This window comes from Kitasatospora sp. NPDC091335 (assembly GCF_044757205.1).
GTDB lineage: Bacteria > Actinomycetota > Actinomycetes > Streptomycetales > Streptomycetaceae > Kitasatospora.
In genome coordinates, this window is record NZ_JBIVUM010000009.1 from 288,358 (window position 1) to 343,298 (window position 54,941).

The 54,941-nt window shown below is 73.9% G+C and carries 44 protein-coding genes, 1 tRNA gene and 1 CRISPR repeat array (1 of these 46 running past the window's edge); of the genes, 15 read left to right on the forward strand and 30 right to left on the reverse strand.

The genetic code is table 11. From position 1 onward, the window contains the following. The 5 genes in view from casA to ACIQOW_RS21185 are tightly spaced (each overlapping or abutting the next) and all read left to right on the forward strand, a layout consistent with a single transcriptional unit that may run on beyond the window. Positions 1–1,294, forward strand: the 3' portion of a protein-coding gene (gene casA / locus ACIQOW_RS21165; RefSeq protein ID WP_401087178.1) for a type I-E CRISPR-associated protein Cse1/CasA. Its footprint begins 275 nt before the window's first position; the window shows 1,294 of its 1,569 coding nt (coding positions 276–1,569); its start codon lies beyond the left edge, outside the window; it ends in the stop codon at positions 1,292–1,294. After that, positions 1,291–1,836, forward strand: coding sequence for a type I-E CRISPR-associated protein Cse2/CasB (gene casB / locus ACIQOW_RS21170; protein WP_401087180.1), 546 nt, complete (start codon positions 1,291–1,293; stop codon positions 1,834–1,836). The genes casA and casB overlap by 4 nt, the downstream gene beginning before the upstream one ends. After that, on the forward strand, positions 1,829–3,061 hold the full coding sequence (gene cas7e / locus ACIQOW_RS21175; RefSeq protein ID WP_401087182.1) for a type I-E CRISPR-associated protein Cas7/Cse4/CasC: 1,233 nt from the start codon (positions 1,829–1,831) through the stop codon (positions 3,059–3,061). Before casB ends, cas7e begins: the two co-directional genes overlap by 8 nt. Then, positions 3,058–3,822 carry a type I-E CRISPR-associated protein Cas5/CasD gene (cas5e, locus tag ACIQOW_RS21180; RefSeq protein WP_401087184.1) on the forward strand — a complete coding sequence of 255 codons (765 nt, stop codon included), beginning with the start codon at positions 3,058–3,060 and terminating at the stop codon, positions 3,820–3,822. Before cas7e ends, cas5e begins: the two co-directional genes overlap by 4 nt. After that, a complete protein-coding gene (locus ACIQOW_RS21185) occupies positions 3,819–4,484 on the forward strand; it encodes a type I-E CRISPR-associated protein Cas6/Cse3/CasE (RefSeq protein ID WP_401087186.1) in 666 nt (221 codons plus the stop codon). Before cas5e ends, ACIQOW_RS21185 begins: the two co-directional genes overlap by 4 nt. Positions 4,485–4,556: 72 nt before the next feature. After that, a CRISPR array of direct repeats spans positions 4,557–5,318; the repeat unit is 28 nt; unit sequence GTCCGCCCCGCGCGGCCGGGGGTGTGCC. Positions 5,319–6,569: 1,251 nt separating this feature from the next. On the opposite strand, the gene ACIQOW_RS21190 is transcribed toward ACIQOW_RS21185, so the two are convergent. The 6 genes from ACIQOW_RS21190 to ACIQOW_RS21215 form a co-directional block, all read right to left on the reverse strand. After that, a tRNA-Pro gene (locus tag ACIQOW_RS21190) sits at positions 6,570–6,643 on the reverse strand. Positions 6,644–6,777: 134 nt separating this feature from the next. Then, complete coding sequence (locus tag ACIQOW_RS21195; protein WP_401087188.1) at positions 6,778–8,178, reverse strand: MFS transporter; 1,401 nt, start codon at positions 8,176–8,178, stop codon at positions 6,778–6,780. A gap of 164 nt (positions 8,179–8,342) precedes the next feature. Beyond that, positions 8,343–9,134, reverse strand: a complete 792-nt coding sequence (locus ACIQOW_RS21200) for a DUF1684 domain-containing protein (RefSeq protein ID WP_401087190.1) — start codon at positions 9,132–9,134, stop codon at positions 8,343–8,345. Between the two features lie 182 nt (positions 9,135–9,316). Further along, positions 9,317–10,186, reverse strand: coding sequence for an acyl-CoA thioesterase II (locus tag ACIQOW_RS21205; RefSeq protein WP_188301876.1), 870 nt, complete (start codon positions 10,184–10,186; stop codon positions 9,317–9,319). Positions 10,187–10,432: 246 nt separating this feature from the next. Then, positions 10,433–11,122 (reverse strand): alpha-ketoglutarate-dependent dioxygenase AlkB family protein, encoded by a 690-nt coding sequence (locus ACIQOW_RS21210; protein WP_401087259.1) that lies wholly within the window; start codon positions 11,120–11,122, stop codon positions 10,433–10,435. 276 nt (positions 11,123–11,398) lie between these two features. Further along, positions 11,399–12,235: a transglycosylase family protein gene (locus ACIQOW_RS21215; RefSeq protein WP_401087193.1), complete on the reverse strand. Its 837-nt coding sequence runs from the start codon at positions 12,233–12,235 to the stop codon at positions 11,399–11,401. A 591-nt stretch (positions 12,236–12,826) separates the two neighbouring features. Here ACIQOW_RS21215 and ACIQOW_RS21220 point away from each other — a divergent pair. Together ACIQOW_RS21220 and ACIQOW_RS21225 are read left to right on the forward strand one after the other, a co-directional pair. Then, entirely contained in the window at positions 12,827–13,681 is an 855-nt protein-coding gene (locus ACIQOW_RS21220) for a hypothetical protein (RefSeq protein WP_401087195.1), read from the forward strand. A gap of 285 nt (positions 13,682–13,966) precedes the next feature. Then, positions 13,967–14,743 carry a hypothetical protein gene (locus tag ACIQOW_RS21225; RefSeq protein ID WP_401087197.1) on the forward strand — a complete coding sequence of 259 codons (777 nt, stop codon included), beginning with the start codon at positions 13,967–13,969 and terminating at the stop codon, positions 14,741–14,743. Positions 14,744–14,842: 99 nt separating this feature from the next. Here the strand turns inward: ACIQOW_RS21225 and der are convergent, their stop codons facing one another. The 4 genes from der to ACIQOW_RS21245 all read right to left on the reverse strand — a co-directional run bounded on the left by der (position 14,843) and on the right by ACIQOW_RS21245 (position 19,809). Next, positions 14,843–16,297, reverse strand: coding sequence for a ribosome biogenesis GTPase Der (der, locus tag ACIQOW_RS21230; protein WP_188301880.1), 1,455 nt, complete (start codon positions 16,295–16,297; stop codon positions 14,843–14,845). A 256-nt stretch (positions 16,298–16,553) separates the two neighbouring features. Further along, positions 16,554–17,267, reverse strand: coding sequence for a (d)CMP kinase (gene cmk, locus ACIQOW_RS21235; protein WP_188301881.1), 714 nt, complete (start codon positions 17,265–17,267; stop codon positions 16,554–16,556). Positions 17,268–17,508: 241 nt separating this feature from the next. Beyond that, positions 17,509–18,654 (reverse strand): DUF4419 domain-containing protein, encoded by a 1,146-nt coding sequence (locus ACIQOW_RS21240; protein ID WP_401087200.1) that lies wholly within the window; start codon positions 18,652–18,654, stop codon positions 17,509–17,511. Between the two features lie 69 nt (positions 18,655–18,723). Next, positions 18,724–19,809: a prephenate dehydrogenase gene (locus ACIQOW_RS21245; RefSeq protein ID WP_401087202.1), complete on the reverse strand. Its 1,086-nt coding sequence runs from the start codon at positions 19,807–19,809 to the stop codon at positions 18,724–18,726. A gap of 440 nt (positions 19,810–20,249) precedes the next feature. Here ACIQOW_RS21245 and ACIQOW_RS21250 point away from each other — a divergent pair, with 440 nt between their 5' ends. From ACIQOW_RS21250 to ACIQOW_RS21260, 3 genes are all read left to right on the forward strand, one after another. Then, complete coding sequence (locus tag ACIQOW_RS21250; protein ID WP_401087203.1) at positions 20,250–22,535, forward strand: DUF4139 domain-containing protein; 2,286 nt, start codon at positions 20,250–20,252, stop codon at positions 22,533–22,535. Positions 22,536–22,538: 3 nt separating this feature from the next. Then, complete coding sequence (locus tag ACIQOW_RS21255; protein ID WP_401087205.1) at positions 22,539–24,086, forward strand: mucoidy inhibitor MuiA family protein; 1,548 nt, start codon at positions 22,539–22,541, stop codon at positions 24,084–24,086. Positions 24,087–24,172: 86 nt separating this feature from the next. Next, positions 24,173–24,535: a DUF952 domain-containing protein gene (locus ACIQOW_RS21260; RefSeq protein WP_401087206.1), complete on the forward strand. Its 363-nt coding sequence runs from the start codon at positions 24,173–24,175 to the stop codon at positions 24,533–24,535. 187 nt (positions 24,536–24,722) lie between these two features. Here the strand turns inward: ACIQOW_RS21260 and ACIQOW_RS21265 are convergent, their stop codons facing one another. The 10 genes from ACIQOW_RS21265 to ACIQOW_RS21310 form a co-directional block, all read right to left on the reverse strand. After that, positions 24,723–25,730, reverse strand: a complete 1,008-nt coding sequence (locus tag ACIQOW_RS21265; RefSeq protein WP_401087208.1) for a helix-turn-helix domain-containing protein — start codon at positions 25,728–25,730, stop codon at positions 24,723–24,725. A gap of 324 nt (positions 25,731–26,054) precedes the next feature. After that, entirely contained in the window at positions 26,055–27,392 is a 1,338-nt protein-coding gene (locus ACIQOW_RS21270) for a pseudouridine synthase (protein WP_401087209.1), read from the reverse strand. Positions 27,393–27,454: 62 nt separating this feature from the next. Next, positions 27,455–28,048 carry an SMC-Scp complex subunit ScpB gene (locus ACIQOW_RS21275; RefSeq protein ID WP_401087261.1) on the reverse strand — a complete coding sequence of 198 codons (594 nt, stop codon included), beginning with the start codon at positions 28,046–28,048 and terminating at the stop codon, positions 27,455–27,457. 295 nt (positions 28,049–28,343) lie between these two features. Beyond that, positions 28,344–29,237, reverse strand: coding sequence for a segregation and condensation protein A (locus ACIQOW_RS21280; RefSeq protein WP_401087211.1), 894 nt, complete (start codon positions 29,235–29,237; stop codon positions 28,344–28,346). A 487-nt stretch (positions 29,238–29,724) separates the two neighbouring features. Continuing rightward, positions 29,725–30,330 carry a hypothetical protein gene (locus tag ACIQOW_RS21285; RefSeq protein ID WP_401087213.1) on the reverse strand — a complete coding sequence of 202 codons (606 nt, stop codon included), beginning with the start codon at positions 30,328–30,330 and terminating at the stop codon, positions 29,725–29,727. Next, positions 30,327–31,394, reverse strand: coding sequence for a ParA family protein (locus ACIQOW_RS21290; RefSeq protein ID WP_030245868.1), 1,068 nt, complete (start codon positions 31,392–31,394; stop codon positions 30,327–30,329). Before ACIQOW_RS21290 ends, ACIQOW_RS21285 begins: the two co-directional genes overlap by 4 nt. Positions 31,395–31,819: 425 nt before the next feature. Beyond that, positions 31,820–32,935: an alanine dehydrogenase gene (gene ald, locus ACIQOW_RS21295; RefSeq protein WP_401087215.1), complete on the reverse strand. Its 1,116-nt coding sequence runs from the start codon at positions 32,933–32,935 to the stop codon at positions 31,820–31,822. Positions 32,936–33,195: 260 nt separating this feature from the next. Next, positions 33,196–35,385, reverse strand: a complete 2,190-nt coding sequence (locus ACIQOW_RS21300; RefSeq protein WP_401087217.1) for an AAA family ATPase — start codon at positions 35,383–35,385, stop codon at positions 33,196–33,198. Between the two features lie 310 nt (positions 35,386–35,695). After that, on the reverse strand, positions 35,696–36,343 hold the full coding sequence (locus ACIQOW_RS21305) for an NUDIX domain-containing protein (RefSeq protein ID WP_401087219.1): 648 nt from the start codon (positions 36,341–36,343) through the stop codon (positions 35,696–35,698). A gap of 107 nt (positions 36,344–36,450) precedes the next feature. Then, positions 36,451–38,088, reverse strand: a complete 1,638-nt coding sequence (locus tag ACIQOW_RS21310; protein ID WP_401087221.1) for a CTP synthase — start codon at positions 38,086–38,088, stop codon at positions 36,451–36,453. 759 nt (positions 38,089–38,847) lie between these two features. On the opposite strand from ACIQOW_RS21310, the gene ACIQOW_RS21315 reads away from it, so the two are divergent. Further along, on the forward strand, positions 38,848–40,848 hold the full coding sequence (locus ACIQOW_RS21315) for a glycoside hydrolase family 15 protein (protein WP_401087223.1): 2,001 nt from the start codon (positions 38,848–38,850) through the stop codon (positions 40,846–40,848). Positions 40,849–40,944: 96 nt separating this feature from the next. Here ACIQOW_RS21315 and ACIQOW_RS21320 read toward each other — a convergent pair whose 3' ends face one another. The 3 genes from ACIQOW_RS21320 to ACIQOW_RS21330 all read right to left on the reverse strand — a co-directional run bounded on the left by ACIQOW_RS21320 (position 40,945) and on the right by ACIQOW_RS21330 (position 44,856). Beyond that, entirely contained in the window at positions 40,945–42,123 is a 1,179-nt protein-coding gene (locus tag ACIQOW_RS21320) for a glycosyltransferase family 4 protein (RefSeq protein WP_401087224.1), read from the reverse strand. Between the two features lie 167 nt (positions 42,124–42,290). Further along, positions 42,291–44,024, reverse strand: a complete 1,734-nt coding sequence (recN, locus tag ACIQOW_RS21325; protein WP_401087263.1) for a DNA repair protein RecN — start codon at positions 44,022–44,024, stop codon at positions 42,291–42,293. An 88-nt stretch (positions 44,025–44,112) separates the two neighbouring features. Next, positions 44,113–44,856 carry a YitT family protein gene (locus ACIQOW_RS21330; protein WP_401087226.1) on the reverse strand — a complete coding sequence of 248 codons (744 nt, stop codon included), beginning with the start codon at positions 44,854–44,856 and terminating at the stop codon, positions 44,113–44,115. 130 nt (positions 44,857–44,986) lie between these two features. On the opposite strand from ACIQOW_RS21330, the gene ACIQOW_RS21335 reads away from it, so the two are divergent. Next, on the forward strand, positions 44,987–46,486 hold the full coding sequence (locus ACIQOW_RS21335; RefSeq protein WP_401087228.1) for a PLP-dependent aminotransferase family protein: 1,500 nt from the start codon (positions 44,987–44,989) through the stop codon (positions 46,484–46,486). Between the two features lie 95 nt (positions 46,487–46,581). Here the strand turns inward: ACIQOW_RS21335 and ACIQOW_RS21340 are convergent, their stop codons facing one another. The 4 genes from ACIQOW_RS21340 to ACIQOW_RS21355 form a co-directional block, all read right to left on the reverse strand. Then, a complete protein-coding gene (locus ACIQOW_RS21340; RefSeq protein WP_401087230.1) occupies positions 46,582–47,487 on the reverse strand; it encodes an NAD kinase in 906 nt (301 codons plus the stop codon). Between the two features lie 93 nt (positions 47,488–47,580). Then, entirely contained in the window at positions 47,581–48,387 is an 807-nt protein-coding gene (locus tag ACIQOW_RS21345; RefSeq protein ID WP_401087265.1) for a TlyA family RNA methyltransferase, read from the reverse strand. Positions 48,388–48,423: 36 nt separating this feature from the next. After that, positions 48,424–48,567, reverse strand: a complete 144-nt coding sequence (locus ACIQOW_RS21350) for a hypothetical protein (protein WP_401087232.1) — start codon at positions 48,565–48,567, stop codon at positions 48,424–48,426. An 82-nt stretch (positions 48,568–48,649) separates the two neighbouring features. Continuing rightward, positions 48,650–49,510, reverse strand: a complete 861-nt coding sequence (locus tag ACIQOW_RS21355; protein ID WP_401087234.1) for a hypothetical protein — start codon at positions 49,508–49,510, stop codon at positions 48,650–48,652. Between the two features lie 177 nt (positions 49,511–49,687). On the opposite strand from ACIQOW_RS21355, the gene ACIQOW_RS21360 reads away from it, so the two are divergent. Next, positions 49,688–50,035: an SCP2 sterol-binding domain-containing protein gene (locus ACIQOW_RS21360; RefSeq protein WP_401087235.1), complete on the forward strand. Its 348-nt coding sequence runs from the start codon at positions 49,688–49,690 to the stop codon at positions 50,033–50,035. Between the two features lie 72 nt (positions 50,036–50,107). Here the strand turns inward: ACIQOW_RS21360 and ACIQOW_RS21365 are convergent, their stop codons facing one another. Together ACIQOW_RS21365 and ACIQOW_RS21370 are read right to left on the reverse strand one after the other, a co-directional pair. Next, on the reverse strand, positions 50,108–51,145 hold the full coding sequence (locus tag ACIQOW_RS21365; RefSeq protein WP_401087237.1) for an HAD-IIA family hydrolase: 1,038 nt from the start codon (positions 51,143–51,145) through the stop codon (positions 50,108–50,110). Between the two features lie 138 nt (positions 51,146–51,283). Beyond that, complete coding sequence (locus ACIQOW_RS21370; RefSeq protein ID WP_401087239.1) at positions 51,284–51,952, reverse strand: tetratricopeptide repeat protein; 669 nt, start codon at positions 51,950–51,952, stop codon at positions 51,284–51,286. A 92-nt stretch (positions 51,953–52,044) separates the two neighbouring features. Here ACIQOW_RS21370 and ACIQOW_RS21375 point away from each other — a divergent pair, with 92 nt between their 5' ends. Next, positions 52,045–53,415, forward strand: coding sequence for a DUF1015 family protein (locus ACIQOW_RS21375; protein ID WP_401087243.1), 1,371 nt, complete (start codon positions 52,045–52,047; stop codon positions 53,413–53,415). A 102-nt stretch (positions 53,416–53,517) separates the two neighbouring features. Here ACIQOW_RS21375 and ACIQOW_RS21380 read toward each other — a convergent pair whose 3' ends face one another. After that, entirely contained in the window at positions 53,518–54,435 is a 918-nt protein-coding gene (locus tag ACIQOW_RS21380; protein ID WP_401087245.1) for a tetratricopeptide repeat protein, read from the reverse strand. Between the two features lie 120 nt (positions 54,436–54,555). On the opposite strand from ACIQOW_RS21380, the gene ACIQOW_RS21385 reads away from it, so the two are divergent. After that, positions 54,556–54,941, forward strand: a 386-nt coding sequence (locus ACIQOW_RS21385; RefSeq protein ID WP_401087246.1) for a hypothetical protein, incomplete at its 3' end; no start/stop codon positions are given.

Consider the following 54,941-nt stretch of genomic DNA (forward strand, 5'->3'; position numbering starts at 1 on the left):
CGACCAGCGCGCCGTCGACCGCTACTTCCACAAACACGCCGCCCACCTGCGCCTCTACCACCGACGCTGCCCGTTCCTCCAGGACCCGCGGCTGGCCGAGGAGTGCCCCCGCACCTCGGGCATCGGAAAGCTGGTGATCGGACGCCCCGCCGGCAACGCCAGACCATGGTTCTCCGACACCGCGAGCCAGCGCCACGCAGCCCCGGTGGACTCGCCCGAAGCGGCGCTGCAGACCCTGATGTGGGCCTACTACGGAAGCGGCGGAGCCCTGAGCACCCGCTCCCACGGCACGGTGAACGCGCACGCCGGCTGCATGGCCGCAGTGCTGCGCGGCACCGTCGGCTACCACCCGATCGGCCCCGACCTGCACACCACGCTCCTCGCCCACCTGACACCGCCCGGCGTCGACGGCGGCCAGGGCGATCTCGCGCCCTGGGAGAACCCGACGTCCGCTGACCCGACCCGGCCTCCCCCCTCCCCCGCAGGCCCGGTCTCCCTGCTCACCGCCCGCACCCGGCACGCGATCCTCCTCGTACCGAGCGCTGACGGCCGGTTCGCCACCGACTGGTACCTGACCTGGGGAGCGCGCAACCCGCCCCACAAGCCCGGCAGGGAGGCGGGCGGGCACGTCGAGCCGTTCCCGGACCCCTTCCTGTCCTACCAACGCGCCCGTGAGAGCGGAGCCCCTTCCTCCGCGGTGAGGGCCGACGGCGGACGGCAGTTGTTCCGCGACCTCGATGTCCTGCTCAACGACCCGGCCACCGAGCCGCAACGGGCACGACGCGCACCGACCCGCCCCCAGGTCCTGGCCTCCTGCGACCAGATCCCCGACGAGGTGGTGGACACCCTGCGCCTGCGCGTGGTCGGTGCCGAGCAGGACCGGGAGAAAAGCAACGACCACCAGTGGTGGACCACCACCACACCACCGCTGCTCACCCACACCGCCGCGCGCGACCCGGACGGCGCCCAGCGCATCAGCGACGCCGTCCACGAAGCCGACCTCGCCGAATGGCACCTCGACAACGCCCTGGCCGCGGCCTTCGACGACCGCCCCGCCGACGCGCGGGCCCGCAAAGCCCGCATAGCCCTGCGATTCTGGCCACGCGCCGACACCATCTTCTGGAACCTCTACGACACCGGCCGGCTCGATGACGCCACGCACCGCATGCGCGTGGCCGCGCTGGACACCTTCGACCAGCTCACCGCCGACCTCGCCCGCAACCCTTCGGCCGGCGAGCGCATCGCCCGAGCCCGCGCCCACCTGCCCCTTCCCTCGAGGAAGGCCACGCCATGACCACCACCGCGCCCACCTCGCGCCGCACCCGCGCCGCGAAGTTCGTCGACCACATCGCCCACGCCATCGCCACCGACCGCGCCGCCCGCCGGGCACTGGCCAGCGGACTCGGCCCCTGGCCCGACCAACAACCCCCTAGTCCGATGCACCAGTACGTCGCCCCCTGGCTGCCCCCGGACCTGCACCCCCGCCGCCAGCGTGCCTACTACACCGTAGCCGCCCTGATGAGCAGTGCGAACCGCTCCGGCACCGGCTCACGGACCAGCATCGGCACGGCCCTCGGTCACGCCTCGACCCACATGTCCTCCGCCACCACGAGGCACCAGCTGAACCGGCTCGTCCGGCCGAACCCCGACGGCCCATACGAGGACCTGCGCGGCGCGGTACGCCTCACCGACAACGCGGGCGTCCCTCTCGACTGGGCCCGCCTGCTCGCCGAACTCGACAGCTGGTACTTCGACGGCCCGCGCACCTGCACCACCTGGCAACAGGACTACTTCCGCACCATCGCTCGCCACGAGAGAAGTGACGATCATGACTGACACCCCGGTACCCGCGACCTTCGTCGACATCCACGTCCTGCAGACCATCCCGCTGTCCGGGCTGAACCTCGACGGCGACGGCTGCCCGAAGTCCGTCGTCCTCGGCGGAGCGACCCGCGGGCGCATCAGCGCCTATTCCAAGAAGCGCCCCGTGCGGCTGCACATCGAGGAATCCCTCCCCGACCAGGCATCCGCGCGCACCCGCCGCCTCGTCCACGAGGTCCGCGACCTGCTCATCGGCGAGGAGGGCTGGAGCGAGGAACTCGCCACGTTCACCGCGCTCGACGTCTTCACCGCCGCCACCGGCGGCCAGATGTCCCTGGGCAGTTCCGCCGACGACATCCAGGCCAAGGACCCCCTGGCCACCGCTGCCCTCATCTACACCCCCACCACCACGGCCCAGCGCATGGCGGCCACCGCCGCCCACCGCAAGCACGACTACGAGATCGCCCTCAAGGAAGCCGAAACGGGCGCCGCGAAGCCGCGCAACGGCCGAGCCTCAAAGAAGAAGGACAAGGATCAGGAAGAGGAAGGCCGTACCGTCACCGACCCGGCCGACGTCCACGGCCTGCTCGCCGGCGCCAACGCCGCGATCGCCCTGCTCGGCCGGACCCTCATGGAGATCGACGGCGCCGAACGCGACGCCTGCGTCCAGGTCGCCTCCGCCTTCACCACTCACGAGGCCAACATCGAGATCGACTTCTTCGTCGCGGTCGACGACTACGCCGCCAAGACCCAGGGCGTACCCAACGTCGGCCTGATCGGCGACCAGCGCCTCGTCGCCGGCACGTTCTACATGTTCTCCACCATCGCCGTGCGGTCCTTCGCCGACGCCATCGACAACGACCTGGTCCTCGCACGCGCGGTCTGCCGCGCCTACATCGACGGGTTCATCCACACCATGCCGAAGACCGGCCAGACCGCCTCGGCCGCCTGGACCCTGCCCGACCTCGTCCACCTCGCCGTACGCACCGACCGGCCCGTCAACCTCTCCACCGCCTTCGACAACCCCGTCACCGGCCGCCAGGGCCACGCCGACCCGTCCATCGCCCGGCTGTCCGACTACGCCAAGACCATCCAGCGCCTGACCGCCGACCGCGGCCTGCTCCACTCCCTCCACGCCTACACCGGCACCACCAAACTCCCCGGCCTCGGCACCCGCGTCGACACCTTCGACCAGGCCATCGAATCCGCCCTCGACGCCGCCTTCGGGACCGCGCCATGAGCACCCGTCAGGCCCTCGTCCTGCGCCTCACCGCCCCCATGCAGTCCTGGGGAGTCCGCGGAGGCTTCACCGACTACCGCGACACCGCCTCCCACCCCACCCGCTCCGGTGTGATCGGCTTCCTGGGCGCCGCCCTGGGCCAACCCCGCGACGAAGCCCCCGGCCCACTCTCCGCCCTCGACATCGCCGTCCGCGTCGACCGGCCCGGAAGCCCCATGGAGGACTACCACACCATCGGCGGCCAGAGCCCCACCGAGGTCGTCCCCTGCGCGGACGGCGGACGACGTGCCGGAGCCGTCATCACCCACCGCGCCTACCTCGCCGATGCCTCCTTCACCGTAGTCCTCACCGGCCCGGCAGCCCTCCTGCGCAAGGCCTCCGACGCCCTCGACCACCCCGTCCACCCGCCCTACCTCGGCCGCCGCGCCTGCCCACCGACAACCCCCTACAACCTTGGCATCCAGCACGGCAGCGTCACCCACATCCTCAAAACCGTCCCCCTCGACCAGGAACCCCCACACACCGGCGAACCCGTGACCGTCGACGTCATCACCACCATCGCCCCCGGCGACCCGCGCGCCACCCACACCCTCAACGACGACCCCCACGGCGCCCGCCACTTCGCCGAACGAACCGTCGCCCGCTCCACCCTCACCCTGCCCGCCGCACTCTGCACCGGCCGCGACGCCACCACCCGCTACACCCGACTCCACGCATACCGCTACAGCCCCCAACCCGACCCCCGAGAGGCACGATCATGACCACCGCCCACCTCACCGAGATCCGACTCAACACCGCCTCCCGAGACGTCCAAGCCGACCTGCGCCACGGCGGACTCGGCTTCCACCGCCGCACCGAACGCCTCTTCCTGCCCGACGGCTACATCGCCCCCAGGACCAGCAGCACCGGCCCCCGCCCCAGCCTCGGACTCCTCTGGCGCCTCGACACCACCCGCACCGGCCTGCGTCTCCTCATCCAGTCCACCGACCCACCCGATCTCACCCCCCTCCCCGACCACTACGGCACCGCCCGCACCACCGAACTCGGCCCCTACCTCGACCACCTCTCCACCGGCCAACACGTCCACTACCGCCTCACCGCCAGCCCGGTCCACTGGGCCCGCGACAAGACCACCGGCAAACCCCTGCGCAACCGCATCCCCTGCACCGGCCCCGACATCACCCGCTGGTGGACCCGCCGCGCCCCCGAACTCGGCCTCGCCCCCTACACCACCACCACCTTCCAACTCACCCCCGTCACCGGAGTCGCCGACCACAACCCCCGAATGCGGCTCCCCCTCACCCGCTACGACGGCCTCGCCACCATCACCGACCCCGCCCAACTGCGCACCGCCATCCTCCACGGCATCGGACGCTCCAAAGCCTTCGGCGCCGGTCTCCTCACCCTCGCCCCGCCCAACTGACCGACTCCTCTCGCTCCTTGACAACTGAACAGAAAAGCGCCAACCCGCCCGAAACGCCGCAGCTCACGAAGGGTCCGCCCCGCGCGGCCGGGGGTGTGCCCGGCACCTCGCCGATGGTGACGTTGTCGCAGATGTCCGCCCCGCGCGGCCGGGGGTGTGCCCGCCCAGACCCACGGTGAGCGGGTCCGCATGACGTCCGCCCCGCGCGGCCGGGGGTGTGCCGGGGATCGACGCAGCCGACATCATCGCGTTCACGTCCGCCCCGCGCGGCCGGGGGTGTGCCCGAGAACGCCTCCAGGGCGTCGGCCCGGTCGGTGTCCGCCCCGCGCGGCCGGGGGTGTGCCCTCGTCGTCGTACCGGGCCTGGTCGTCGCGGTCGTCCGCCCCGCGCGGTCGGGGGTGTGCCCCACCACCCGCCCGCCGTCACCATCGACGGCGTGTCCACCCCGCGCGGCCGGGGGTGTGCCCGAGCAGTGCGTGTGGGGCGGCATGGACGACAAGGTCCGCCCCGCGCGGCCGGGGGTGTGCCCTGACCAAGGACCCGTGCAGGTGGACGGGATGCGTCCGCCCCGCGCGGCCGGGGGTGTGCCACCCAAGTACCACTGGGTGCAGCTCAACCCCGAGTCCGCCCCGCGCGGCCGGGGGTGTGCCAAGGGCAGGTCAGGGGCGGTTTCGAGTGGACAGGTCCGCCCCGCGGCGGCCGGGGGTGTGCCGGTGGAGGCGACCGCCCAGTCGATGGCCGAACTGTCCGCCCCGCGCGGCCGGGGGTGTGCCCCGCTGACCCGCCTCCTCGCCCACCAGGAGCGTGCCTGCCCCGCGAGGCCGGGGGTGTGCCCAGGTCACGGAACCCGGTCGGCACTTCCTCGCCTCGCCCGCCTCCGGCTGCCAGGGGCGGGCCTCAGACCGGTTGGACATTCACGGATCGTGAGGTATTCCCTGCGCGGTCGGGGGTGTGCCGTCAAAGGCGCGCGGGAGAGGGGGCGCTGCGCAGTCCGCCCCGCGCGGCCGGGGGTGCGCCCTCGCTAGTCCAGTGCTTGAACATGTGATTGGGAATCCGCCCTGCGCGGCCAGGGGTGTGCCGCGGCACAGCAGGCATTCCGCCTTGCCCCAGCAGCCCGCCCTTCGCAGCCGGGGGTGAGCCGATGGCCGACACGGTCGTCATCTGCAGCATGAAGTACGCCCCGCGCGGCCGGGGGTGTGCCCTCGACCAGATCAGCGCGGATCAGGTGGGGCCGGTCCGCCCCGCGCGGCCGGGGGTGTGCCCGCGACATCGCAGACCGGCAGCATGAGTGCGCCGTCCGCCCCGGCGCAGCCGGTGGTGTACCGCCGAGCAGCATCTCGAACCATTGGACTCCCCAGTTCGCCCCGCACCCCTGGGGGTGTACCGATCGGTGACTTCCGTATCCCGATGGGCCCGTACTCCACCCCGCGCGGCCGGGGGTGTGCCCGCGCGCGTGAACTCCCCCGCGTCGTGCTGGTGGGTCCGCCCCGCGCGGCCGGGGGTGTGCCCATCATCGTCCACCGCACCGGCCACGACGCCGAGTCCGCCCCGCGCGGCCGGGGGTGTGCCTAAGCCGACAGCTGGCGAGCACATCGCCTGCCTGTCCGCCCTGCGCGGCGGGCGTTTGCCTCCTCGTGGTCGTCGGCCACTTCTCCCACCCGCACCGTCTCAGCGATGATTACTGGGCGTAGATGATCACGGGTGGCAGGCAGACCCCCGACGGGCCCCCGGACGCGTCCAGGGGATCTGCGCGACGCCTCCGACACAAGGTCACGAAACCGGCTGACGTCTTGACAGATTCGAGGGCGGTCGCCCAACTGCCTGAAAACATGGCCGGATTGCATCATAGGGTGTCGAAAAATCGTTGGTCACGATTCGATATCGGTCACTGTGGGTAGTCAATTTCGGGGCCGGGAACGCCCCTTCGAGGGCACCTCGCCCCCCGGATTCGACCGCTTCGGGACCACTTGGTCCCCATCTGGTCCCCAGGCGCATACGAACGAATGTTCGCCGAAGCTGACGCCGCGTCATGCAAAAGGCCGTTGACCTGGGCGTTAACCCGGCCAACGGCCTTTCCGACTCACGTCGGGACGACAGGATTTGAACCTGCGACCCCTTGACCCCCAGTCAAGTGCGCTACCAAGCTGCGCCACGTCCCGTGGTCTCGGTACCCGAAGCGATGGCCTGGGGGGCTTCGCTGTGGGCTTCTCGACCTTGTCTCCGGTTGTCCCGGCGACGTGGAAAACAATACAGCACGTCGGGGGGTGCTCGCTGCCAGGTTCGGGGTGGTGGGTCAGGGGGTCGGGTGGCGGGCGTCGTAGGCGAGGAAGGCGGGGCGGCGGGCGGCGAGGAGGAGGACGGCGGCGACGCAGGCGAGGCCGCCGGTGATCACGGAGGTGGCGGGGTTGGAGAGGGCGGCGACGGTGCCGGACTCGAAGTCGCCGAGGCGGGGGCCGCCCGCGACCACGACGATGAAGATCCCCTGGAGGCGTCCGCGCATCTCGTCGGGGGCCGCGACCTGCATCATCGTGTTGCGGAAGATCATGCTGACGGTGTCGGCGCAGCCCGCGACCGCGAGCAGCAGGAGGCCGAGCCAGAGGTTGTGGAGGGCGCCGAAGGCGGCGATGGCCAGGCCCCAGGCGGCGACCGCGGCGAGGATGGCGATGCCCTGGCGGCGCACGCGGCCGACCCAGCCGGAGAACAGCGCTCCGACCAGGGCGCCGACGGCCGGGGCGGAGACCAGCAGGCCGACGGTGCCGGCGTCGCCGCCGTAGAAGGTGACCGCGATGGCCGGGAAGAGGGCGCGCGGCATGCCGAAGACCATCGCGGCCAGGTCGGCGAGGAAGCTGGTGCGCAGGTTGGGCTGTTCGCGCAGGAAGCGGAGGCCGTCGAGGACGGAGGCGCGGCCCTTGCGATCGCCGAGCGGCCGCATGGCGGGCAGGCGCCACATCGCGTAGAGGGTGGCGGTGAAGGCGACGGTGTCGATCAGGTAGGCGGCCTGGACGCCGTACGCGCCGATGAGGACGCCGCCGAGCATCGGGCCCACGGTGAGGCCGAGGTTCATGCTGACGGTGTTCAGGGCGTTCGCCGCCGGGAGCTGGTGGCTCGGCACCAGCCTGGGGATCATCGCGGAGCGGGCGGGCGAGCTGAGGGCGAAGAAGCCGGCCTGGACGGCGACGGCGGCGTACAGGACGGCGACCAGGCCGAGGCCGGCGAGCGCCTGCGCGGCCAGGACGGCCGAGACGGCTGCCAGACCGGCGGAGCCGATCAGGCCCAGCCGGCGTCGGTCGACGGTGTCGGCGATCGCACCGCCGTAGAGGCCGAAGACGACGAGTGGGACGAGCGAGAAGATGCCGACCAGGCCGGTCGCGAAGGCGGAGCCGGTCAGGTCGTAGACCTGGACGGAGACGGCGACGGCCGTCATCTGCTGGCCTACGGAGGAGACGGCCTGCCCGGCCCAGACCCGACGGTAGTCGGGGTGGTCGCGCAGCGGGCTGAGGTCGGCGAACGCCCGGCGGTACCAGGGTGAGTCGGGGACGGCCCCCGGTTCTGACCCGTCCCCCGGTCCGGGATCGGATTCGGGCTCGGCGGAGGAGGATGCGGGGAGGGCGGAGGGCGAAGGAGGCGTGGACGGCGAAGGGACGGCGGACGGGGTGGATGCGGGGGACGGGGTGGAATGTTGATTGTTCGACATAGTCCCCCATGCTCCGCTCCACCCCCGACCCGCCTCGCACCGGCCCCGGCACCGGGACCTCCGGCCGGCCTCCCGCCGACCACCCGCCCGGCGCCCTTCGCCCTGCGCCCTTCGCCGCGTGACCGGGCCGCAGTCCCCCCGCAGGGGGACCGCGCCCGCAGCCGCTACCGGCTCAGCACCTGCTTCTCCCCCGCCTCCACCGCGAAGTCCAGCCGGTTGCCCGGCGGCGGGAACGGGCAGATGAAGAAGTCCGAGAAGGCGCACGGCGGCAGGTAGGCCCGGTTGAGGTCGAGGACGGTGCGGCCCTCCGCGTCCGGCGCCGGCAGGGTGATGAAGCGGAAGCGGTAGGTGTCGATGCCGCTGGTCCTGTCCGCGATCACGCCGCTGAGCAGCTCGCCCGACCGGCTGACGGTCAGCGTGCGGTGCTCGCCCGCCACGGTGAAGGCGACCTGCCCGGTGACGACCAACGGGCGATCCCGGCCGTCGGCGTTCGGAACCACGACGGACTGCGTGTCGCCGTCCTCGAACGGGGTGAAGACGGCGGGAACGGCCCACTCGGGCGCGTACGGGTAGGCGGAGATGCCCGCGAAGGCACCCCGGCGCGGCGCGGCCGGGTCGAAGACCCGCAGGGCCAGCTCGCCCTCGCGCTCGATCGGGACGAGCAGCAGGTCGCCCAGGGTGGCCGTGTCGGCGGCCGGGTCACTGTCCGGACGGAGCAGCACGTCCCCGTCCACCGGTGTGCCGGCACCGTCGACCGTGATGCCGTCACCAGCCGCCGCCCGGACCCGGACGCCCTCGGCGTCGGCCCACCAACGCCCGGGCAGGCCGGGGACCTCGGTGGGCTCGGGCTCCAGCCAGTGCGTGCCGGTGAGTGCGAGCTGGCCGTGCGGCGCGCTCACCGACGCCGCCCGGCCGTCACTCCAGTGCTTCCAGTCCTCCGCGGCCGTCGCCGTCATCGGTCCACCCTCCCGGTCTGTCCGCGGACGGCCCGCCGTTCGGACCGCCCGTCTCGATCATCCACAACGCCGTCCACGCGGACGGATCATTCCCGTCGGCCCGAAGCCGCCGAAACTGCCACACGGCGGCAACGCGCCGACACGGGACACAACACTGGGCACACCACGGGCCACGGACTCGCCTACCCGTCGCGCCGCTTCAGCGGCCGGAAGAGGCCCTCCTGCACCACCGACACCACCAGCTGCCCGTTCCGGTCGAAGATCTGCCCACGCGCCAGACCGCGCGCGCCGTGGGCGATCGGGGACTCCTGCTGGTAGAGCAGCCAGTCGTCCGTCCGGAACGGCTGGTGGAACCACATCGCGTGGTCGAGCGAGGCCATGTCGAAGTTGCGCTCGCCCCACAGCGGCTCGACCGGGGCGCGGACGGCGTCCAGCAGCGTCATGTCGCTGGCGTAGGTGAGTGCGCACACGTGGATCAGCGGGTCGTCCGGCAGCGAGCCGTTGGTGCGTAGCCACACGCCGCTGCGCGCCTCGACGCCCGCCAGTTCCTCCTTCGTCCAGCGCAGCCGGTCGACGTAGCGGATGTCGAAGGGCTGGCGGCGGCTGATGAACGGGGGCAGCTCGCCGAGTCGGGAGCCGACCTCGTCCAGGGCACTGGGCAGGTCTTCGGGGGCGGCGACGGACGGCATCGGGAACTGGTGCTCGATGCCGCCCTCCTCGGGCCGGTGGAAGTCGGCGGTGAGCGCGAAGATCGACCGGCCGCCCTGGATCCCGAGTACCCGACGGGTGGTGAAGGAGCGGCCGTCCCTGATCCGGTCGACCTGGTAGACGATCGGCAGGCCCGGCGTCCCGGGGCGCAGGAAGTACGCGTGCAGCGAGTGGACAGGGCGCGCATCGTCCACCGTGCGCCCCGCCGCGACCAGCGCCTGCCCCGCGACCTGGCCGCCGAACGTCCGTTGCAGCGCTTCCTCGGGGCTTCGCCCACGGAAGATGTTGAGTTCGATCTGCTCAAGGTCGAGCAGATCGACAAGGTCGTCGACGGGGGTACCCATGCGCACGCTTCCTCTCCGGACTCCGAACGAATTCTCCAGCTCACTCGAATCCTCTGGCGACCCGGGTCATTCCCGCGCAGCACGCCGGAACTCCTAGTTCACTCGAACGAGTAGTCGAGTCAGCGAACAGATGACGGACGGAACGAGAGCACGGCGACGGACGAAAGAGCGGCGACGGACGGGGAGGCAGCAGCGGAAAGGACGAAGCGGCACCGGATGACCGAGCCCGGCGGAGGGCGCCTCCGGCTACGCGCCCAGCCCCGACTCCCGCACCGTGATGTTGAGCCGCCCGACCAGCCCCAGCGCCGGGTCCGCCGTCCCCGGCAGCGTCCGCACCACCCCGTGGTACGCGAACCGGGCCGGTCCGCCGAACACCAGCAGGTCGCCGCTGCGCAGTTCCAGGTCGGTCCACGGCCTGGTCCTGGTCTCGGTGTTCCCGAGCCGGAAGACACAGCCGTCACCGAGCGAGAGCGAGACCACCGGCGCGTCCGCCCGCTCGTCGCGGTCCTGGTGGAGGCCCATCTTCGCGCCGTGCGCGTAGTGGTTGACGATCGCGATGTCCGGCTCGTACGACGCCGCGCCCGCGACCTCCCCCAGCGCGGGCCCGTACGCCTCGGCGACGGCCCGGTGCGCAAGCGTCCCGAGCAACGACGGGAACGGCTTGACCGGCGCACCGTCCTCGGCGATCCGCCGGTACCCGTACGGGTACCAGTGCAGGCCGAGGCTCACCATCCGTACGGACATCATCCCGCCGGTGGGCATCCGCACGGTGTGCAGGCCGGCCGGCGGGCGGGCCCACTCCCGGCAGGCGGCGACCAGGCGGCGTTGCGCGTCGAGGTCCAGCCAGCCGGGGAGCAGGACGGCGCCGGGGGCCGGCTCGGAGCGCTCGCGCGCACCCGCGGACCCGCTCGGGTCACCGAACAGCTCTCCCTGGATCACCCCACCATCCTCGCGCACCGCCCTGCCCCGGGCCCAGCCCACCGCCGCGAGCGAACGGCACTCCGGGCACCCGGCCGAACGCCGCGGATCGCCGCGGATCACTGCGGATCACTGCGAAAACGCCGACGGCCGCTCCCCCGTCCGGCGGAAACCCGCGTGACGGTGGAGCGTCCGTGGCAGCCGAGCACGTCGGTGCCCGCTCGGGGCACCGGAACGGTGAGGGCCGAGCAGCCGATGTCAGCTGCGCAGGGAGCCTCGGGCGTCCGGGGAACCTCAGATGCTGAGGGTCTGGCCCGGGAGGATCAGGTCCGGGTTGCCACCGATGACCTTGGCGTTGTTCTGGTACAGGTCGTGCCAGTCCAGGCCCTGCGCGGCGGCGATGGAGCTCAGGGTGTCACCGGCCTTGACGGTGTAGTCGCCCTTGGCGGCCGGCTTGGCGTCGTTCGAGCGGTTCCAGGACTTGGCGCCCTGGTCGGCCTTCGGCGCGGACTTCTGGGCGTCGGCCTTCTTCTGGACATCGGTCTTCGGCGCGGCGGCCTTGGGCGCGGCGTCGTTCTTCGGCGCGGCCTGGGCCTTGGGGGCGGCCTTCGGGGCCTCGGCCGGCTTCGCGGCCGGAGCGGCGGGCTTCGGGGTCTGCGCCGGCTTGGCGGCGGTCGAACCGGTGCCGGCACCGGCGGTGGAGCCCGCCGAGGTGTCGACGGCGGCCGGGGTGCCGCCCTTGGTCAGGCCGGCCTTGACGGAGCAGACGGGCCAGGCGCCCGGGCCCTGCGAGGCGAGGACCTTCTCGGCGACGGCGATCTGCTGCGCCTTGGTGGCCTGGTTGGCCTGCTGGGCGTAGGCGGTGCCACCGAAGGCGGCCCAGGTGCTGGAGGTGAACTGGAGACCGCCGTAGAAACCGTTGCCGGTGTTGATGGCCCAGTTGCCGCCGCTCTCGCACTGGGCGACGGCGTCCCAGGTGGAGACGGACGCGGCGGAGGCCGAGGTGGCCGTGACGAGGCCGGCCACCGGCAGGGCCGCGACAGCGGCGCCCGCCACGACAGCCATCCGGACGCGGTTGCGCTTGGTGGCGGTGGAGGTGGTGGCAGCGGCGTTCTCGTTACGGAAGGTCATGAGGTTCCTCTCGACAGCCCCGGGCGGACATGCGGAACCAGGCCCTGGAAAGGACCGCGATCGCTTGCCGCGTCCGTCGGGCGGCCGTGCACGTGTCGGACGTGCCGCTGCCGCCCCTGGCCACCCAGCCGCTCGCCGACGACCTGTTCGAGCGATCGCGTCGGCGGGCACCTGCCACACCCGGCGGGCCGGGGGGTGGTGCGTCGGGGGTGAGCCCGGGTGGCGCTCGTTGCGCCGACCAAGAAGCTACGAGCCGTTCGGCGGCGAAGCCAAAACTCCGGCGGTCCGCCCAGCTCAGCCAAGGGTTACCGGCGGTAAGACCCACATAATCATGTCCGAAATGTCGGACTTGGACATCGATTCCTAGATCAAACATCCAGTTCACGTGACTCACCTCACCGTTCCAATCCGGCAGTCCCGACACGAACATCGACAGATTGCGACCACGAGAACACGCCTCGCGGTCGGATCCGGGGCAATTACCGTCAGCATCGACGGGCACCCGTGACGCCTGACACAGGTGCCCGTTGGGCATGGCGACCTCCCGCGTCCGCCCCCGAACCCCATCCGCACCCATCCGAGGAGACCCCTGTGCCGCGCATGCTCGACGTCAGCGACGAGGTCCGGTCCGAGATCGGCGACGACGAGGCCGACCGCCTGCTCGGCGGTGACCGCGCCCCCGACAGCTACGAGTGCACCTCCTGCCGGACTCCCGGCGACACGCACGTGGAGCCCACCAGCACCGTGCTGTTCGTCGGCGAGGAGACCGCCGTCCTCGCCTTCGCCCACGCCCGCTGCATCCCCTCCCAGGTCGTACCGGTCTCCGAGGAGCAACTGGTCGGCGCCGTCCGAAGCATCAGCCAGTCCCAGTCCGGCGCCCCGGACCTCGCCGTCCCCACCGCCTCGCCGGCGGCCCCGGCTCCATCGCCCGCCACCCCCGCCGGCCCCGCCCCCACCCAGCCGACCGCCCCCGGCCAGGCCGCCATCCTCGGCATCACCTGCGGGCTGGTCCTGCACGGCAAGGCCGGGCACGCCTCGCTGGTGGTCGAGCCCACCGGACCGGTCGGCCGTCCCGGCAGCACCTCGGGTGAGGACGAGTTCCTCGACCTGCTCCAGGACGCCGGCTTCCAGCCCGTCACCGACCTGGACGAGACCCCGGAGCAGCTGCCCGGCTGGTCGGTCCTGGTCGCGATGGGCAAGCTGCACGCGGTCCTCCAGCCCTCCGCGACCGGCGGCAGCACCGGCTGGTGGCAGGCACACCAGCCGCTCCAGGTCACGGACGCCTGGCGAATGGCGGCGAGCCAGCTCTCCGAGGTGACGATGTACGCCGTGCCGGCCGGGCTGGTCGGACGCCAACCGCGCGAGGACCTGCTGCGCCAGGCCCTGGAGCGGGCGGTGGCACTGGGCCAGGTGGTCGCCGCGTCCCTGCCGCTCGCCGGCACCTGATCCGCCTCCGTGCCCACGACGCGCCGGAAGGCGGCCGCCCACCCCACGGCCGCCTTCCGGCGTCCCGCGTCGGCCCCTGCCCCGGCGTCACACATCGACCACACCCCGGCGTGCCGGCGCCTCCGCCAGGCGCGCCCGCCCGCCTCGCGCTCCGGCGCGTCGACGCGCCCGCGCCCCCACGCCCCGCATCCCCCGCCCCTCTCGCTCGTTGGCCCCTACGTGTACAGCTACGACGTCTCCGCGTCCCCCGGCCGGTCCGCCACCGCTTCCCGCTCGATCCCGGGCATGCGTCCGTCGTACGACGCCGAACACCCGCACTCGGCCACGCCGATCTACGACGAGCTGTACTCGGAGTACCGGCGCCTCTTCCGCGCCCTGCCCGGCGACCGCTCGGGTGAGGAGGACCTGAAGTTCACGGGCTTCGCGGTCCGCGACGGCTACCCGCTGCCCGGCGAGCAGCGCCCGTACCCGCCCCAGCAGCAGGCGTTCCACACCCTCGCGGGCCAGGTGCCGGGGCTCCCCCAGTTCATGCCTGGCTCCCAGCACCATGGCACCGGCCCCACCGGCGTCCAACAGCACGGCCATTCCGGCAGCCACCTCGGGGCCCATGCCGGCAACCACCTCGGGGCCCATGCCGGCGCCCACACCGGCAGTCACGCCGCCGGGGCCCACGGCGGAGGGGCGCACACCGGAGGGCCGCACGGCGGAGGAACGCACAGCGCCGGTTCGCACGGAGCCGGTCACCACCGCGGTCACACCGCCGGCCACGCCGAGCCCGTCGCCTCCACCGGCGACGCCCTCGGCCACGGCACCGCGGCCCCTTCCCCGGCCCAGCCCGCGGTCCCAGCCGCCCAGTTCACCAACGGCCACGGCTGGGTGGCGGCCGGCTACCTCGGCGCCGCCCCGCACCCGATGCCGGTACCCGCGCCCGCACCGCCCGCGCCACCCGCGCCCTCCCCGGTGATGGGTACGGTCACCGGTCTCACCACCACCCGGTCCACCGGCGGCCGCCACCGCCAGATGCTCTCCCTGCCTCCGGGCCCGACCGGCGACCACCGCTGACCCCTCGGGCGACCACCGGCGCCCCCGCCGAACGCAGGGAGGGCCCCGCCATGGTGGCGAGGCCCTCCGGTCGCCGGTCAGAGAACCGGCCGCTCCTGTCTACTTCTTCTTGCGCTTCTCCCGGACCCGCACCGAGATCGAGATCGGCGTCCCCACGAAGCCGAACTCCTCACGCAGCCGGCGCTCGACGAAGCGCCGGTAGCCGGCCTCCAGGAAGCCCGAGGCGAACAGCACGAAGCGCGGCGGACGGATGCCCGCCTGGGTGCCGAACAGGATGCGCGGCTGCTTGCCGCCCCGGATCGGGTGCGGGTGGGCGGCGACCAGCTCGCCGAGGAAGGCGTTCAGGCGCGCGGTCGGGATACGGGTCTCCCAGCCCTCCAGCGCGGTCTCGATCGCCGGGACGAGCTTCTCCATGTGCCGGCCGGTCATGGCCGAGACGTTGACCCGCGGGGCCCACTGCACCTGGACGAGGTCGCGCTCGATCTCGCGCTCCAGGTAGTAGCGGCGCTCCTCGTCCATCTGGTCCCACTTGTTGTAGGCGATGACGACGGCGCGCCCGGCCTCGACGGCCATCGAGATGATCCGGGTGTCCTGCTCGGCGAGGGTCTCGCTGGCGTCGATCAGGACGACCGCGATCTCCGCCTTGTCCAGCGCGGCCGAGGTGCGCAGCGAGGCGTAGTAGTCCGCGCCGGCGGTCAGGTGGACCCGGCGGCGGATACCGGCGGTGTCCACGAACTTCCAGGTCTTGCCGCCGAGTTCGATCATCTCGTCGACCGGGTCGCGGGTGGTGCCGGCCAGCTCGTTGACGACGACGCGCTCCTCGCCGGCGACCTTGTTCAGCAGGCTGGACTTGCCGACGTTCGGCCGGCCGATCAGCGCGACGCGGCGCGGGCCGCCGGGGGCGGCGTCGCCGAAGGTCTGCGGCGGGGCCTCGGGCAGCGCGTCCATGACGGCGTCCAGCAGGTCACCCGAGCCGCGGCCGTGCAGGGCGGAGACCGGGAACGGCTCGCCGAGGCCGAGCGACCACAGGTAGGCGGCCTCGGCCTCGGTGGACGGGCCGTCGACCTTGTTGGCGCACAGGACGGTCGGCTTGCCCGCCCGGCGGATGATCTTGATCAGGGCTTCGTCGGTGTCGGTGGCGCCGACCGTGGCGTCCACCACGAACATCACCGCGTCGGCCTGCTCGATGCCCAGCTCGGCCTGGGCGGCGACCATGGCGTCGATGCCGAGGACGTCGATCTCCCAGCCGCCGGTGTCGACCACCTTGAAGCGGCGGCCGTTCCAGGTGGCCTCGTAGGTGACCCGGTCGCGGGTGACGCCCGGCTTGTCCTCGACGACGGCCTCGCGACGGCCGATGATGCGGTTCACCAGGGTCGACTTGCCGACGTTCGGGCGGCCGACGACGGCCAGCACCGGCAGCCGGACGTGCTCGGCGCCGTCCGCGCCGTCGATGCCGTCGAGGTCGAAGCCCTCTTCGGCGGCGAGCGCCATGAACTCGGCGTAGTCGGCGGCGTCCAGCTCACCGTGGTCGGCGGCGGAGTGCTCTGCGGTCATGTTCGTCTGTTCCGTTTCCCGGCCCGGCCCTTCCCAGGGGCGTGCCGTGCGTACCTGCCCCGCTCGGGGCAGCGCGATGGTTGTCTCCGCGGCACCTCGACGGCCCGCGGTTCACTCGATGGTCGGCCCGACCGGCGGTCGGACCTGTTCTGCCGATTCGGCTACGGCCGGCCCGGCTGTGGCCCGTCCGGCTGCGGTCGAACCCGCCCGGACGGCCCGACGCCGGTCGCACCGGCTCCGGCCTGATCCACGGCGGTCAGACCGAGGACAGCCCGGCCCGCTCCTCCACAAGGCCGGCGATCCGGTCGATCACCTGCTCCAGGGTAAGGGCACTGGTGTCCACCAGGACCGCGTCCGCGGCCTGGGTCAGCGGGGCCGTCTTCCGGGAGGAGTCGGCGGCGTCGCGGCGGGCGAGGTCGGCGGCCATCGCGGTGATGGTCGCCTCGTCCACGCCCTTGGCGCGCAACTCGGTCGCCCGGCGCGCGGCCCTGGCTTCCTCGGAGGCGGTCAGGAAGACCTTGACGGTGGCGTCCGGGAACACCACGGTCCCCATGTCCCGGCCCTCGGCGACGATGCCGCGCTCGGCGACCTCGGCGCAGCCGCGCTGCAGCTCCACCAGCCGGGACCGTACGGCCGGCACCGCGGCCACGGCGCTGACCTGCGAGGTCACCTCGGGGCCGCGGATCGGGCCGGACACGTCCTGGCCGTCCACCGTGATGGTGGGGCCGTCGGCGTCGGTGCCCGAGACGATCACCGGCTTGCCGCACGCGACGGCCACCGCCTCCGCGTCGTCGATGTCGACCTCGTTGGCCAGCATCCACCAGGTCATCGCCCGGTACATGGCGCCGGTGTCCAGGAAGCTCAGGCCCAGCCGGGCGGCGACCGCCCGCGAGACGGTCGACTTGCCGGAGCCGGAGGGTCCGTCGATGGCGACGACGACCGGGGCGTGCGCTCGGTCGGCAGTGTCCACGGGCGAACCTCTCTCTGAGCATGGAAGCCGGAGCCTGGGCAGGCGAGCGGCCGGGGAGTGTCTCCCTCAAGGTTAATGGACCGCCGACGTGACACATTCCGCGCCGTCCGGCCCGACCAGTCGATCCTGATCAGTCGGTCCCGAACAGTCAGTCTCGACTGGTTGATTCCGACTAGTCGACATCGACCAATTGCCACTGACCATCCGCCCGGCGCGGCGCCTCTTCCGCCCCGCCCCGCCGCTACTCCACCATCTCCAGCACCGCGGTCCCCAGCCGCGGCCTCAGATACTCCCCGTCCCGCTCGATCCCGAGCACCCCGCCGACCAGCACCATCGGCACCTCCCGTCCGAGTACCTCCCACACGAACGGCACCTTGGACACGTGCGAGGGGAAGTCGTTCACCTCGAACGCCTCCTGGTGGTACTCGCGGCCCGCCGCCTCCCGCCAGTCGAAGGAGCGCCGCAGCCTGGGACCGTCCGGCGTCTGGGTGTGGGCGAGGAAGGCGGTGAGCCAGCCGGTCACCCGGGGCCCGCCGGACATCGAGCGCCACTTGAACAGCGAGCGCCAGAAGTCCTCGTCCACCGGCCCGCCGGCCGCCGTCGCGGCGATCTCGTCCACCACCGGCCGCAGCTGCGCGAACCACGGCGCCAACCAGCCGAACCGCTGTGCCAGTGCACCCACCCCGGCCGCCAGCCGCGCCCAGTCCCCGGCCGTGCCCTCCAGCCGGACTCTCGGGATGCCGCAGCGGGTCTCCCAGCGGAAGTCGTAGTACGGGCTGACCACGTCCATCAGCGCCACCAGCGCCGAGGAGACGTCGTCCGGCGTCGTGGTGGAGAAGTCCGGCCGGAAGAGGTCGACCAGTTCCGCGCCGACGGCCGCCACGAGCGGCTCCCGCACCAGCCGGACCGAGCGCGACCAGTCCGGCCCCGCCCCGGCCGCCGGCCCCGACCAGTCCGGCCCCGCCCCGACCGGTCCCGACCAGACCGCCGCCGGCCCCGCCAGGCCGTCGTCCCGCACCACGATCGGCGCCCGGCGCCCGCCGACCGCGCGGAACAGCGCCCGGTACCGCGGCGGGTACATCCGGACGTGCACCGCGACCTCGTGCACCACCGCGTACCAGAGCACGTCCGGGGACAGGCTCAACGGCAGGTGCTCGGCGAAGGCGGCACGGGCCGCCCGCAGCAGCAGGCTGACGGTCGGCTCGGGCTCGGCGAACTCCGGGTACAGCGGTACGGGCCTGGGCCGCTCGTACATCGCCTCGACGCTGCGGTGGCGGAGCAGGAAGCGCTCGCCCAGCACCGCCCGCAGGAACCGCTCGTTCCCGAAGTCCACCGGATCACCAGCGAACCCGTGCCGGGTCTCCCCCAGCGGCAAGTCGATGATCACACCCGCCCCCTCCCCTGGCCGCCCGCCCGGACCGCCGCCCGGGGCCTCGGCCCAGGCCCCCCTCGGACCTCAGTCCCGGACGCTCCAGCCGCTCGCCCGCAGCGCCTTGGTCAGTCGCTTCACCGCCGTCGGCGCCACCGACAGCTGGACGAAGCCGACCTGCTGCCCGGTCGAGTGCTCGATGACGACGTCCTCGATGTTGACCCCGGCCTCGCCGACCTCCCCGAACAGCCGGCCCAGCTCGCCCGGCTGGTCGCCCAGCACGACCGCCACGGTCTCGTACCGGGTGGGCGGCGCGCCGTGCTTGCCGGGGATGCGGGACTGGCCGGTGTTGCCGCGCCGCATGACCGCCTCGATCCCGGCCGCGCCCACCCGGCGCTCGTCCTCCTCCACGGCCTCCATGGCGCGCAGCGCGGTGACGGTCTCGCCGAGGTCGCGGGCGACCGCCTCCAGGACGTCGGCGACCGCACCGGCGTTGGCGGAGAGGATGTCGACCCACATGCCGGGATTGGAGGCGGCGATCCTGGTGACGTCGCGCACGCCCTGGCCGGAGAGCCTTATGGCGGTCTCGTCGGCGTTCTCCAGTCGGGCCGCGACCAGCGAGGACACCAGCTGGGGGGCGTGCGAGACCAGGGCGACGGCCCGGTCGTGTTCGGCGGCGTTCATCACGATCGGGACCGCGCCGCAGAGCGCGACCAGCTCCAGCGCCGCGTTGAGCGTCTCGGTGTCGGTGTCCGCGGTCGGGGTGAGCACCCAGGGTCGGCCCTCGAAGATGTCGGCTCGGGCGGCCAGCGGGCCGGAGCGCTCGCGGCCGGCCATCGGGTGACTACCGATGTAGTGGACGGTGTCGCAGCCGAGTTCGGCGATCTCGCTGCCGGGGCCGGCCTTCACGCTGGCGACGTCGGTGTACCAGTGCGCCAGGTTGCGGCGCTGGCAGTCGGCCAGCACCTTGCCGACCAGAGCGGGCGGGACGGCGATGATCGCCAGATCCACCTGGCCGTCGACCGGGTCGGTGATACCCGCGCCGAGCGACTCGGCGGTGCGGGCGGCGTCCGGGTCCGCGTCCTCCAGGTGGACGGTCAGCCCGCGGGCGGTCAACGCGAGCGCGGCGGAGGTGCCGATCAGTCCGGTGCCGACGACGACGGCAGTGCGCATGGCGGGTCGCTCTCCTCATCACGATTCTCGACAGGTGCCGGGACCGTCCGGGAGCACCCGCGCCCCATCCTCCCTCATCCGCCCGGCCCAAGTCCCCACCTCTCACCCGGCAACCGGAACGACACCTCCGGCAGATTCCGGCGCCGGCAACCGCGCCGGGCCCGCCCCCGTCCCACACAGTGCACACGCCGCACCCGCGAATCCGGGGACGCCCGCCCCGAATCCGGGCAGACTGGCCGCCCGGGAACGGGGAAGGCGCGGCAGCGCGACACACGACAAGCGGCACACGGCAGGCGAGCGGACCCGACAGTCGGGCCAACGGAGCAGAGACGCGCGGGCGCACCGGAAGCCCACGAAGTACCGGCACCACCAGCGCCGTACAGCGGGTGGGACGCGGCACGCACCGCACAGCGGGCGCCACACGAACGAAGGGGTTGCGCATGGACGAACAGCACAGCGGCCGGAACGGGCAGTCGAAACCACCGGCCGTACCGGCCCACCCGTCGGTCCTGGAGTCCGTCGTGGTGTACGCCGAAGGCGCGGTGTGCCGACGACGGGCCACCGTCCCGGTCCCGCCCGGGGGACGACTCCGGCTGACCGGTCTGCCCGCCGCCGTGGACGGCCACTCGCTGCGTGCCCGAGTGCTCACCGGACCGGCCGGAACCGCGGTCACCGAGGCCCGGCTGGAGCTGCTCGCCGAACTCCGTGAGCCGGAGGAACTCCACGACCTGAAGCGGGCGCTGGACGAGACCACCGAGCACCGCAGCACGCTCGCCGAGCGCCACCGGCTGGTCCTGGCCGCGATCGCCGAGACCACCGCGCTGCGCGCCGTCCCGCCGCAGCGCCGCCGCGAGGAGCCGCTGCGCCGCACGCCCGCCGACGCCTGGCTGGAGCTCGCCGACTTCGTCGACGAGCGGCTGACCCGGCTCCAGGAGCGCGCCGAAGAGCTCACCCAGCAGCTCGAACTGGCAGACCACGAACGAGACTTGGCCGCCGACCGACTGGAGCGGGCGTCCACCGCCGACCCGGCCGAGCCGATCGGGACCAGCACCACCGTCCTGCTCACCCTCACCACCGGAAGCACCCCGGAACGCAGCCTCGAAGACAACATCGAGGACAACGCCGGGGACAACGCCGAGGACAACGCCGGGGACAGCCCCGAGAACACCTCCGGCGGCACCCACCCCGACCTGGAACTGGAACTGGAGTACGGCGTCCCCACCGCCCGCTGGGTGCCCGCCTACCGCCTGTCCTACCGGACCGGCGCCGACACCGCCCACCTGGTCCTGCGCGCCGCCGTCGCCCAGCGCACCGGCGAGGACTGGACGGGCGTGCGCCTCGCCCTGTCCACCGCGGACCTCGACCGCCACACCGACCTGCCCCGGCTCGCCTCGCTGCGGATCGGCCGCAGCCAGCCCGCCCCGGCCCCGTCCGGCTGGCGCGAGCCCCCGGCCGGCCTGACCGACCTCTTCACCGGCTACGACGCGGCCGGCGCCGACCGCCCCGCCGCACACCGCGGCCCCCACCTCGACGCACGTCACCGAGCCACCGCCCCCGCCCCGCCCTATGCCGCACACCTCGGCGGCGTCCGTCCGGGCGGCCCCCGGGCCGAGGCCTTCGCCGCCGAGGAGCCGATCGCCCTCGCCGCCCCCGGCCCGTACGGCGGCGGCCTGCTCAACGCCGACTACCCGATGCCCACGTCCCCGGGAGGCCCGGTCGCCCCGGCCGCCTTCGCCGGCTACGGCGCCCCACCGCCGGCTCCCACCCCGGTCCCGGCCCCCGTCGTCGCCGCGGCGTCGCTGCCACCGGACCCGGGCGGCCTCCCACCCACGGAAGCCCGCCGCCGCGTCGGCCTCGCCGCACCGCCCCCGCCTGCCGGTTTCACTCCGGACGCCACCCTCCTCGACTACCCCGACCTCGTCCTGGCCGGTCCCGACGAACCCGCCGCCCGGCGCGGCACCCTGCACCCGCGCCCCGAACGGATCGAGCGCGAGGAACGGGCCTGGACGCTGCCCGGCGGCAGCGGCGACCCCCGGGTGGGCGCCCTCGCCCTGCCCCGCCACGCCGTACCGCCCCGCGAATCGGCCGGCTCCTTCGACCACCGGTTCGACGCCGCCGCCCCCGCCGACATCCCGTCCGACGGCACCTGGCACACCGTCACCGTCGGCGAGATCCCGCTCGCCGTCCGCCCCGAGTACGTCACCGTCCCCGCCGTCGAGGAGAAGGTGTACGCGACGCTGGTGCTCGCCAACCGCACCGACCAGGCCGTCCTGGCCGGCCCGGTCGAGGTCACCGTGGACGACGAGTTCCTGCTCACCGCCGCCCTGCCCACCCTCGCGCCCGGCGGCACCCGGCGGCTGGGCATCGGCGTCGCCGAGAGCATCGAGGTGGCGCGCCGCACCGAGCTGCACGAGTCCACCACCGGCAAGCTGAAGGGCAACAGCACCGTCCTCGACCACCGGGTGCACGTCCAGTTGGTGAACCGGCTCGGACGCGGCGTCACGGTGGAGGTCCGCGAACGGGTGCCGGTCGCCTCCGACGCCGAGATCCGGATCGAGGAGCGGGCCGGCTGGCAGGCCCCGACCGTCCCCACCCCGGACTGCCCGCCCAGTACCCGGCTCTGGCGGGTCGACCTGCCGCCGGGCGGACGCACCGAGCTGGACGGCGGCTACCTGATCAAGATCCCGGCCGGAAAGGCCATCGTCGGCGGAAACCGGAGGAACTGAGCGATGACCGTCGAAACCCTTCCCCTCCCCGTCACCGCCGTGACCTGTCTGGAGGACCGCAGCCAGGTCGAGCGCACCACCACCGTCCCACTCGCCGCGGGCGTGCAACGACTGCGCCTCGGCCCGCTCACCGCCCTCGCCGTCGACCGCACCCTGCGCGCCGAGTCGGCCACCGGCGGCGTCCGTGTGCTGGACGCCCGGCTGGTACGCGGCTGGGCGCCGCGCGCCCCGCTGCCCCCCGGCCCTGAGGACTCCGAGCTGCGCCACCGGCTGCACCGGCTGGACGCCGAGACCCGGCTGGCCGAGCAGACCCGGGCCCGGCTGGAGGCCCGGCTGGCCCTGCTCGCCCAGCTCGCCGCCGACCTGCTGCGCGAGATCGGCGAGGGCGCCGGTATCGGCGAGCTCGAACCCACCCGCTGGGCCCGGGAACTCGGCCGGGTGGACGCCGAGCGCGAACGCCACGGCGAGGAGCTGCGCACCACCCACTCCAGGCTGCGCCGCCTGGAGCAGGAGCGCTCGCAGGCGCTGACCGCCCTGGACGAGGCCGAGGAGGACCCGGCCGAACTGACCGCCCACCTGGAGCTGACCGTCGAGGCCGCGCGGCCGGGCCCGGCCGAACTGACCGTCTCCCACCTGGTGCCCTGCGCGCTGTGGCGCCCCTCCTACCGGGCGACCCTGGACGGTGCCGGCCTGCGCCTGGAATCGGAGGCGGTGGTGTGGCAGCGCACCGGTGAGGACTGGACGGACGCCCGGCTCACCTTCTCCACCGCCCGCTCCACACTCGCCACCGCCCCGCCCGCGGTCGCCGAGGACGTCCTGGTGCTGCGCGAGCGCACCGACGAGGAGCGTCGCACGGTCGAGGTCGAACTGCGTGAGGAGGCGGTCGCCGCCCTCGGGCCGGCCTCCCTGGTACCGGGGGTGGACGACGGCGGCGAGGTCCGGGTGCTGCCGGCACCCGCCCCCGCGAACGTGCCCTCCGACGGCCGCGCGCACCGGGTGCCGCTGGGTTTCTTCAGCGGCCCGGCGAGCAGCGAGTACGCCAGCGCACCGGAGCTGTCGCCGCTGGTCACCGAGGTGGTCCGGTTCCGCAACACGGCCGGGCACCCACTGCTGTCCGGCCCGGTCGAGCTGGTCCGCGGCAGCGGCTTCACGGGCCGCGGCGAGCTGCGCTTCACCGCCGCCGGCGCCGAGGCCGAGCTGTCCTTCGGCAGCTCGGACGGGTACCGGGTGGTCCGCGAAACCGAGGAACGCCAGGCCACCGCGGGCCTCACCGGCCGCCAGACCACCACCCGGACGGTCCGGCTGCACCTGTCCCGCTTCTCCGGCCCGCAGGAGCGCGACGAGCGGATCGTCACGGTGCGCGAGCGGGTGCCGGTCTCCGAGGTGTCCGCGGTCGAGGTGCGGCTGCGCAAGGAGGAGTGCGACCCGGCGCCGGACTCCTTCGACGCCGAGGGCATCGTCCGCTGGGACGTCCCGCTCGCCCCGGGCGCCCGCCGCACCCTCACGCTGGTGTACGAGGTGTCCGCCTCCGCGAAGGTGGCCGGGCTCTGACCGCCTGCCGGCGGCCGGCGCGGACACCACCGTGCCGATGACGACCGCTCAGGCCCAAACCGGAGACAACGGGTAGAAAAGGAACCATGATCCTCCACCTCGCCCCCCTGGACGACTGGCTGGCCGACCCCGGCCGCCCGTACGCCACCACGTCGCTGCTCACCGACGGGTTCATCCACTGCTCGGCGGACGAGCAGACGGCGCTCGCGGTGGCCAACGCCTTCTTCTCCGACACCCCCGACCCACTGATGGTGCTGCTGATCGAGGAGTCCCTGGTGGAGCCGATGGTCAAGTGGGAGGACCCGCACGGCGCCCCGCCGCCCGGGGCCACTCCCGGCGTGCTGTTCCCGCACATCTACGGACGGCTGAACCGTACCGCCGTGGTCGGTCTACAGAAGGTCGAGCGCGGCCCGGACGGCCGCTGGGCCTCACTCAGCCCCTGGAGCTGACGAGGGCGCGACCGCGGAGTTTTATGACAATTCCCGTGGTTCTCATGGCTCTCGTAGCTCTCGCAGTTCCCGCAACCTCCGTGGCACCCGCTGCTCCCGAAGTCCCCGAAGTCCCAGAAGTCCCCGAAGCCGCCGCCCCCACCGGGCACCCGACTCGTCACACCCCCGTGAATTGTCACAACATTCCCTACAGCCACCCCCGCTCCCGGGCCGCCATGCCGGCCTGGAAGCGGGTGGTGGCGCCCAGCGAACGCATCAGGCTCTGGAGCCTGCGCTGAGTGGTCCGGGCGCTCCAGCCCAGCGAACGGGCGATCGACTCGTCGGTCAGCCCCGCCGCCAGCAACCCCAGCAGCTTGCGGTGGTCCGCGTCCGGCCCCGGCCCCGCGTCCCCGCTGTCGACCGCCGCCTGCAACCGGACGGCCCGCTCCCACTCCGCCTCGAACAGCATGTCCAGGGCCTGGAGCAGCGCCGAGGGGTGGATCACGTACGCGGCGTCCAGCACGCTGTCGCCGACGCTGATCGGAATGATCGCCATCCGGTCGTCCGAGATGATCATCTTCATCGGCAGCGTCGGCCGGACCCGCGCCTCCTCACCGTCCGCGACGCCGACCAGGATGTTCTTCTCCAGCCGCCCCGGCCAGGCCACCGCCTCCCGGTCGTAGACCGTCCGGAACTTCACGCCCTCGCGCAGCCGTCGCCGTTGCAGGGGCATCGGCGCCACCGGGTCCTGGATGTACGGCGGGCGGTCGAAGCCGCGCACCTGGTACTGGCTGGTCTCGGTGATGTGCTCCAGCCGCTGGGCGATCGCCTCGCCGCCGGTCAGCACCTCCACCGAGTGCGCCGGATCGGTGTACCGCGATGCCTCCCGGAAGGCGTCCATCAGCCGGTGCATCTCGGCCCTGGCGTAGCGCAGCTCCGACTCCCGGTGGCCGATCAGGGTGCCGATGGCGACGTCCGGCGGCACCGGCAGGTAGCGGTGCCGGTCCACCGGCGCCCGGGTCGCCATGCCCTGCTGCGCCAACCGGTCCAGCGCGCGCACGCTCTGCTGGAACGTCAGTCCGCAGCTCTCCGCCAGCTCCTCCGCCGTGGACTGCGGGTTGGCCACCAGCGCCGCGTAGACCTGCCCGTCCGGCTCCGCCAGTCCCAGCGCGCCGAGGGCCTGTCCGCCGGCCCGCCCCAGTGCTGCATCGGACACGACGCCCACTCCCCCTGTTCGCCCGATTCCGCCCGACCCGCGCGCCCGTGCCGGCGCAGTCCCGCCACCCGGCCGGGTGGCCGTCCGGTGGCCATCCTCGGCCACGGCTCATGACGCTGACAAGGCCGTGACCAGCGGTTGCGTCCCGGCTCACACGACCCGTCCGAAACGTGGACATCCGCTCCACCACACCCCCTCCCCGTCCCCCGGAATCGCCGGACGCCGAAACACCGGACACCAGTACGCCGGGCACCGGAACGCCGGAGCCCCCTGCCGCGGCACGTGCTGCGGCAGGGGGCTCCGGTGGATCGGAAGCGGGCGGGCCTACAGGCCGACCTCGCGCATCAGCTGACCGACCTCGGGGTTGGTCAGGCGACGCAGCCAGCCCGACTTCTGGTCACCCAGGGCGATCGGGCCGAAGTGGGTGCGCACCAGCTTCTCGACCGGGAAGCCGGCCTCGGACAGCATCCGGCGGACGATGTGCTTGCGACCCTCGTGCAGGGTCACCTCGACCAGGTAGTTCTTGCCGACGTTGGAGATCACCTTGAAGCTGTCGGCGCGGGCGTAGCCGTCCTCCAGCTCCACGCCCTGGGCCAGCTGCTTGCCCAGGTCCCGCGGGATCGGGCCCTGGATCGCGGCCAGGTAGGTCTTGGTGACGCCGTACCGCGGGTGGGTGAGGCGGTGGGCCAGCTCGCCGTGGTTGGTGAGCAGGATGATGCCCTCGGTCTCGGTGTCCAGGCGGCCGACGTGGAACAGCCGGGTCTCCCGGTTGGTCACGTAGTCGCCCAGGCACTGGCGGCCGTCCGGGTCCTCCATCGTGGAGACCACGCCGGCCGGCTTGTTCAGCGCGAAGAACAGGTAGGACTGGGTGGCGACGGTCAGGCCGTCCACCTTGATCTCGTCCTTCTGCGGGTCGACCCGCTTGCCCTGCTCGGTGACGCGCTTCCCGTTGACCTCGACCCGGCCCTGCTCGATCAGCTCCTCGCAGGCGCGGCGGCTGCCGATGCCGGCCCGGGCCAGCACCTTCTGGAGGCGCTCGCCCTCGGGCTCGCCGAAGGTCTTGGGCAGCTTCACGGCCGGCTTGTCGTGCCGGGCGAGGACGGCGTCCTCGATCTTGGCCTGGAGCTCGCGGGAGCGCTGCGGCTGGCGGCGCGGATCGCCCGGGGCACCCTGGCCCTCACGGCGCGGGCGCGGGGCCGGGCCGGGGCGCCGGCCGCTGTAGCCACCGCGGGCCGGGGTGGCGTTGGGGCCGCCGCCGTACTCGGGGCGGTCGTACCGGCGCTCCTCGGGCCGCAGCGGGCGGTCCGGGTAGCGGCGGTCATCGCGCCGGTCGTCCCGGCGGTCGTCGCGTCGGTCGTCACGGCCGTAGGAACCGCCGCGCGAGCCCGAACCCGAGCCGCCGCGGCCACTCCCACCGCCGTACGAACCCCCGCCCGAACCCGAGCCGCCACGGCCGCTGCCGCCACCGTAGGAGCCGCCGCCCTGTCCGCCACGGCCACTGCCACCGCCGTACGAACCCCCGCGCGAGCCCGAACCCGAGCCCGCACCCGAGCCGCCGCGGCCGCTGCCGCCGCCGTAGGAGCCGCCGCCCCGGCCCCCGCCCTGTCCGCCGCGACTGCTCCCGCCGCCGCTGCTGTTCCTGCCGTTGCCACTGCTACGCATCAAAGTGTCCGTACGTCGTTCCGTCTGGGATGTGCGGTCGTTTCGGCCGACCTCACCGCCCCCTACCGATCGGGCCCGGCCCGACCGGCCTCGCCACTGCCGTCCGCGGCCTGCGCGGCAGCGGCGGCGACCGCCTCCGCGATCATCGTGCCCTCCAGGGACTCCGCTTCCACGTCGTCGACCTCGGGCAGGAAGGGAGCAAGCTCCGGCAGCTCGTCCAGGCCGCGGAGCCCCATCCGTTCCAGGAAGTAGTTCGTCGTCCGATACAGGATCGCACCTGTTTCGGGCTCGGATCCGGCCTCTTCCACCAGTCCTCGCTGTACCAGGGTACGCATCACGCCGTCACAGTTCACACCGCGGACGGCGGAAACCCGCGATCTGGACACCGGTTGCCGGTAGGCGACCACCGCCAGGGTCTCCAGCGCGGCCTGGGTGAGCCGGGCCTGGCGGCCGTCCAGGAGGAAGCGGTCGACGGCCTCGGAGCAGGTCTCCCGGCTGTAGAACCGCCAGCCGCCCGCGACCGGCCGCAGGTCGAAACCCCGGCCCTGGGCCGTGTACTCGGCGGACAGCTCGCGCAGCGCCGCCGCGACCTCGGCCCGGGGCCGCTCCAGCACCCCGGCCAGCCGTTCCTCCGCCACCGGCTCGTCGACGACCATCAGGACGGCCTCCAGCTCGGCCCGCAGCCCGGCGTCGGCGGCCTCCTCGGCACCGGAAGTCGACGGGGCCGACTTCTGGTGCACGAGCTTCCGGTGCGCGACACGCGCCTCCACCGCCTCCCCGCCCCCGGCCGGCTCGCCCCCTCCGGCGGGCTCCACCGGGTCCGGGAGCAGCTCGAAGACCGGTTCCAGCCACTCCTCGGCCCGCGTCCGCCCCGGCAGCCCCAGCGGGCGCCGCACCGGCGGTGCCGCCTCGTTCCCGTCGTTCACCGCCGCCCGCCCTCGTTCCCGCCGCTCATCGCCGCTCGCCTTCTTCCCTGAGCTCGCCCGCCGGTTCTTTCACGGCCTCGCCCGCCGGCCGGTCGAACTCGTCCGTCACCTCGACCGCGTCCCGGCCCTCCTCGGCCACCCAGCGCACCAGCAGCTCGCCGAGCGCCTCCGGCTGCTCGAAGGCGAGCACCCGCTCCCGGTACAGCTCCAGCAGCGCCAGGAAGCGGGCGACCACCACCAGGTCGTCGGGTGCGTCCTCGACCAGCCGCCGGAACGAGGCCTCGCCGAGTTCGGTGAGCAGCCCGACCACCAGTCCGGCCTGCTCGCGCACGCTCACCGGTGGGGTGTGGATGTGGTCCACGTACACGACCGGCGCAGGCCTGGGTTCCATCGCCCTGGCCGCCAGCTCGGCGAACCGCTCCGTTCCGACGCCGAGGACCACCTCCGGCAGCAGTTCCGCGTGCCGGGGCTCCAGGGCGGCGGTCCGGGGCCGGCGCAGCAGCTCGGCCGCCCAGCGTTCGCCGAACAGCGCCGCCGCCCGCTTGTACGCCCGGTACTGGAGCAGCCGTGCGAACAGCAGGTCACGGGCCTCCAGCAGGGCCAGGTCCGCCTCGTCCTCGACCTCCGCCGCGGGCAGCAGCCTGGCGGCCTTGAGATCGAGCAGGGTGGCGGCGACCACCAGGAACTCCGTCGCCGCGTCCAGGTCCCAGTCCGGGCCCATCGCCCGGATGTGTGCCATGAACTCGTCCGTGACGGTGGCCAGCGCCACCTCGGTGACGTCCAGCTTGTGCTTGGCGATCAGGCTGAGCAGCAGGTCGAAGGGGCCTTCGAAGTTGTCCAGCCGTACCCGGAAGCCGCCCCGCGACTCGTTCTCGGTCGCGCTCTCGGCGGTGGCGGCTGGTTCGGCGGTACTGGGCATGACGGTCCATCTTCACCCGTCCCCGCCCTCGGCCCGGCCCCCGGGCCACCCGACACGCCGCCCACCGTTGCCCTCGACCGACGCCCCGGACGCCCTCCCGGCGTCCCCAGGAGCGCCCCGTGAGCCCGTACGGCGCCCTCCGCGCGCCCTCCGCGTCCCACCAGAGCCCCGGACCCGCACGAGACCCGCGCGCCCGCCCGACGGCCCCGGCCCGTCCTGCCGAACCGGCCACGGCCATGCCGACAGAGCCCACAACACCCAGGGAACGGCCCTCCGACGCCCGCCACGACCAAGGAACCCCGGGACGCCGCCCGACCCCGGCCAGAGCCCCTCGACGCCCTGTCTTAGCCCCTCCGAGCCCCTTCGAGGCCTGTCACCGGCCGGCGGTCTCCCCACGCCGGCCCCGCTCCGGGCCCACGGCCCCCCACGACGCCCGGCTCGAACAGCCGGCCGCCCTGCCACGCCCTGCCACGCCCTGCCGCGCCGTCTACCGGCCGCGCAGCCGCCGGACCAGGATCGAGGCCTCGCCACGCTGCTCCAGGTCCGCCAGGACGACCGCGATGGCCTCCCGGACGATCCGCCCGCGGTCCACGGCGAGGCCGTGCTCACCGCGCAGCACCAGCCGGGCGTGCTCCAGGTCCATGAGCTCCTCGGCGGACACGTACACCGTGATCTTCTCGTCGTGCCGCTCGCGCCCGCTGGGCCGGCGCGGCGCCCGGCCGCGCGGCCGGGCGCGCCCGGCGGCGCCGGGCTGTTCCTCAGCGACGCTCTGGTGGGTCCGGGGTGCCGGGGCGGAACCGGCTCCGCGGCCGCCCTGGACGGCCTTCCCTGCCGCGGCGGCGGGCCCGACGGCCGTGCCGGGCCGCTGGGCGGGCGCCGGCACCGTGGCGCCCGCCTGGTGCTCCGGCGTCACCTGCCGGTCGTCCTGGGCGCCCTGGGCGGACTCGCCGCCCTCGGCGCCGTCCGGTTGGCCGTTGACGGTCCGCGCGGTCTCCGGTCTGGATGCCTCGGCGGCCGGACGCGGCGCGAGGGAGGGCGACAGCGCCATCCCTCCGGTGGTCCGGAACAGCTCGTCGGCACCCGGGAGACTCACTCGGCGGGGCGGCACCGGTCGAGCACCTCCCTGGCGAGCTGGCGGTAGGCGGCGGCGCCGACCGAGTTGGTCGCGTACGTCGTGATGGGCTCGCCGGCGACGGTGGTCTCCGGGAAGCGCACGGTCCGCCCGATGACGGTGTGGAAGACGTGCTCGCCGAACGCCTCGACGACGCGGGCCAGCACCTCACGGCTGTGCACCGTGCGCGAGTCGTACATGGTGGCCAGGATGCCGTCCAGGCGCAGCTCGGGGTTGAGCCGCTCGCACACCTTCTCGATGGTCTCGGTCAGCAGTGCGACGCCGCGCAGCGCGAAGAACTCGCACTCCAGCGGGACGATCACGCTGTGAGCCGCGGTCAGCGCATTGACCGTCAGCAGGCCCAGCGAGGGCTGGCAGTCGATGATGACGTAGTCGTAGTCGGGCAGCAGCGGCTTCAGGGCGCGTGCCAGCGCGGACTCCCGGGCCACCTCGCTGACCAGCTGCACCTCGGCCGCGGAGAGGTCGATGTTGGACGGCAGCAGGTCCATCCCCGGGACCGCCGTCTTCAGCAGCACCTCATCGGCCGTCAGTCCCCGCTCCATGAGCAGGTTGTAGACGGTGACGTCGAGCTCCATCGGGTTGACGCCGAGGCCGACCGAGAGGGCTCCCTGCGGGTCGAAGTCGACGAGCAGCACCCGGCGGCCGTACTCGGCCAGCGCCGCGCCCAGGTTGATGGTCGACGTGGTCTTGCCGACGCCGCCCTTCTGGTTGCACATGGCGATGATCTGGGCGGGGCCGTGCTCGGCGACCGGCGCGGGGATCGGGAAGTACGGCAGCGGACGGCCGGTCGGGCCGACCCGCTCGCGCCGCTGGCGCGCGGCGTCGGGGGCCAGCGTGGCGGCGTACTCCGGGTCCGGCTCGTACTCGGCGTCCGGGTCGTCGTAGGCGCCGTAGGCGAACTCGCCGTAGGCCAGGCCGTAGGCCGCCAAGTCGGCGTCGTGATCGGTCACCGTGGTCACCTGTGCTGTGTTCTGGCGTGCTTCGAAAGTGCGGAGTGCGACCGAGCCGACCTCGGCCGAGCCCACGGAGGGCTGCCGGGCCCCGGGCTCCTCACTCGGCTGGCCGGCGGTGAGTTCCGCCAGTCCTGGCTGACCACCCCCGGGAGCAATTGTCGACTCATTCACAAGTCGTCTTACCTCCTTGGGCATCCAGGACTCTATGTCGATTCGTCAGCGTGGCAGCATGCCGACGGTTTGCGACTCTAGGCCGTTCAAGGCGTTCGCAGCAACACAATCCACGGTAGTGGGCAGGATGTGTCGACTATCGAGCGGGCTGCTGTCAAGGGATGAGAGGGTCACCGGCCCCGACGTTTCTGCGGGCGGGTGACGTGACCGACGGATATTGACGACAGAGCGACCCGCCCGGTCCACCCACCGTTCACGGGCACGGCGAAGCCCCCGGCCCGAAGGGATCGGGTCGGGGGCGAACGACCGCCGTGCGGTCAGGGGGTTCAGGCGAGCACGCTCTCCAGGGAGACCGACTCCAGGCCGAAGGCCTCGGCCACGGCCGGGAAGGTGATCTGGCCCTCGTGCACGTTCAGGCCCTTGGCGAGCGCGGCGTCGCGGCGCAGCGCCTCCTTCCACCCACGGTTGGCCAGCTCCAGCACGTACGGCAGGGTGGCGTTGGTCAGCGCGTAGGTGGAGGTGTTCGGGACGGCGCCCGGCATGTTGGCCACGCAGTAGAAGACCGAGTTGTGGACCTTGAAGGTCGGGTCGTCGTGCGTGGTGGCGTGCGAGTCCTCGAAGCAGCCGCCCTGGTCGATGGCGATGTCGACCAGCACGGAGCCCGGCTTCATCCGGGAGACCAGCTCGTTGGTGACCAGCTTCGGGGCCTTGGCGCCCGGGATCAGCACGGCACCGACGACCAGGTCGGCCTCCAGGACGGCCTTCTCCAGCTCGAAGGAGTTCGACACGATGGTCTTGACCTTGGTGCCGAAGATGCGGTCGGCCTCGCGCAGCTTGTTGATGTCGCGGTCCAGCAGGGTCACCTCGTAACCCATGCCGACGGCGATGGTGGCCGCGTGCCAGCCGGAGACGCCGCCACCGATGACGACGGCCTTGGCCGGGTGGGTGCCGGGCACGCCGCCGGGCAGGGTGCCACGGCCGCCGGCCGGACGCATCAGGTGGTACGAGCCGACCTGCGGGGCCAGCCGGCCCGCGACCTCGGACATCGGGGCGAGCAGCGGCAGCGCGCCGTTCGACTGCTGCACGGTCTCGTACGCGATGGCGGTGGTGCCCGAGGCGATCAGCGCGTCGGTACCGGGCCGGTCGGCCGCCAGGTGCAGGTACGTGAAGAGGGTCTGCCCCTTGCGCAGCCGGTGGTACTCGGAAGCGATGGGCTCCTTGACCTTCAGCAGCAGGTCGGCGGTGGCCCACACCTCGTCGGCGGTGGGGAGGATCGCGGCGCCGGCGGCCACGTACTCCTCGTTGGGGATCGAGGAGCCGGCACCGGCGTTGTCCTCGATGTAGACCTCGTGTCCGTTGCGGACCAGCTCATGCACGCCGGCGGGCGTGATGGCCACGCGGTACTCGTGGTTCTTGACCTCGCGGGGGATGCCGACCTTCACGGGTGAACACGTCCTCTTGCCATGGGGGTCCCGACCGGAGAAGACCGGTGGGCGACGCGCACGTGGGGAAGCCTCCGGGCAGCCCGGGGCGGGGATCGCTGCGCGACTTAGTCCGAGTGTAATGAAGCCCAGTCGGCGTGTCAGCCTTCCAAAGTGAATAAATTTCCCGCGCGCATTGGCAGGTTCGTAGGCTTCCCCAGCGACTTACCCACCAAAGACGTCGCAACCAGGCATCTTCGACAATACTCCCGAACCGTCCGTCACCACTCGGCGTCGGCCCGTTCCCGCAGGTCCGTGAGGGCGGCTCCGACGGCCTCCCTGCCGCGTTCGTCGCCCAGCCGGCGCAGCACGGCGAGCGAGGCCCGGTACTCCCGGTCGGCCTCGTCGAAACGGCGCTGGGCGGTGTGGGCCTCGGCCACCCGTGCCAGCAGCCGGGCCTCGGCCGCGTGGTCGCCGAGCGCCTGCCGCAGGCCGAGCGCCCGCCCGTACCAGTCGGCGGCCCGCACCGGGTCGCCGAGCGCCCGGTGGCAGTTGGCCGCACTCTCCAGGGCCCGGGCGCAGAGCGGTTCGTCGTCGGCCGCGCGGGCGTGTTCCAGGGCCGAGCGGTAGTGGGCGGCGGCCGGCTCCCAGCGGCCCGCCGAGGCCTGGAGGTCGCCCAGGTTGAGCAGCGCGGCCGAGGCCCGGCGGGGCCGGCGGCTGCGCTCGGCGACGGTCAGCACCAGCTCGTGCAGCCGGTAGAGGTCGGTGGGGGCGGCGACGCCGGTCAGCGGCAGCGTCCGCAGCAGCGAGGTGACCAACCGCCCGGCCGACCCGTCCAGGTCGCCCTGGCCGATCGCGTCGGCCACCGCCCCGAGCAGCAGCTCCCGCTCGCCGAGCAGCCATTCGCGGGCGTGCGCGGCCGAGCGCAGCCGCAGCGGGGCCGGCAGCGGATCGGGGCCGGGGGCGGCCGCCGGGTCGAGCAGCGCGCGGGCCGACTCGGTGAGCCGGACCAGCCGCTCCAGCAGCCGGGCCCGGGCGAGCTCGGTCTCGGCGGGCCGGTCATCGTGCTCACGCAGCCGGACCAATCGGGGGTAGAGCCGCCCCGGCACCCGGTAGCGCGGGCTGCCGTCGGCGGCCGGGGCCTCCTCGCCGAGCAGCTCCCGCTCGGCGAGCGCGGCCAGCGTCACGGCCGCGTCCGGCACCGGGCAGCCGACCAGGGCGGAGGCGGTGCGCGGGTCCGCGGTCTGCGCCGGGGCCAGGGTGAGCGTGCGCAGCATCCGAGCCTGGGCGGCCGGCAGCCCGCGGTACAGCAGGGTGAACGCGCCGAGCAGCGGGTCGTTGTCGGGTACCGGCACCGGCTCGGCCGGCTCCGGTCCCGGCTTCACCCAGGCCGCCGGATCGCCCGCCGACCCGCTCGCCGCGCCGACACCGGCGGCCTCGGCGGCTCCGGCAGCCCCGGCAGCCCCAGCAGCCCCCGCCGAGGGAACGCCGGGGGACTTCACCCCGCGCTCCTCTCCTTTCTTCTTCGCCGCCCTGTCCTGCTCCTTCTCCTTCCCGACAGCGGCCTTCCCCACGGCGGCCTTCCCCACAGCGGCCTTCTCCGCAGCGGCCTTTCCCGCGGCCGTCTTCCCCGGAGCCGTCTTCCCCTCAGCAGCCACGCCGCCCGTGGCCGCCCCCGCGGCCGTCTCCGCGGCAGCCCCCGTGGCCCCCGTCTCCTCCCCCACCACCCGGTTGAGCTCCCGCGCCGCGTCCGTGACCGCGATCTTCGGGTTCGCGCGCAGCCATCCCGCCATCAGCCGCAGCGCGGCGGGCCGGGCGGCGCAGGCCTCGGCCAGGTCGGCCCCGCCGACCGGGTCGCAGGAGATCCGGGTGCCGCCGACCAGATCGGCCAGCAGCTCACCGGAGGCCTGCCGGTCCAGCCCCCCGAGGATCACCGGGTCGATGTCCTCGATCCCGGTGAGCGGCCCGGCCGTGGTGGCGAGCACCAGGCAGCCGGGCTCGTCGGCGAGCAGCGGCCACACCTGCCCGGCATCCCTGACGTCGTCCAGCACGAGCAGCACCCGCAGGCCCGCGAGCGCCTCGCGCAGCGCCACGCAGCCCGGCTCGTCCCGGCCGTCCTCACCCGCCCCCGGCAGCGGCACCGCGCTCTGCGGGTCGAGCTGCTCCAGCAGCAGCCGGGCGGCCCGGGCGGGCGGCACCCGGCCGCCGTCCGGGGCGGACAGCCGTACGAACAGCACCCCGTCCGGATAGTCGGCGGCGACGGTACGGGCGAAGCGGGCGGCCAGCACGGTCCGTCCCGAGCCGGGGCGCCCGGCCAGCACCAGCACCGGGCACCGCCCGCTCGCCGGACGGGCGGCGGCCGCCCGCAGCGCCGCCAGTTCGGCGCGCCGCCCGACGAAGAGCGTGGGCCCGGCCGGCAGCCGCTCCAGGCCGGGGACGGCCCCGGCGGGCGCGCCGGGGCCGGGTTCCATCGTCGCCGTCTTCCTCGCCACCCGTGCCACTCCCGACGTCGTCCCGCGCTCGGCATCCGGCGCTCGGCATCCGGTGCCCGACCTCCGGAACTCGGCCTCCGGAGCTCAGCGGAGGCGGCCCGGGACGGGCGCCCTGTCTGCGAAGCGTAGTTCGACCGTCCGGCTCAGCCGAGGTGACATCCGGTCGTACGAATCGGCAAATCACCCCAACGACTCAACGCACGGGGCGCCACGCACCGTCTGCGCGGATCACACACCCCGGCAGGGGCGCACACGCCGACGAGGACCGCACACGCCCGGCGGGCCCGGCTCAGCCCTCGAAGGGCCGGGCGGGCCAGGGCGCGTCCGCCGGGCGCAGCGCGTCCAGCCCGTCCGGGCCGGTGAGTGCGGCGTGCACGGCGAGCGTGCCGGTGACCAGGGTCGGGTTGTGCAGCTTCCCCGCCTGGATCAGCCCGATCAGCTCCGGCACCGGTACCCAGGCCACCTCGATCTCCTGCTCCTCGCCCTCGGCCGCGTAGCGGTCGCCCTCGGCCGGCGCCAGGTCGGTGGCCAGGAACATCCGCAGCGCCTCGTCGGTGCCGCCCGGGGAGGTGTAGTAGTCGGCGAGGATCCGCCAGGTACCGGCCTTGCAGTGGGCCTCTTCGTACAGCTCGCGCTGCGCGGCGCGCCACGGGTTCTCGCCGGGCACGTCGAGCAGGCCTGCCGGCAGCTCCCACAGCCGCTGGCGCACCGGGTGGCGGTACTGGCGCAGGACCAGCACCCGTTGCTCGTCGTCCAGGGCGAGCACCGAGACCGATCCCGGGTGGGTCTGGTAGTCGCGGCGGGCCCAGCTGCCGTCGGGCATCCGGACCTCCTCGCTGCGCACCCCGGTGACCTTGCCCTGGAACGGCGTACCGCTCTCCCTGACCTCCCACTCCTCGGCCACGTCGAAGATCCCCCGGCCGCTCTGCTCGTCCATCGCTCTCCCCTTTTCGTCAGTACGACACAATCTAACGCCGGACGGCGGCCCCGCGGGAATCGCGGGACCGCCGTCCGGTGAACGACCGCTGACTACGACGACCGGGACTACTCCGAGGCCGCGGTCTTGATCTCGATGGCCGCCTTGACCAGGCCCGCGAACAGCGGGTGCGGGCGGGTCGGGCGGGACTTCAGCTCCGGGTGGGCCTGGGTGGCCACCAGGTAGGGGTGCACCTCGCGCGGGTACTCGACGTACTCGACCAGGTCGCCCTTGGGCGAGAGGCCGGAGAACTCCAGACCGGTCTTCTCCAGGTCCGCGCGGTAGGCGTTGTTGACCTCGTAGCGGTGGCGGTGGCGCTCCTCGACGTACTGCTCGCCGCCGTAGACCTCACGGACGATCGAGCCCTCGGCGAGCTTGGCCGGGTACAGGCCCAGGCGCATGGTGCCGCCCAGGTCGCCCTTGCCGTCGACGATGGCCAGCTGCTCGGCCATGGTGGAGACGACCGGGTGCTTGGCGGCGGAGTCGAACTCGGTGGAGTTGGCCTCCGGCAGGCCGGCCAGGTTGCGGGCCGCCTCGATGACGACGCACTGGAGGCCCAGGCACAGGCCCAGCAGCGGGACCTTGTTCTCGCGGGCGTAGGTGATGGCGCCCACCTTGCCGTTGACGCCGCGGTCGCCGAAGCCGCCGGGGATGCAGATCGCGTCGACGTCGCCGAGCTGCTCCCGGGCGCCCTCGGGGGTCTCGCAGTCGTCCGAGGTGACCCACTTGATCTCGACCCGGGCGTTGTTGGCGAAGCCGCCGGCGCGCAGCGCCTCGGTCACCGACAGGTAGGCGTCCGGGAGGTCGATGTACTTGCCGACCAGGGCGACCTTGACGATGTGCTGCGGCTCGTGGACGCGGCGCAGCAGGTCGTCCCAGGTCGTCCAGTCGACGTCGCGGAACGGCAGGTCCAGGCGGCGCACCACGTAGGCGTCCAGGCCCTCGCCGTGCAGCACCTTGGGGATGTCGTAGATCGACTTGGCGTCGATGGCCGCGACCACGGCCTCCTCGTCCACGTCGCACATCAGGGAGATCTTGCGCTTGATCGCCTGCGGGACCTCGCGGTCGGCGCGCAGCACGATCGCGTCGGGCTGGATGCCGATGTTGCGCAGGGCGGCGACGGAGTGCTGGGTGGGCTTGGTCTTCAGCTCGCCCGAGGGGCCGATGTAGGGCAGCAGGGAGACGTGCACGAAGAACACGTTGTCCCGGCCGACCTCGTGGCGGACCTGGCGGACGGCCTCCAGGAACGGCAGCGACTCGATGTCGCCGACGGTCCCGCCGACCTCGGTGATCACCACGTCGACGTCCTCGGTCGCCATCCGGCGGATCCGGGACTTGATCTCGTTGGTGATGTGCGGGATGACCTGGACGGTGTCGCCCAGGTACTCGCCGCGGCGCTCCTTGGCGATGACGGTCGAGTACACCTGGCCGGTGGTGACGTTCGCCGAGCCGTGCAGGTTGGTGTCCAGGAACCGCTCGTAGTGGCCGATGTCCAGGTCGGTCTCGGCGCCGTCGTCGGTGACGAACACCTCACCGTGCTGGAACGGGTTCATGGTGCCCGGGTCCACGTTGAGGTACGGGTCGAGCTTCTGCATCGTCACGCGCAGGCCGCGGGCCTTGAGCAGCGCGCCCAGGCTGGAGGCGGTGAGCCCCTTGCCGAGCGAGGAGGCGACACCCCCGGTGACGAAGAGGTGCTTGGTCGTCACGGCTCGGCTGTTCGCTGCCTTGCCGGAATGGGGCTGTGCCAAGAGGGGGCTCCCGTGGGTCGCGTGTCGAAGGTGACGTGGGCGGGAGCTCGGGGTTCGCCGGGCGACGGAGGCCGGCTCGGTGCGCGGCGCTCGTAGGGTCGTCGGTTCGGCTGGTCCGGGGCGTTTTATCCCGCCGGTCCACGGGATACCAGGGTAACAGTGACCCGGCCCGGACGCCGGTCCGGCCGCGCGCGCCGCGCCGGGAGCGCACGCCGGGGCGCACAACCGGCGCATCATGCGCCGCATTCGTCACACCGGTCGCACCACCGGCCGGACCGGGCCAGAGCGGGCCGTCCGGCCGGACCATGCCGGATCCTCCGGCCGGACCAGCCGGAGGTGATCCTTCCGGACCATCCTGCGCCGCGCCCTCGCGATGCACGGCATTTCCGCCGAATTGCGGCGCCACACCGGGCTGCGCCCGCGTGCTTCGCCCCTTTCGTCCGTCGTAAGCTGCTCGGACGCATCGCCGACAGCACGAGCACGCGGAGGGCGTGGGAGGGTCAGGACACTCCCGGTCCCCGATGCGCGACCGGACCTCCCCGTATTCCAGCCCATCCCCACCCACTCCAGGGGCTCGACCGAGCCCCGCGGACACTCCAGCAGGGCCTGCCACCACCCCCGGCAGGCCGGACGTCCCGGGGTGGGCCTCCGGCCCCGCAGACCGCTCGCTCCCTCCGCTCGCCGATGCCCTGACCACATTGCGAACTGGAGATCCACGTGGCCGGCCGTATCGAGGACTACGCACTCATCGGAGACATGCAGACCGCCGCCCTGGTCAGCAGGGACGGGGCGGTGGACTGGCTCTGTCTGCCCCGCTTCGACTCGCCGGCCGTGTTCGCCGGCCTGCTCGGCACCGATGAACACGGCTTCTGGCGGATCGGACCGGCCGAGGCCGTCCCGGCCGGAATCCCCGCATCGGCCGCCGCCACGCCCCCCACCACGGCCGACCGGGCCCGCATCGCCGACACCACCGGCCAGCGGGTGCCCCCGCCCAGCGCCGCCGCCCCCGCGGTGCCCGCCGACCGCCGCCGCTACCGGGGCGACTCGCTGATCCTGGAGCAGGAGTGGGACGCCCAGGGCGGCACCGTCCGGGTGATCGACTTCATGCCGCCGCGCCCGCTGGCCGGCAAGGACGCCGTCCCCCAGGTGATCCGGATCGTCGAGGGCGTCTCCGGCACCGTACGGATGCGCTCCGCGGTCCGGATGCGCTTCTCCTACGGCCGGGTGGTGCCCTGGGTGCACCGCGTCGAGCAGCCCGACGGCGGCCACCGCACCGTCGCCGTCGCCGGGCCCGACTCGGTCTGGCTGGACGGCGAGGCCGAGACCTACGGGCGCGACCTCACCACCTACGCCGACTTCACCGTCGGCGCCGGCGAGCGGATCGCCTTCGCCCTCACCTGGCAGGCCTCCCACCTCGACCCGCCCAGGGCCCCGGACGCCGAGGAGATGCTCGACGCCACCGCCGACTTCTGGCACGAGTGGGCCGACCAGTGCACCTACCAGGGCCCCTACCGCGAGGCCGTGGTCCGCTCCCTGATCACCCTCAAGGGCCTCACCTACGCCCCCACCGGCGGGATCGTCGCCGCCCCCACCACCTCCCTGCCCGAGGACATCGGCGGCGAGCGCAACTGGGACTACCGCTACACCTGGCTTCGCGACGCCGCGATCACCCTCTCCTCGCTACTGCGCACCGGCTACCGCGACGAGGCCCGCGCCTGGCGCGAGTGGCTGCTGCGGGCCGTCGCCGGCGACCCGGAGAACCTCCAGATCATGTACGGCATCGCGGGCGAGCGCGAGCTCACCGAGTCCTCGCTGGACTGGCTGCCCGGCTACGAGGGCTCGCAGCCCGTCCGGGTCGGCAACGGCGCCGCCGGGCAGCTCCAGCTCGACGTCTACGGCGAGGTCGTCGAGGCCCTGCACCTGGCCCACATGACCGGCCTGGTCCGCAACGACCACGCCCACCACCTCCAGCTGCGCCTGATCGAGTACCTGGAGGACCACTGGCAGGAGCCGGACGAGGGCATCTGGGAGGTGCGCGGCCCGCGCCGGCACTTCGTCCACTCCAAGGTGATGGCCTGGGTCGCCGTCGACCGCACCATCAAGCTGCTGGAGCAGACCCCCGAGGACGAGCCCACCGGCGGCCACCTGGAGCGCTGGCGCGAGCTGCGCGACACCATCCACCGGGACGTCTGCGAGCGGGGCTACGACCCGGAGCGCAACACCTTCACCCAGTACTACGGCGGCAGGGAACTGGACGCCTCGCTGCTGCTGATCCCCCAGGTCGGCTTCCTGCCGCCGGACGACAAGCGCGTCATCGGCACCATCGAGGCGATCCAGCGCGAACTGTCCACCGAGGACGGGTTCGTGCTGCGCTACCCGACCCACGACGAGTCCGGCAACAACGTCGACGGCCTCTCCGGCCACGAGGGTGCCTTCCTGGCCTGCTCGTTCTGGCTGGCCGACGACCTCGCCATGATCGGCCGGGTGCAGGAGGCCCGCGAGCTGTTCGACCGGCTGCTCGCGCTGCGCAACGACCTCGGCCTGCTCGCCGAGGAGTGGGACCCGCGGCTCAAGCGCCAGGTCGGCAACTTCCCCCAGGCGTTCAGTCACGTCCCGCTGATCGACACCGCGCTGCGGCTCACCGCCTGCGGCGCCGCGTACCTGTCCGCCCAGCCGGACGGCCTGGCCGCCGACCGGGTCGAGCAGGCCACCGTCTGACCGGGGCCGGTCCCGCGGGTCGCCGCGGATCCGACGGGGATCCGCGGCGGCCCGGAGAGACCTTGAGAGATCCGCGGAGACCGGCGAAGGCCCGCGTCAGCCGCGCTGCACCAGCTCGTCGTAGGTGCTGAGCACCTGGGCGACGGTGGCGGCCTCGTCCGGCCAGGTCTCGGCCTGCTGCCGGCCGGCCGCCGCCAGCTGCTCACGGCGGGCCGGTTCCGCCAGCAGGGCGCGCACCGCGCGGCCGATCGCGACCGGGTCCCCCGGGGGCACCAGCACGGCGGCGTCGCCGACCAGTTCGGGGATGCCGCCGACGGCGGTGGCGACCACCGGCACACCGGCCCGCATCGCCTCCTGCACCACCAGCGAGCGGGCCTCCCAGCGGCTGGAGAGCACCACGAGGTCGGCGGCGGCCAGCAGGTCGGGCACGTCGGTGCGGTAGCCGAGCAGCCGCACCGGCAGCTTCTCGGCGGCCGCCCGCTCACGCAGCGCGCCCGCCTCCGGGCCGTCCCCGGCGAGCAGCACCAGCGGTTCGGGGTCGAGTTCGGACAGCTCCCCGGTGGCGTCCAGCAGCAGCCCGAAGGCCTTCTGCGGGACGAGCCGGCCGACCGCCAGCACCAGCGGGCGGTCGGGGCCGTCGCCGAGCAGCGAGGCGCGCGCCTCGGCCCGGCCGAGCCGGCCCTCGGGCATCGGCGGGGCGGCCACCGGGCCCAGCCGGGCGTCGGTGGCGCCCAGCTCACGGGCCCGGGCGACCAGGTCGGAGGAGGCCCCGAGGACCAGGTCGGCCGCCCGCGCCACCCGGCGTTCCATCAGCCGTTGCAGCCGGCGCTCCATACCGGTGGCCAGCAGTGCGTGGTGCGAGGTGACCACCAACGGGGTCTCCGGGCGCAGTCCGGGGAAACGGCCCGCGGTGCGCAGCGCGAGGTCGGACAGCAGCCCGGCGCGCAGACCGTGGGCGTGCACCACGTCGGCGCCGGTGAAGGCCCGGCGCAGCTCGCCGATCGCGGTGGCGTCGCTGCGGGCTCCCGCGGTGGGGGTGATGTCGACGGTGTGGAACCCGGCGCCCGTACGGGAGAAGCCGAACAGCGCGTCCGCGGCGGCCGGCGCGCAGACCGTGACGATCACCCCGTGCGCGACCAGGCCCTGGGCCAGGGAGCGCACGTGCGCACCGATGCCGCCGGTACTGGCGGCCAGGACGAGTACCGCGTGCAGCTGCCCCGGTTCCGGGGCGGCCGCGGTGGCACGGGCGGCGGAATGGTCCACGTCGTCTCGCATCCGACTCGATCAGTTTCGCGCGCCGCTTCGCGAGGATTGCCCGCCGGGCGGCGCTCGGGGCTGGGAAGCCAGTGTCCAGCCGCCACCATGCCAGGTCGGCGGCCCTCTTGGACAGTCGGCGCCACCGGGGGCGCGTCGCCGAGGTCCGAGGGGGCCACCGGCGCCGGCTAGCGGTGGCGCGGGGCCCGGGCCGCGGCCAGCAGTTCCTCGGCGTGGGCACGGCCCAGCTCGGAGTCCTCCAGGCCGGCCAGCATCCGGGAGAGTTCGCGCACCCGCTCCTCGTCGTTCAGCACCTTGACACCACTGCGGGTGACGGTGCCGTCGTTGGTCTTCTCCACCACCAGGTGCCGGTCGGCGAACGCGGCGACCTGCGGGAGATGGGTGACCACCACGACCTGGGCGGACTCGGCCAGCTTCGCCAGCCGGCGGCCGATCTCCACCGCGGCCTTGCCGCCGACGCCCGCGTCCACCTCGTCGAACAGGTAGGTGGGGACGGGATCGGCGCCCGCGAAGACCACCTCGACGGCGAGCATCACCCGGGACAGCTCACCGCCGGAGGCGCCCTTGGCGATCGGCCGGGGCTGGGCGCCCGGGTGCGGGGCGAGCAGCACCTCGACCTCGTCCACGCCGTGCGGACCGTACGCGACGGTGCGCCCGCCGACCTCGATCCCGGACAGGTCGTCGACCTGGGCCAGCGAGAAGGTGACCCGGGCGTGCGGCATGGCCAGTTCGGCGAGTTCGGCGGAGACCGCCTCGGCGAACCGCCCGGCCGCGGCGTGCCGGACCCGCGACACCTCGGCGGCCAGCTCGGCCAGCTCGGCCCGCAGCTCGGTCTCCCTGGCGCCGAGCTCGTCGATCCGGTCGTCGTCGCCGTCCAGCTCGGTCAGGCGCGCCGACCCGGCCGCGGCCCAGGCGATCACCTCGGCGAGCGAGTTGTCCTCGCCGCCGTACTTGCGCAGCAGCTGGGCCAGCACGGCCCTGCGGTCCTCGACGGCGGCCAGGCGCACCGGGTCGGCGTCCAGGTCGTCCGCGTAGCCGGCCAGGTCGCCGGCCACGTCGGCGAGCAGGTAGCCGACCTCGTTGAGGCGGTCGGCCAGGGCGGCCAGCCGCTCGTCGTGCTGGCGCACCGCGTCCAGGGCGCGGCGGGACTGGGCGAGCAGGGTGCCCGCGTCCAGCGCCTCGGGGTCGGCCGGGTCGCCGGCCAGGGCGGCGTGGGCGAGGGTCGCGGCGGAGGACAGCGCGTCGGCGTGGCCGAGGCGCTCGGCCTCGGCGGCCAGGTCCACGTCCTCGTCGGCCACCGGCTCGGCGGCGGCGATCTCGTCCAGGCCGAAGCGCAGCAGGTCGGCCTCCTGGGCGCGCTCACGGGCCCGGGTGGTCAGCTCCTCCAGGGTCGCGGAGACCTCGCGCAGGATGCGGTAGGTCTCCCGGTAGCGGGCCAGCGGCTCGGCCACCGAGGCGCCCGCGAACCGGTCCAGCGCGCCGCGCTGGCGGGCCGGGCGCAGCAGGCGCTGCTGGTCGGTCTGGCCGTGCACGGCGATCAGGTCCTCGCCGAGTTCGGCGAGCAGCCCGACCGGCACCGACCGGCCGCCGACGTGCGCCCGGGAGCGGCCCTCGGCCGAGACCGTCCGGCTGATCAGCAGCGCTCCGTCGTCCAGTTCGGCCCCGGCCTCGATCGCGCGGGCCGCCGCCGGGGAGTCGGCGGGCAGTTGCAGCCGGCCCTCCACGACGGCGCGTCCGGTGCCGTTGCGCACCAGGCCCGGGTCGGCGCGGCCGCCGAGCAGCAGGCCCAGGCTGGTCACGACCATGGTCTTTCCGGCGCCGGTCTCACCGGTCACGGCGGTGAAGCCGGGGGCGAGTTCGACCACCGCGTCGTCGATGACCCCAAGATCCCGTATCCGCATCTCGTCCAACACGGAGACGACCTTACGAGGTTCCGCCCCCGGCGCGCGACGAGCGGCAACGGCGCGCGGCAACTCCGTGCCCCGAAGTTCATCCCTTCCGGGAGTCCTGCGCCGGTGCCGGCGCCGTGCAGCGGGGCAGGAAGAACTGCACCAGCGGGCCGATGGCCAGCGCGTACACGACGGTGCCGACCCCTGCGGTGCCGCCGAGCAGCAGACCGGTGGCGAGTACCGTCACCTCGATGCCGGTTCTGATCAGCCGCAGCGAACGGCCGGTGCGCCGGTGCAGGCCGGTCATCAGGCCGTCGCGCGGGCCGGGGCCGAGCCGGGCACCGATGTAGAGGCCGCCGGCCAGCCCGTTGAGCACGATCGCCGCGACCGACAGCGCGATCCGGGCCGGCAGGGTGCCGGGGCCGTCGGTCACCCGCAGGGTGAGGTCCATGGCCACGCCGATCACCACCACGTTGGCGACGGTGCCCAGGCCCGGACGCTGGCGCATCGGTATCCACAACAGCAGTACGAGGGCACCGCAGATGATCGACCAGGCGCCGACCGAGAGTCCGACGGTGCGTTGCAGGCCCTGGTGCAGGACGTCCCAGGGATCGAGGCCGAGGCCGGAGCGGAGCATCAGCGCCGCGCTCGCGCCGTACAGGGCGAGGCCGACGAACAGTTGCGGGATCCGACGGCCCAGGGCGTGGGTGTCGCCGAGGACGCGGACGGCGAGGCCGGCGCGCCCGGCGGCCGGGACGGGCCCGGCGGCGGCCGGTGCCGGGGTCGTACCGGACGGCATGGAGGGGGTGGACGAGGGCGTGGTGGACGGGGCCGTGGTGGCCAATGGTGCTCCTGCGGTGGTGCTGCACCGCGGGGCAGGCCCAGCGGTGGCGGCCGGTATGGCCACCCTGCCATGATGGCCAGGCCAAAACGGCCCGCTCCAGGGCCAATTCCGAGCAAGTGGACTGATTGCCTTGGCCGACTGGCACACCACCGTCACCCCGCCCGCACTGGCCCGGCTGCTCGCCACCGCCCGGCTCCCCGAGCCGGCCGCCACCCGCCGCCCCGCCTACCGCACCCTGGCCGGACAGATCCGGCTGCTGGTCACCGAGGGCCGGCTGCCGGTCGGCGCCCGGCTGCCCGCCGAACGCGAACTGGCCACCGCCCTCGCGATGAGCCGCACCACCGTCGCCACCGCGTACGAGACGCTGCGCGGCGACGGCTACCTGCACAGCCGGCGCGGAGCGGGCAGCTGGACCGCCCTGCCCGAGGGCGCCCCGCCGCCCGGCGAGGCCCTGCACCCCGTCCCGCCGGACGAACAGGGCCGCACCCTGGACCTCGGCGTCGCCGCCCCGCCCGCCCCCCAGCCCTGGGTCGGCCAGGCCGCCGCCCGGGCCGTCGAGCAGCTGCCGTACTACGCCGCCGGGCACGGCCACTACCCCACCGGCGTCCCGGTGCTGCGCGAGGCCGTCGCCCGCCGCTTCACCGACCGCGGACTGCCCACCACACCCGACCAGATCCTGATCACCACCGGCGCGATGGGCGGCCTGCACCTCGTCCAGCGAGCGCTGATCGGCCGCGGCGACCGGGTCGCCGTGGAGGCGCCCAGCTACGCCCACACCCTGTCGGCACTCCGGCTGAACGGCGCGCGCCTGGTGCCGGTGCCGTACGCCTGGACACCGCGGCCCGCCTGGGACCTCGACGAGTGGCGGCGGGTGCTGCGCGGCGCCGGGCCCCGGGTCGCCTACGTGATCCCGGACTTCCACAACCCGACCGGCGCGCTGGTCGACGAGGAACAGCGCCGCGAGCTGCTGGCCGCCGCCCGGGCCGCCGGGAGCATCGTGCTGACCGACGAGACCACCGCCGAACTCGGCTGGGGCGTACCGGCGTCCACACCGCTGCCGCGCCCGATGGCGGCCCTGGACCGCTCCGCCCAGGTGGTCACCGTCGGCTCGGCCGGCAAGCTGCTCTGGGGCGGCCTGCGGATCGGCTGGGTCAGGGCCGCGCCCGCGCTGGTGCGCCGGCTGGCCAACGAGCGGGTCCACAGCGACGTCGGCACCCCGGTGCTGGAGCAACTGATCGCCGCCGAACTGCTGGGCGACCCGCTGCCCGCCGTACGGGAGCACCAACTGGCCAGGCTGCGGGCCGGCGCGCAGGCCTTCGCCGCCGCCCTGCCCGAACGGCTGCCCGGCTGGAGCTTCACGATGCCGCCCGGCGGGCTCGCGCTGTGGGTCTCCACCGACGGCCTGTCCGGCGCGGCACTGGCCCGGGCCGGGGAGCGCGGCGGAGTCAGGATCGCCTCGGGCAACCGCTTCGGCTCGGACGGCGCCTTCGAGCACCACATCCGCATCCCGCTCACCGTGCCCGCCGCGGCCGTCCCCGCCGCCGTCGAACGCCTCGCCGCCGTGGCCGCCCAGGCGGCGGCCGGCGGACGGCTCGAACCGGCCGAGGAGGCCCAGCCGCTGGCAGTCTGACGGAGCGTCAACGAAAGGTGCGCACCTGTGCCGCGGAAGGCCCTTGCCCCGTACGGGCTTTCGCACCCGCGCGCGACCGCCGGACAGCCGGCCGCCTAGTGGTGGTCGGCCCGGCCGCGCCAACCCGTCACCGGCAGCGCGAACTTGGCCACCAGCCGATCGGTGAAGGGCGCCCGGTGCAGCCTGGCCAGCCGCACCGGCGTCCGGCCCCGGCGGACCTCCACCCGGGCCCCGGCGGGCAGTTCGACCGAACGCCGCCCGTCGCACCAGAGCACGCCGTGCGGGGTCTTGGGCTGCACCTCGACCGCCAGCACCGACTCCGGCGAGGTCACCAGCGGACGGGCGAACAGCGCGTGCGCGGAGATCGGCACCATCAGCAGCGCCTCCACCTCCGGCCACACCACCGGCCCGCCACCGGAGAACGCGTACGCGGTGGAACCGGTCGGCGTCGCGCACACCACGCCGTCACAGCCGAAGTTGGAGACCGGACGGCCGTCCACCTCGGTCACCACCTCCAGCATCCGCTCCCGGGACGCCTTCTCGATCGAGGCCTCGTTCAACGCCCAGTCCTCGTGCACCACATCGCCGTTGGTGCGGACGATGACGTCGATCGTCATCCGCTCCTCGACCTCGTAGTCGGCGTCCACCACCCGGTCGACCACGACGGCCAGGTCGTCCCGCTCGGCCTCGGCGAGGAAGCCCACCCGGCCCAGGTTGATCCCGAGCATCGGCAGCCCGTGCGAGCGCGCCAGCTCCGCACCGCGCAGCAGCGTCCCGTCCCCGCCGGCCACCAGGATCAGCTCGCAGCCGTCCGCCGCCCCGGGGCCCTCGGCCACCTTCTCGACGCCTTCCGGCAGGTCCAGGTCCACCGCCTCGGTCTCCAGCAGTCTGATCCGGAGCCCCGCCTTCAGCAGCCCGTGCACCAGCCCCTCGACGCTGCGCAGCGCCGCCTCCCGGCCGGTGTGCGCGATCAGGAAGACCGTACGTGCTTCATCGCTCATGCCGCTGCCCTCTCCCTAACGCCTGCCGGGTCGCCCTCGGCCCCGGTGCGGCCGCGCCATACAACACGACGGGCCGGACGCTCGCAAGGCACCCTACCGGGGCCCCTCCGCCACGGCCCGGTCCGCCTCCGCGGGGTCCAGCCGCTCGGCGTCCCGGCGCAACCAGAGGAAGTACTCGACGTTGCCGGACGGCCCCGGCAGGGGGCTCGCGGTGACCGCGCGCACGCCCAGCCCGAGCTCCCACGCCTGCCCGGCGACCTGGCGCACCATCTCGGCGCGCAGTTCCGGGCTGCGCACCACCCCGCCGCTGCCCAGGCGCTCCTTGCCGATCTCGAACTGCGGCTTGACCATCAGCACCAGGTCCGCGTCCTCGGCCGCGCAGGAGGCGAGGGCCGGGAGCACCAGGCCCAGTGAGATGAACGACAGGTCGCCCACCACCAGGTCGACCGGGGTGTCGCCGATCAGGTCCGGGGTCAGCTCGCGCACGTTGGTGCGGTCCATCACGGTGACCCGCTCGTCGCTCTGCAACGACCAGGCGAGCTGCCCGTAGCCGACGTCCACCGCCAGCACGTGCGCGGCCCCGGACCGCAACAGCACGTCGGTGAACCCGCCGGTGGAGGCACCCGCGTCCAGCGCCCGGCGGCCCTCGACCACCAGGCCCTGCGGCACGAACGCCGCGAACGCGCCGGCGAGCTTGTGGCCGCCGCGCGAGACGTAGTCGGGGTCGTTCTCGTCCTTGGCCACCACGACCGCCGCCGAGGTCTCCACCTGGGTGGCCGGCTTGGTCGCGGTGGCGCCGCCGACGGTCACCCGACCGGCTGCGATCAGCTCGGACGCGTGCTCACGCGACCGGGCCAGCTTGCGGCGGACCAGTTCCGCGTCGAGTCGGCGTCGTGCCACTGCCACTGGTGTTTCAGCTCCTACGGATCCTGCGGGTCATTCCCGGTCGAGCGCGGCCAGCGTGTCGACGAGCCGCTGGTGAACATCTTCGTACACGGCGACGTGGGCCTCGGCCGGGACCCCGTCCAGGGCCTCCAGCAGGGCCAGCCCGGCGTCCACCCCGAGGTGTCCGGTGAGCACCGGTTCGACGCCTGGCGGCCCGGCCGGCGAAGGGCGTTCGGCCGGTGGACAGGGCACGGCCGGTGGGCGGGACTCGGTCGGTTCACTCGTCTCGGGCATCGGGCTTCTTCGTACTGGTGGCCTTGCGGACGGTGGTCTTCCTGGTCGCCGCCGCACGCTTCGCGGGAGTCCCGCTCCGCCCGTCGGCCTTGGGCTGGCCCTCGGCCGGCCGGGCGGTGGCGGTCTTCTTGACGGTCGTCTTCCTGACGGCGGTCGTCTTCTTCGCGGTGGCCTTCCCGGCCGCGGTCTTCCCGGCCGCCGCCTTCTTCCCCGCGGTCTTCTTCGCCGCCGCCTTCTTGGCGGCGCTCTTCTTCGCCGCCGGCTTCCCGGCCGGCACCGTCCCGCTCTCGACGGCGGGCTCCTCCGGCGGTGCCGGAGAGACCACGGACACCGGCGGAACGGGCGGATCGACCTCGACCGGCTCGTCCACCTCCACCCGCTCCGCGACTATCGGCTCACCCGAGGGCCGTACCGCCGACCGCTCGTCCTCGAACTCCCAGCCACGCCCGAACAGGTCCCCGGCCCGCGGCGCCGGGACCGGCTCCTCGTCCTCGGACTCCCCCGGCCCGGCCTTCGCCGCCGCAGGCTCCTCCTCGACCTCGCGCAGCTTGGTCTCCAGGTACGCCAGCACCACACCGACCTTGGTCACCTGGTCGCCGACCTTCTCGAAGACCTTCTCCGCCTCGTCGCGCGCCACGCCGACCGCCAGGTCCACCCCGGCCCGCCCGGCGGTGACCGCTTCCCCGGCCAGGGTCTGCAAGGTCTCCGCCGACGGCGGGAACCGACCGCCCAGCCGGCGCTCGACCTCGGCGACGTCGACCCCGGCCTTCTCCAGGATCGAGGCCGCCGTCCCGACGACGAGCCTGCCGACCTCCTCGGCCACCCCGGCCGCGGTCTCCACCACTCCCCGAACCGTCCTCGGCAGCATCCGGGTGCCTCCCAATCGCCTACGCGCGTCGCTCCGTCGCCCTCGGTGCCCTGGCCGTGCCGAGCACCCCACCGACGACGCTACCGCCAAAACCCTCCTGAGGTACCGTGGCCCGCAGTCAGCACCGCAGCGACCGGGGGAGGGAGCCGCCCCGTGGCGAACACCGAGGAGTGCCGGGAGGCACTGGAGCAGCTCAGCCGGAACATGGCGAAGTCCACCGGCGACGTCCGCAAGGCCACCACCCTCGACCGCTCGGTCAGCTGCCGGATCACCGACCTCGACCTGACCTTCACCGGGCAACTGCGCGACGGCCGGATCCAGGGCGTGGTGACCGCCCCCGGCGCCCCGGCCGAGAAGGCGGAGATCCGGCTCACCATGAGCAGCGACGACCTGCTCGCCCTGGTCGGCGGCCGGCTCAACTTCGCCTCCGCGTGGGCGAGCGGCCGGGTCAGGCTGGAGGCGGGCTTCCGCGACCTGCTGCGGCTGCGCACCCTGCTCTGATCCCGGTGCTCCGGGCCTGATGCTCCGAGCCCGGCCGCCGACGGTGGGCCGCCGGCCGTGCGCCGCCCGTCCTCAGAACCCCAGGTCGGCGAGCGCCTTCCGTCCGTCCACCGGCGCGCCGCCCGCGTCCAGCACGGTCCACGCCGCCGCGCACAGCGCCCGCAGGCCGTCCCAGCGGTCCCCCGACCCGGACAGCCGCAGCACGCCGGCCTCGACGCCCGCGACCCAGCCGCCGCACGCGAAGCCGTCACCGGTGGCCGAAACCGCCGGGTGCGGGACGAGCAGTCCGCGCAGGTCCGCCGCCAGGTAGGTCGGCCGGTGCTCGACCGGGGCCGCCAGCAGCAGCTCGGGGGTGGTCACCCCGGTGAACACCAGCAGGCTGTCCACCCCGCCGTTGAACGCGCCCTCGATGTCGGTGTCCAGCCGGTCCCCGACCACCAGCGGCCGCTCCGCGCCGGTGCGCAGGACGGTCTCCCGGTGCATCGGCGGCAGCGGCTTGCCCGCCACCTCCGGCTCCACCCCGGTCGCCGCCCGCACCGCCGCCACCAGGGTGCCGTTGCCGGGCGCGATACCGCGGGCCCTCGGCACCGTCAGGTCCAGGTTGGACGCCACCCACGGCAGGCCGCTCTGCACCGCGTACGAGGCCTCCGCCAGGTCCGTCCACCCCACCGAGGGGTCGAAGCCCTGGACCACGGCGAGCGGACCGTCGGCCAGTGAACGGACCGCGACCAGCCCCCGCTCGGCCAGCGCCTCCTCCAGTCCGAGACCGCCCACGACCAGCACCTTCGATCCGGCCGGCACCTTCTCCGCGACCAGCCGGGCGGCGGCCTGGGCCGAGTTGATCACGTCGGCCGGCTCGGCCGGGACGCCCAGCTCGGTGAGGTGCTCGGCCACCACCCGCGGCGGACGGGAGGCGTTGTTGGTCACGTAGGCGAGCCGCATCCCGGCCGTCCGGGCGGCGTCCAGCGCTTCCACCGCGTGTTCGATCGCGTGCGCGCCCGCGTAGACCACACCGTCCAGGTCCAGCAGCGCGGTGTCGTACGCCTCGGTCAGCGGCCGCTCGCTGCCCTCGGGGGTGGTCCGTCGCCCGGTGGTGGCCGTCTCGGTCATGGTCGCGCTACCTCATTCACTACGTCGTCGTTCGCTGCGTCGTCGTTCACTGCGCAGTCGTTCACTGCGCAGTCGTTCACTGAGCCGGTGCCGTCGCGTCGTCCTTCTCGGCGACCGACCGGTCGTCACGCCGTCCGGTCAGGCGCCGCCGTCGCCCCCCGCGCCGTCCGCCGCTTCCCGAGCCTGCTCCCCGGCTCCCGCCGGGGGCGCCAGGTACCCGGGTGCGCCCGGCAGCAGCGGGCCGTACGCCCCGGCACGGGCCGCCAGGGTCGCCCGGGTCTGCCGCAGGGCCTTCCGGTAGTGGTCGGCCTCCGGCCGCATCGCCACGGCCAGCGCCAGGTGCTCGGCGGAGGTCTCGAAGTCGCCCAGCCGGGCCGCCGCGACCCCCCACCCGAACTGAGCGTAGTCGTCCGCCGGGTCGGCCAGCGCCACGGCCCTGAAGTTCTCCAGCGCCGCCGCGTACGAACCCGCGTCGAACTGGGCGCGCGCCAGCGCCTCCCGGATGCTGCGCGAGTGCGGTTCGGCCGCCGCCGCCCGGGCCAGCAGCTGCTCGGCGGCCGCCGGATGCCCCTGCGCCAGCAGCCGCGCGCCCCGGCGGAACCAGTCGTACACGTCCCCGACGGGCTCCCCGGCGCGGCTCTGCCGCGGTACCCCGCCGTTCGCCGCGCCGCCGCCCGGTGCGGCGCTCAGTACGTCGCCGGGTGCGTCACCCGGCACGTCGCCGGCCGGGGCGCCCCCGCCGGTGGCACCGACCGGCCCGCCCGACTCGACCGGGACGCCGCCCACCCGTTCCTGCCCGTCGTCCATGCCGTACCTCGCCCTCGGTCACACACCCGTCCCACCGCTCGGCACGGGCGTTCCGATCTCTCAACAACGCGTACCCGGTTACGATGCCCAGAATGAGCACACCCAGTGCAGATGACGGAGTCGAGACTCCCGTGGGCGGCCCCGGCGATCCCGGGCACGTCGCCACCGCCGGCCTGTCCCTGTCCCCTTTCCGCGGACTGCGCTACGTCCCCGACCGGGTCGGCGCGCTGGCCGCGGTGATGTCCCCGCCGTACGACGTCGTCGACCCTGGCCGCCGGCTCGACCTGGAGACCGCGGACCCGCACAACGTGGTCCGGCTGATCCTGCCCAGGCCCGAGCCCGAGGACGCCGGCGACCGTCCCGACCGCGACACCCGCTACCGGCACGCCGCCCGGCTGCTGGCCTCCTGGCAGCGCGACGGCGTCCTCGCCGCCGATCCGGAGCCCGCGCTCTACGTCTACGAGCAGCGGGTGCCGGCCACCGACGACTCCCCCGAGCTGCTCCAGCGCGGCCTGATCGGCGCCCTCGCGGTAAGCGGACGCGAGGGCGGCGTGGTGCTCCCGCACGAGGACGTGATGCCGCGGCCGGTCGCCGACCGGGTCGGCCTGATGCGCACCACCCGGGCCAACCTGGAACCGCTGCTGCTCACCTACCGGGGCGACGGCGGCGCCTCCGGCGTGATCGAGCGGACGGTCGAGGCCGAACCGCTGCTCTCCACCGCGACCAGCGACGGCACCCATCACCGCCTGTGGGCGGTCACCGACCCGGCCGAGATCGCCGAGATCGGCCGCGACCTCGCCACCTGCCGGGCCCTGATCGCCGACGGCCACCACCGCTGGGAGATGTACCTGCGCCTCCAGCGCGAACACCGCCACCTGCCGCGCAGCCCCTGGGACCGCGGCCTGGTGCTCCTGGTGGACACCGCCCGCTACCCGCTGCGGGTGCGTGCCATCCACCGGGTGCTGTACCGGCTGCCGGTCGGGGAGGCGCTGGAGCGGCTCGGCGACCAGTGGAAGGTCAAGGAGGTCCCCGGCCCACTGGCCGCGGCACTCCAGGCGCTCGCCGAACAGAAGCGGCACGGCGGCAACGGCTACGTGCTGACCGGCGGCGACGGCGTCTACTGGCTGGTCGGCGAACCCGAGGAGTCCCTGCTCGACGCCACCGTGCCGCACGACCGGCCGGAGGAGTGGCGCCACCTGGACGCCACCGTCCTGCATGCCACCCTGCTCGACCACACCTGGCACGTCCCCGACGGCCCGGACGACATCGGCTACCTGCACACCGCCGCGGCCGCCGAGCGGGAGGCCGCCCGCACCGGTGGCACCGCCGTCCTGTTGCACCCGGTCCGGGAGTCCGTGGTGCGGCGGCTGGCCGAGCAGGGCGTCACCATGCCGCGCAAGTCCACCTCGTTCGGGCCGAAGCCGGCCACCGGACTGGTGCTGCGCAACCTCACGCTGGGCTGACAACGCCCCAGGCCCCGGACGCCGCGAGGCCCTGCCGTTCCCCGATTTTCCGGGGAACGGCAGGGCCTCACGGTGTTGCAGGGGGTTCTACCGGCGGGCTGCTCAGCCCTTGTCGGCGTCGGCGTCGACCGCCTTGACCGCCTTGGTCTCCTCGGCGTCCTCGGCCTCGGTGCCCTCAGCCTCGGCGTCCCGGGCCTTGTCCACGGCCTTCTGGGAACGCTCGGGGACCACACCGTCGAAATCGTCGTCGATCTCGAGGTCGTCCTCGTCGTAGTACTCCTCGACGTCCTCGTCGTCCTCGAAGATCACGCGGTCCTCGGCGTTGTCGCCACCACGCTTCTTCGCCGGGGCCTCGTCCGACTCGGTCTCGTCCTCGGCCAGCTCCGGGTCGAGCGCGTCGGTGAACTCGACGCCGTCGATCTCGGCCAGCCGCTCCGAGGCGTTGGTGGTGCCGTCGGTGTCGGCCTCGGCCGCCTTGGCGAACCAGTCACGGGCCTCGTCGCCCCGGCCGGCCGCGATCAGGGCCTCGGCGTAGGCGTACCGCAGACGGGCGGTCCACGGGTGCACGGCGCTGGAGGCCAGCTCCGGGCTCTGCAGCGTCACCACGGCGGCTTCGAACTGCTCCATGTCGCTGCGGGCACCGGCCGCCACCAGGCGCATCTCGACCTGGCCGGCCTTGTCCAGCTGCTTCACCTCGGGCTCACCGGCCATCGCCAGCGCCCGCTCCGGACGGCCCAGACCGCGCTCGCAGTCGGCCATCACCGGCCACAGGTCCGCCCGACCGGTCATCCGACGGGCGGCGCGGAACTCGGTCAGCGCCTCGGAGTAACGCTGCGTCATGTACGAGGCGAAACCGGCCGCCTCACGGACGGCGGGGACGCGGGAGGCCAGGCGGAGCGCGACGCGCGAGTACTGGTAGGCCTCCTCCGGCTCGCCGTCGAGCAGGCGGGCCACCATCACCAGGTTGCGGGCGACATCGTCCGCGAGGGTCTTGGGCAGGCTCTTGAGCTCCTGGCGCACGTCCGCGTCCAGCTCGAAGCCGGTGACGTCCTCCGGGATCGGCAGGCGCTTGACGGGCTCGTAGTTGCCCCGGCGGTCGTCGTAGTCCCGCTGGCCGCGGTCGTCGCGGCGGTCATCCCGGTGGTCGCCGCGGTCGCGGTTGAAGCCACCGCCGGAGGGGCGGTCGTCGCGGCGGAAGCCGCCACGGTCGCCGCCGCGGTCGTCACGGTCACGGCCGTAGCCACCGGAGGGGCGGTCGTCGCGACGGAAGCCACCGCCGGAGGGGCGGTCGCCACGATCGTCACGACGGAAACCGCTCGGGCGGTCATCGCGGCGGAAGCCGCCGCGGTCGTCACGGTCGCGGTTGAAACCGCCGCCGGAGGGACGGTCGCCACCACGGTCGCGATTGAAGCCACCACCGGAGGGACGGTCGTCGCGGCGGAAGCCGCCACGGTCGCCGCCGCGGTCGTCACGGTCACGGCCGTAGCCACCGGAGGGGCGGTCGTCGCGACGGAAGCCACCGCCGG

Excerpts from the sequence above, each read along its gene's own strand:
- casB (WP_401087180.1), top strand. The coding sequence starts at position 1,291 with ATGACCACCACCGCGCCCACCTCGCGCCGCACCCGCGCCGCGAAGTTC.
- cas7e (WP_401087182.1), top strand. The coding sequence starts at position 1,829 with ATGACTGACACCCCGGTACCCGCGACCTTCGTCGACATCCACGTCCTG.
- cas5e (WP_401087184.1), top strand. The coding sequence starts at position 3,058 with ATGAGCACCCGTCAGGCCCTCGTCCTGCGCCTCACCGCCCCCATGCAG.
- ACIQOW_RS21185 (WP_401087186.1), top strand. The coding sequence starts at position 3,819 with ATGACCACCGCCCACCTCACCGAGATCCGACTCAACACCGCCTCCCGA.
- ACIQOW_RS21195 (WP_401087188.1), bottom strand. The coding sequence starts at position 8,178 with ATGTCGAACAATCAACATTCCACCCCGTCCCCCGCATCCACCCCGTCC.
- ACIQOW_RS21200 (WP_401087190.1), bottom strand. The coding sequence starts at position 9,134 with ATGACGGCGACGGCCGCGGAGGACTGGAAGCACTGGAGTGACGGCCGG.
- ACIQOW_RS21205 (WP_188301876.1), bottom strand. The coding sequence starts at position 10,186 with ATGGGTACCCCCGTCGACGACCTTGTCGATCTGCTCGACCTTGAGCAG.
- ACIQOW_RS21215 (WP_401087193.1), bottom strand. The coding sequence starts at position 12,235 with ATGACCTTCCGTAACGAGAACGCCGCTGCCACCACCTCCACCGCCACC.
- ACIQOW_RS21225 (WP_401087197.1), top strand. The coding sequence starts at position 13,967 with ATGCGTCCGTCGTACGACGCCGAACACCCGCACTCGGCCACGCCGATC.
- der (WP_188301880.1), bottom strand. The coding sequence starts at position 16,297 with ATGACCGCAGAGCACTCCGCCGCCGACCACGGTGAGCTGGACGCCGCC.
- ACIQOW_RS21245 (WP_401087202.1), bottom strand. The coding sequence starts at position 19,809 with ATGCGCACTGCCGTCGTCGTCGGCACCGGACTGATCGGCACCTCCGCC.
- ACIQOW_RS21250 (WP_401087203.1), top strand. The coding sequence starts at position 20,250 with ATGGACGAACAGCACAGCGGCCGGAACGGGCAGTCGAAACCACCGGCC.
- ACIQOW_RS21255 (WP_401087205.1), top strand. The coding sequence starts at position 22,539 with ATGACCGTCGAAACCCTTCCCCTCCCCGTCACCGCCGTGACCTGTCTG.
- ACIQOW_RS21260 (WP_401087206.1), top strand. The coding sequence starts at position 24,173 with ATGATCCTCCACCTCGCCCCCCTGGACGACTGGCTGGCCGACCCCGGC.
- ACIQOW_RS21270 (WP_401087209.1), bottom strand. The coding sequence starts at position 27,392 with ATGCGTAGCAGTGGCAACGGCAGGAACAGCAGCGGCGGCGGGAGCAGT.
- ACIQOW_RS21275 (WP_401087261.1), bottom strand. The coding sequence starts at position 28,048 with ATGGTCGTCGACGAGCCGGTGGCGGAGGAACGGCTGGCCGGGGTGCTG.
- ACIQOW_RS21280 (WP_401087211.1), bottom strand. The coding sequence starts at position 29,237 with ATGCCCAGTACCGCCGAACCAGCCGCCACCGCCGAGAGCGCGACCGAG.
- ACIQOW_RS21300 (WP_401087217.1), bottom strand. The coding sequence starts at position 35,385 with ATGGAACCCGGCCCCGGCGCGCCCGCCGGGGCCGTCCCCGGCCTGGAG.
- ACIQOW_RS21305 (WP_401087219.1), bottom strand. The coding sequence starts at position 36,343 with ATGGACGAGCAGAGCGGCCGGGGGATCTTCGACGTGGCCGAGGAGTGG.
- ACIQOW_RS21320 (WP_401087224.1), bottom strand. The coding sequence starts at position 42,123 with ATGCGAGACGACGTGGACCATTCCGCCGCCCGTGCCACCGCGGCCGCC.
- recN (WP_401087263.1), bottom strand. The coding sequence starts at position 44,024 with ATGCGGATACGGGATCTTGGGGTCATCGACGACGCGGTGGTCGAACTC.
- ACIQOW_RS21340 (WP_401087230.1), bottom strand. The coding sequence starts at position 47,487 with ATGAGCGATGAAGCACGTACGGTCTTCCTGATCGCGCACACCGGCCGG.
- ACIQOW_RS21365 (WP_401087237.1), bottom strand. The coding sequence starts at position 51,145 with ATGACCGAGACGGCCACCACCGGGCGACGGACCACCCCCGAGGGCAGC.
- ACIQOW_RS21370 (WP_401087239.1), bottom strand. The coding sequence starts at position 51,952 with ATGGACGACGGGCAGGAACGGGTGGGCGGCGTCCCGGTCGAGTCGGGC.
- ACIQOW_RS21375 (WP_401087243.1), top strand. The coding sequence starts at position 52,045 with ATGAGCACACCCAGTGCAGATGACGGAGTCGAGACTCCCGTGGGCGGC.